This is a genomic window from Gilliamella sp. X-46 (assembly GCF_057063525.1).
On record NZ_JBXSQH010000011.1, the window covers coordinates 1 to 57,671 of the forward strand.

Here is a 57,671-nt window from a genome sequence, read left to right on the forward strand (position 1 = left end):
AAGTCCGTAGACTTTTCATTCTTCGTCTCGCAAGTGCCCACACAGATTGTCTGTTTCTTCTTTTTAAAGAGCTGACAGCTTTTATATTAACCAAACATTTTACCGCTTTAGTTTGCTGTCTCAAGGGTTGCGTATGTTACTCACTTCACCCGCAAACGTCAACCCCTATTTTACAAATTTTGCTTTTTTTAAATTAAACGATTGCTTTTTGCACAAAACAACCAGTTATAAGGTTATTTTTATTTGTTTTACTACATTGAGAGCTTTATTAATCGCTTCTTTAACCGTTACCGATTTAGCTAACGCAACCCCCATTCTTCTTGTCCCTTTCACTTCTGGTTTTCCAAATAAACGTAAATCAGTTTGCAATTCACTTAATGCTTTATCAAGATTAGCAAAAGTGACTTGTTTTGAATCACCTTCAATCAATAAAACAGCTGATGCACATGGTCCATATTGTTCTATAATAGGAATCGGCAGTCCTAATATTGCCCTAGCATGCAGTGCAAATTCAGATAGATTTTGTGAAATTAATGTCACCATACCTGTATCATGCGGACGAGGTGATACCTCACTAAACCATACCTGATCGCCTTTAACAAACAATTCAACACCAAATAACCCTCGCCCACCTAATGCATCTGTTATTTTAGTCGCAATATCTTTTGCCTGTTTCAATGCCTTGTCAGACATCTGCTGAGGTTGCCAAGATTCTCGGTAATCACCTTGTTCTTGACGATGCCCTATTGGTTCACAATATGACACCCCCTTAATATGTCTAACTGTAAGTAGAGTAATTTCGTAATCAAAATCAATAAAACCTTCGATGATAACTTTTCCACCGCCAGCTCTACCACCTTCTTGTGCATATTTCCATGATGATTCAATATCGGCTTCACCTCTTAATAACGATTGTCCTTTACCAGAAGAGCTCATAACAGGTTTAACTAAGCAAGGAAAACCTATTTCTTTGACTGCTTTTCTAAATTCAGTTGCATTTTCAGCAAATCGATAAGGTGACGTTGGTAATTTTAATTCCTCCGCTGCAAGTCGACGAATTCCTTCACGATTCATGGTAAGTTGTGTTGCTTTTGCTGTTGGAATAACTGTAAAACCTTTTTCTTCCAACTCGATTAGTGTAGATGTTGCTATGGCTTCGATTTCTGGAACAATATAATCTGGATTTTCTGCTTCAATGACTTTTCTTAAAGCATCTCCATCAAGCATATTAACGATATGGTACCGATGAGCAACTTGCATCGCAGGCGCATTTGCATAACGATCAACGGCAATAACCTCACACCCCAATCGTTGTAACTCAATGACAACTTCTTTAGCAAGTTCGCCTGCACCGCAAAGTAATACTTTAGTTGAAGTTGGTGATAATGGCGTTCCTAGTTTAGTCATAATTTCCTCTTACGCAGTAAATTTTTCGGGAAAACAACATCCTAAAACAAAAAATCGGGACAATTATCCCGATTTGATTGATACTAAATTAGTTTTGGTATGGATCGCGCAAAATCATTGTTTCACTTCGATCTGGTCCTGTTGAAATAATATCAATTGGTGTTTCGGTTAACTCTTCAATCCGTTTAATATAAGCTTTAGCTGCTTGTGGAAGAGCATCATAACTTTTCATACCAAAGGTTGATTCACTCCAGCCAGGCATTGATTCATAAACAGGTTTAACTAAACTCCACTCTTCAGCTGCCGCAGGAGCGTTTTTGATAACTTCACCATTTGGTAATTGATAGCCAATACAGATTTTAACTTCTTTAAGCCCATCTAACACATCAAGTTTAGTTAAACAAAATCCTGAAACAGAATTAAGTTGTACTGCCTTGCGAACAGCAATAGCATCAAGCCATCCAGTACGACGACGACGACCTGTTGTTGCACCAAATTCATTACCTTGCTTACATAAGTACTCACCAGTCTCATCAAATAATTCAGTAGGAAACGGCCCAGCACCAACACGTGTAGAATAGGCTTTGACAATACCTAGCACATAACCAACATAACGCGGACCAAAACCAGAACCTGTAGCAACACCACCAGCTGTGGTATTAGAAGAAGTCACAAAAGGATAAGTTCCATGATCAATATCAAGTAATGTACCTTGTGCCCCTTCAAACATAATTCTCTCGCCTTTTTTGCGTGCTTCCTCTAAAAGAGCAGGAATATCCGCAATCATAGCAACTAAAATATCAGCTATCGCTAATGTATTATCTAAAACTTGTTGATAGTCTACTGCTTCTGATTTGTAGTAATTAACTAATTGGAAATTATGATATTCCATCACTTCTTTTAATTTTTCAGCAAAAGCTTGGCGATCACGTAAATCACCAACCCTAAGTCCTCGTCTCGCTACTTTATCTTCATAGGCTGGACCAATACCACGCCCTGTTGTTCCAATAGCTTTACTACCACGTGCTTTTTCTCGCGCTTGGTCTAATGCAATATGATAGGGTAAAATTAAAGGACATGATTCGGAAATAAGGAGTCTTTCTTTAACAGGAATACCACTTTTTTCTAACTCATTCATTTCTTTCATTAAGGCATCTGGACATAGTACAACACCATTAGCAATAATACTTGTCACTCCATTGCGTAAGATTCCTGATGGAATTAAATGTAATACAGTTTTTTCACCATTAATCACTAATGTATGACCAGCATTATGTCCACCTTGATAACGAACAACATATTTTGCTTTTTCTGTGAGTAAATCAACAATTTTACCTTTGCCTTCATCACCCCATTGCGTACCTAGCACAACAACATTATTACTCATAGATTATTTATCTCATTCAATTATTTATTAGATTTTAATTTCATATATTGAAAAAATTCACTATCAGGGCTAATAATCATAATATCATTACCTGTAAAACTTTGTTCATAAGCTTTTAAACTACGAATAAAGCTAAAAAACTCAATATCTTTGCTAAAAGCATCAGCATAAATTTTAGCTGCATTAGCATCACCTTCACCACAAATAGCTTGAGATTCGCGTTCAGCTTCAGATAGTATCTTTGTTACTTCAAGTGTAGTCTCTGCTTGTATTTCATTCACTACCTGAATGCCTTGAGAACGTTGATCTTCTTTCATTTTATCATAAATAGATTTAGATATTTCTTGAGGAAAACTAACATTTTTTATACGAATATCAATAACTTCAACACCAAAAGATCGTATGCTTACTTCATTACTTTCAGAACCTTTTTCGACAAGATTTCCTGTTGAATTATTCTCAACCACCGTCTGAGCAAGACCATTTAATGCATATTTGATACGTACCACGATAGAATCATGGGAACTATTATTTGTGTCATTAAAAATATCAGTGGTATTTAGTTTACCAATTTCAGACTTTAAACGACTATTTAAACGAGCAAACAATAAGTTTTCAATATTATTATTTCCTGCAATAGCTTTATAGTATTGATTAAAATCAACAACCCTCCATTGCACAAAATAATCAACAACTAAGTCTTTATTGTCACGCGTTATGAATTTTTGTTCACGATCTAGCTTGCTAGAATTATTTATAGTTTGAATTTTAGCATCAATAACTTTGACATTATCCATTCCTGGAACTTTAAAATGTAATCCAGGCTCTGATACACCTATAATTTTATTAAATCGTAAAACAACACCACGAGTTCCTTCTTCGATAACATAGGTACTAGAAAAAAACACACCAACTAAAATTAATGTTAAAGGAATCAATAATTTGCGCATATTTATCTCCTTACTTTCCTATAAACCGCGGAGTCCGCGCAGTATTTCCAATATTGGAGTTATTCGTATTATCTTTAGCCTCTTTTGGTAATTCCTGTGTTGTTTGAGACAGATCTTTTACTACTTCTGAAGAATTCGACATATCTTTACTATTTGAGTTTGGTAAAGTCAATGACTCAGAATCTTTTTTATTTTTGTTTTTTAACAGTTGATCTAATGGTAAAACCACTAAATTTCCACTTTTATCATTAACTACAATTTTACTGGTCTTGGCTAATATTCTTTCCATAGTTTCAATATATAGACGCTCTTTTGTAAGTTCTGGTGCCACTTTATATTGTGATAATACTTTTTCAAAACGAACTACATCACCAGCAGCTTCAAGTTCCACTTTAACTTTATATGCATTTGCATTAGCTAAAATTACTGCTGATTGAGCTTTTGCTTCTTGAACTTTTGTGGCTTTTTTAGTTGTAGCGTTGTTTATTTCGCGTTTTTTATCTTCTTGAGCTTTCATAACACCATTAAAAGCTTCTTGTACTGCTTTAGAAGGACTAACTGATTGGAAATTAATATCAACTATACTAATCCCCATATCATAATTATTAATAATATTAGTTAATTCATCTTTTATACGGTTTGCTAATGCCAAACTGTCATTAGTAAAGACACCCTTCATACCAAATCTATCAAATTCGGTGCGCAAAGCACTATCTGCTGCTTGTTGTAAGCTATCTTTAACATTAGTGACATTAAATAAATATTTAATAGGATCGACGATACTATATTCTACCTTCATCTCAACGAAGTCTAAATCATCTCCGGTTGTTATCATAAAACCGTCTAGATTAAAATTTCGCGTACTTTGTACATCAACTTTATACACTTTATCAATCAACGGTGGATTCCAATTTAATCCAGGTTGAATAATTTCAGGTTGAACTTTACCAAAGCGAGTAATAACCCCAAGTTCACTTTGATTAATAGTATAAAAACCGCTCATACCCCAAATCATAACGAGTAAAACGACTACCGATAGAATAATTTTAGTAGCATTGATTGGCAATTTAATTCCAGAACCACCTCTATTATTACCAAAATTACCTTTTTTTAAGAATCCCTTAACTTTATCAAATAAACCATTAGATGAATTATTAGCCGGTTTTTTGTTATTATTACCCCATGGGTCGTTATCTTGTCCGTTATTTCCGGGCTGATTCCACGCCATATTTTATATGCTCCATTTAACAATTAGTTGTTATTTTGCTTATTGATTAAGTATAACAGATCTGGTTCTTGTTTACAGAGGCGATTCCATTCAATAGAGGGAATTCTCACATCTAGATGAAAACTACCATCCTCATTAATAAATTCATTTTCTACTGCATTTAACTGATATAAACGACTTCTTAGTCTTGCTAAATAAGCCGGCACACTCAAATGGCAAACCTGAATTTGCTTAGCGAGTCTTTCTTTTAACGCAATGAATAATTGATCCAATCCTAAACCATTTTGCGCTGAAATCCAAACTCGAATAGGCATACCGTTTTCATCTCGATCAATACTTGGTTGTTTACCGTCTATCAAATCGATTTTATTCATAACAAGTAATGTTGGAATTTCGTATGCATTAATTTCCAGCAAAACATCATCAACGGCATGCATATTATCCAATAAATTAGGATCTGCTGCATCAACAACATGTAATAGCAATGTGGCTTCCTGCGTTTCAAGTAGTGTCGCTTTAAAAGCGGCAATTAAATCGTGGGGTAAATGACGAATAAAACCAACTGTATCTGCTAAAACAACTTCGCCAACATCATCAACAGTAATCCGCCGTAGCGTTGGATCGAGCGTAGCAAATAACTGATCAGCAGCGTACACATCAGCATTTGTTAATGAATTAAATAGTGTTGATTTACCCGCATTAGTATAACCAACTAAAGATACTGTTGAGAGATCAGCTTTATTTCTTGATTGACGATTTTGATTTCGCTGTTTTTCAACTTTCGTAAGTCTTGATAAAATCAACTGAATACGATGACGAATCAATCGTCTATCTGTTTCCAATTGCGTTTCACCAGGACCACGTAAACCTATTCCCCCTTTTTGCCGTTCTAGATGTGTCCAACCCCGAACTAATCGAGTCGAAAGATGTTGTAACTGCGCTAACTCGACTTGCAATTTACCTTCATGTGTTCGGGCTCGTTGTGCAAAAATATCAAGAATTAATCCTGTTCTATCAACAACGCGACATTTACACAACTGTTCTAGGTTGCGTTCTTGGGAGGGAGTTAAAGTATGATTTACTAAAATAACAGAAGCATCAAGTTGATTAACTTTTTCAGCGATTTCCTGCGCTTTACCTTCACCAACAAAATATTTGGTTTGAGGCGATTTTCTTGAAGTTGTTACAATATCGAGAATATCTATCTGAGCTGAAGAAACTAATACTTCAAACTCTTTAAGATCCTCGATATCGCTTTCTTGAGGGAAGAATACATGGACCAATAAGGCAGTTTCACCGCCTTTATATCGCTCAAACAATCAGATTCTCCAGAGATATCAGCTTTCGCCTTCCTCTTCAGGTTGAGATAGCAATCCAGAAATAGGTCTAGATGGTACGACTGTTGAGATAGCATGTTTATATACCATTTGGCTTACAGTATTTTTTAACAAAATAACAAACTGATCGAATGATTCAATTTGTCCCTGTAACTTAATACCATTAACTAAATAGATTGATACAGGAATATGCTCTCGACGAAGCAAATTTAAATAAGGATCTTGTAATGACTGCCCTTTTGACATGAGTTTATCCTTTAAGATGATAATAATATGAAGATAAAATAACTGTATAAAAAATAAATATCTATTTAACTTTAAATATAAGATACCTATAACATGTACCAAAATAACATAAAAAACTCTGCTCTTAAACCTGCCAATTGAAATTTATGCAAAAATAACTAAAAATTTAATCAATTTACAAAAATAACACAAAAAAAAGCTAAAACATCGCATAAATCTAAAATTTCTTTACAAAATAAAAAGAATTATTTTCAATACAATTCAAAAAAATAAAATAACTCTATTTTGAGACTCAAAAAATATGCTCAAAAGCACAACTGTTAATACTATTACTATCTAACCATGTTATAGGTTGTTTCCATCCTCGAAGCCACGTAATTTGTCTTTTAGCTAATTGCCGAGTGGAACAAATACCTTTAAAAACCATTTCATCATAACTTATATCACCATTTAAATATTCCCACATTTGACGATATCCAACACAACGCATAGACGGCAAGTTTAAATGTAAATCCGATCGCTGTTTAAGTGCTTTAACTTCATCTTCAAATCCATTATCTAACATCTGTAAAAAACGTTGTTCTATACGTTCATGCAATTGCGCTCGATCTTGTGGCATAATAGCAAATTGTATAATATCGTATGGTAATGATTCACCGCTTTCTTGTGTAAGTTCTGTTAAAGTTTTACCTGAGATTAAATAAACTTCTAAAGCACGGTTTAAGCGCTGAGGATCGTTAGGATGAATTCTTTCAGCTGAAATTGGATCAATTTTCTTAAGTTCTTCGTGGATCGCTTGCCAACCTAATTTATTAGCTTTTTCTTCTATTTGTTCACGAATTTCATAATTGGCAGCAGGAAGCGGTGAAAGCCCTTCAATTAAAGCTTTAAAGTAGAGCATTGTCCCACCAACTAACAATGGAATTCGACCCTTTTTTAGTGTTTTTTCAATTTCCACAATTGCATCATGTCTAAAATTAGCAGCTGAGTAACTCTCAGCTGGATCACAAATATTAATCAATTTATGTGGATACTTTTGTTGCTCTTCTTTAGTTGGTTTTGCGGTACCAATATCCATACCGCGATAAATCAAAGCAGAATCGACACTAATAATATCAATAGGATAACGATCGTAAAGCATCATAGCAAATGCCGTTTTACCAGACGCCGTTGGCCCCATTAACGAAATAATTTTTGGTTTATTCATGATAAAATTAATTGAGTTAAAGATTGTATATCAATCGGATATAAAAATGATTCCTGTTGTAATAAATTGATATCTATCTGTTCTAATTGAGTAAGTAATGGAATAACCTTAGCCATACTCCAACTTGTAGTACGACCATCATCACACTGGATAGCCAACCACGTAGCTATCTGTGTAGGATCTAATACTCCATTTTTTGGATCGGATATAAAAGCAATTAAAGTGGGTAATAATTTTTGCCAATTGACGGTGCGCAACATTTTAGGAACATTTTGCAAATACAATTTTGCTTTATCAATATAAAAACAAAAACCTAAAAAATTCAACTGTGCTTGATAAGTAGAAAGAACTTGCTGCTCTTTATGATTAATTAAAATTGTTAATGGGATAAGCAATTTTTCAGAGTCTTGTGATAATAACTTAATTGCATTAACTTTTTGCTGAGCAATAGGCAATTTCATCAACATTAATTTTTGCTGATTATCTTCATACTTTTCAAGTAATGCAATATCGGGCTGAATAACCGTTAATACCCGACCAAATTGTACTAATGATGAGCTATCAAGTTGCTGTTGTAATGCTTGTAGTGGCGTACTTCTTTTAGGAAATAATGCTTCAATAACCGCTTTTTGTGGTTCAGTTATTTCATTCTCTTCTACCGATAAGAATGACTGTTTTTGCTCAAATTGCACTGTCTCTTGCGAAGGTGCAACATTAACTAACTCACCATACAATGCATTTTCTTTAGCATAATTACTTGGTTTTTTCGATAATTGACTACGGGTTTGATAAGAATTAGCTGCCGTTTTTTGATTAAAGATATTCTCACCCGCTGCTTGTCGATTAGGTGTTATGGTAACTTTTTCTTCTGTTACAGATAGATCTGATTCAAGTGCCATCACTATCGCTTGATAAACAAAATCATGAACCAGTCTTGCTTCATGAAACCGGACTTCGTGTTTGGCTGGGTGAACATTAACATCAACTTGTTTTGGATCAATTTGTAAAAACACCACATAACTTTGTTGTTCATTAGTACGACTGATGTAAGCCTGACGCAATGCATGATTAAGTAATTTATCTTTGATGACTCGCCCATTAACATAAAAATACTGCAAATCACTACTTTCACTACTGGTGACCCAACCTTGAATGAGTAAATCATCATGCTGCCAATCCAGTTTTACAGCTTTTTGCATAAAAGATCGACCGCAAACTAATTCGACTCGTTTTTCAAGAGCTGATGAACGATACTGCTTAACGAGTTTACCATTATGTTGTAAATTAAAGGTAACATCGGGGCGTGCAAGTGCAATACGCCGAACAAACTCTTCAATATGCATAAACTCAGTTTTTTCTGTTTTTAAAAAACGACGTCTTGCAGGTGTATTATAAAACAGATCAAGGACTTCGACAGTCGATCCTACAGGATGAGCTGCAGGTTTAATCATCGGCTTCATATCCCGTCCTTCAGCATAAACTTGCCATGCTTCGGATTGTTCAGCCGTACGTGAAGTTAATGTCAATCTTGCAACTGAACTTATACTTGCTAGCGCCTCACCACGAAATCCAAGACTAATAATTGCATCTAAATCATCTAAAGTACTAATTTTACTTGTCGCATGACGAGCAAGTGCCAGTGCTAATTCATCTTTAGCAATACCGCAACCATTATCACGAATACGAATTAATTTACAACCACCTTGTTCAAGGTCAATATCAATTTGAGTACTTCCCGCATCAAGGCTATTTTCAACTAACTCTTTAATGACAGAAGCGGGGCGTTCTACCACCTCACCAGCAGCAATTTGATTGGCTAATTGGGGTGAAAGAATATGGATTGTCATTAATGCTGCTCTCCAAACTTTGGATTTTGCTTAACATAATTTTTTATGCCCTGATAGATAGTTTTAGCTATCTTATCTTGATGGTCATTACTACCAAGTAAACTTTCTTCATTTTGATTAGAAATAAAGCCAACTTCAACTAAAATTGATGGGATATCTGGTGAACGTAATACACCTAAACTTGCATGTTCTGGGGCTGATTTATGTAACTTTATTGTTCCTTTCATCTCTTTTAACACTTGCTTTGCTAGCTCGTAACCCACTTGTTGAGAATAAGAAAATTGTAAATCTAACACCGCTTGGCTTAAATGAGGATCATGATCATCACTAAGCACATCACCAGCTCCACCTAATAGTTGTGACTGTTTTTCATCTTGTTCAAGCCAACGACCAAGTTCCGTGTCAGCACGTTTAGTTGACAAAACCCAGATCGAAGCACCAGCTGCATTCCTATTTGGTGCAGCATCGGCATGAATTGAAACTAATAAATTAGCTTTATTTTTACGAGCGATTTCGGATCGTTGCGAAACAGAAATAAAATTATCGCTGGTACGAGTTAGAACCCCCTTAAAATTAGGGTCTTTATTTAACAAATTAGTTAATTTTTTTGCAATTGAAAACGTAACAGTTTTTTCATATAACTTATTTTTTCCTATTGCGCCAGAATCTTTACCACCATGTCCTGCATCAACAGCAATCACAACTTTAGCTGCATAAGCAGAGCTACAAAGCAGTAATAACATAAAAAAAGTGAGTAGTTTTTTCATTGTCTTTTTATTGTTTATTTCTATTGTGATAAATTAATAATCGCTTGACCTTTTTCGCTTGTTACCTGCACAGAAGCTGTACGTTCAAACGCTAAATAAGCCAAATGAACTTCAAGATCAGCACTAGGCAAGATACCATTTGCTTGCTCTGGCCACTCAATTAAACAAATCGATCGCGAAGCAAAATATTCACGAATCCCCATAAACTCCAGCTCTTCAGGATCGCAAAGCCGGTACAAATCAAAATGATAAACGGTAAAATGATCAAATTGATACTGTTCGACTAACGTATAAGTTGGGCTTTTTACATTACCAACATGCCCTAATTGTTGCAAAAAACCACGACTAAAAGTTGTTTTACCAGCACCAAGATCGCCAATTAAATAGATAACAATTGTATCATCATGCTTAGATAAATAGTTTAAACACTGTTTGGCAAGCTTACTACCAAACAAAATCGTTTGTTGCTCATCAGTTAAAATAATTGGTTTCATGATGAATTCTTTGCTCAATAAATATTCCTTATTATATACTAATAACCATTAAAGATGTACCAAACAAGATAACCTTGATTTTATCAAAAAGTTTCAATAAAACTTACGTTTTAATATAAAAGTGAAAAATAATGCTACATACAATCTCGACAGCAAATCATTCAACCATAAACCCACAATTAATATCAGATCAAGATGCCGTATTGTTCTGGCAAAATGGCGTTGTTCTGGCGATACAAAATAATCCATTATTAGATGATATTGTCCATAAAACCAAGCATTGCTATATCATCAACAGTGATATTGAAGCTCGTGGACTAAGTAATATTATCGATTCAAGGCTTAAAATTATTACTATGCAACAGGTTGTGGAACTTACAGCTAGCCATTTTCCACAAATGAACTGGGAATGACTATAGACTAAGATATTCACTATTGCCACCATTTAAAAGCTAAATTATGCTAATTTGCAAAACCTAAAACCTAGGTTTAATATAAATACCAATTGTACTCAGTTAATACTCAAATTTAATGGCTAATTTATTAACGCTATCGGAAATAAGTAATTATTTAAAAAATGGTGAAGTGATTGCTTACCCAACTGAAGCCGTTTTTGGTCTAGGTTGTGATCCGGATTGTGAATCAGCCGTATTAAAGTTACTACAAATAAAACAACGATCAATAGATAAAGGCTTGATTTTAATTGCTAGCCGTTACCAACAACTAATTCCCTATATAGATGAATCAGCCATCACCAATGAACAAAAACAGTTAGCACTTACTAACTGGCCTGGGCCTATTACCTGGGTGTTCCCTAAAAATAAAAATACACCTTATTTTTTAACAGGTAAATTTGATTCTATTGCAGTGCGCGTCACCAATCATCCTTTAGTTTGTAAGCTTTGTGATCTTTATGGAAAACCGATTGTGTCAACCAGTGCTAATCTTTCTACTCATAATCCTTGCAAAACCGCTATCGAAGTCGCCAAACAGTTTGGTCAAAATTTTCCTATTTTAGACGGTGAAACAGGCCATCGATCACAACCATCGCAAATTAAAGACATCAAAACAGGACAAATCATTCGGCAAGGGTAACTTTATGCAAAATTTATATATTGGTGTGATGTCAGGTACTAGCATGGATGGAATTGATATTGCTTTGGTAAATATTACCGCAAAAAATGTCACATCAATAGCGAGTAACTGCTATCCAATGCCCGCCGATTTAAAACAGCATTTACTAAAATTATGTGAAACCCAGCAAACCACATTACAAAATTTAGGTGAGATAGATCATCAAATAGGCAAACTGTTTGCTGATAGCATAAATCAGTTTTTAAAAGATAATAATATTGATAAACAACAAATTAAAGCTATTGGCTGTCACGGACAAACAATTTACCATTCACCAAACGGTGATAATCCTTTTACCTTACAAATTGGTGATGCCAATATCATTGCCGCAAAAACAGGTATAACCACTATTGCTGATTTTCGTCGTAAAGATATGGCTTATGGAGGACAAGGTGCACCACTTGTTCCTGCTTTCCATAAAGCAGTGCTACAAGATCCAAAAATAAATCGCGTGATACTAAATATCGGCGGTATTAGTAACATTTCGGTATTAATACCCAATCAAACCATCCTAGGTTATGATACTGGACCAGGTAATGTATTACTGGATGGTTGGATAAAAGAGCACTTAGGTAAAAACTATGATCAAGATGGATTATGGGCAAAAACAGGTAAAATAAACCAAGAATTATTAAACCTTTTATATAAAGAAGACTATTTTCAAATACCCGCCCCCAAAAGTACAGGACGAGAACTATTTAACTTATCATGGCTTTATAAAAAACTAGTAGGAACACATTTAAAAGCACAAGATATTCAAGCAACACTGGTTGAATTTACCGCTTTATCCATTGCTAATGAAATTAATAAATTATCTATTGTAAACGCATTACCTTGTGAGCTTTTAGTTTGCGGTGGAGGAGCTAAAAATCCACTAATTATGCAAAAATTATCGGCTTTATTACCCGCATGGGCAGTATTAACAACCGATACAAAAGGTATAAATGGAGACGATATGGAGGCAATAGCCTTTGCTTGGCTTGCTTATTGTCGAATCAACAATATTCCATCAAACATTCCAGAGGTAACTGGTGCAAGCCAAGCTGTTTGTTTAGGAGTTTATTATCAATAAACTAAAAATATAGATAGATTTTGATTAAATCAAGCCAACATGTTGTAAACCTTTAGCTATTCCATCATTATCATTAGTATCTGTCACAAACTCAGCTTGTGCTTTTAATTCATCAACAGCATTACCCATAGCAATTGGATGATCAACGGTTAGGAACATTTCAAAATCATTCATGCCATCACCAAAGGCATAGGTTGGCACATCAGTAAATCCTTTATTTTTTAACAATTGAGTAATACCATACCCTTTAGATCCACCATAATTAAAAACATCAACACAGTAAGGCGTATTACGAATAAAGGTTAGCTCAGGGAAAACATCTCGATAAAGCACTTCTCCTGATTCACAAAGTAATAAAAGCATCTGAATAGGTGTTTTTAAATAAATCTGATCATCAACAGGCGGAACTTGCTGCTTAAGGAAATGATAAAATGTTTTAGTAGGTTGGCTATCTTCCGACACTCGCATAATTTCGTGATTATAAAAAGACAACGGAATACCTGTTTGCTGTTTAGAGTATTGATACAAACGATCGATAACGCCCTTATCAATATCATTAGTAAAGACCTTTTCGCCTTCATATAAAACAACTTGCCCGTTCATGCCAATTATCGACTCAATTTGAGTCTTTTTCATTAAATCAACCACTTCACAAGGTGTTCTGCCCGTTGCAATCATTGGTATAATATTATTTTGTTTTAATTTTTTTATAGCTTCAAAAGAGCTGGGTAATACATCAATTTGGCTATTAAATAGTGTCCCATCTAGATCAAAAAAAACAATAGCTTCAGGTTTTTGACTCATATTACAAATCCAAAATATGTTTGATAAAAGGAATGGTTAATTTACGTTGTTGCGCAAGCGTTGCTACCTCAAACTTCTCTAATAAAGAAAACAGTGTACGCATATCACGGTTAACGCGTTTTAATAAAAATAACCCAACTTCTGTTGATAATTCAAAGCCACTTAATTGTGCTCTTAATTGTAAGGCCTTAAGCTTATCATCATCACTAAGCTCTTTTAATTGATAAACCTGCCCCCAAGATAACCTAGAAACCAAATCAGGTAATATAAAAGAAATTTGTTTAGGTGGCCTACTTGCCGTTATCAATAATTTACTCACGTTTTTTTCAGTTAAACGATTAAATAAATCAAAAATAGCTTCTTCCCAATCCCTATGACCTGCTATTGCATCAATATCATCTAAACAAACTAAATCGTAATGATCTAATCCCTGCAGAATTTCGGGCACAAGATGATAATACTGCTTTAAAGGAATATAACTGGCTAATTTATTTTGACTTGATGCATGTAAAAGGTGAGTTCGACCCGCAGCACTAGCCGACCATATATAGAAGATATTAAAACCCTCTTTACCTAATAAGGTTTGCAAAGAATCAAACAATAATCGATTATCACCAACATAAAAACTATCAAAAGTTTCATTGTTAGGTAATAAAAAAGGTAAAGGTAGCTGCGAAAGAGTAATAAACGAACCTCACAATAAAAATATAATCATGTTAAGTATAAATTTGCTTTCATAAAAATCAATCACTTTTATAGAAAAGAAAAATATTCTAATATCATATTATAAGTTACTTACTATTTTGTTTCATATTCATCATTTATTTTCTTGAACTAACTATATTAACTTTTTAATAAAAGCTCATTTATATAAGTATAAAATTGAAGCAATAAAGGACAAAATTTAAGCAAACAAATTTATTTTTTGTGGATAACTCTGTGATAAATTAGGATCACAAGCTGTTATCATCGCACTAATAACCTTAACTAATAAATCAACTGTGGATAAATATAAAAGTTATAAACAAGTTTAAATAAAAAAAGATCCGAGCAATTAACAGAATTAGATGATCGATAAGATCCTATAAAATAATCATAAAACAGAGTTATCAACAAAAAGGATCCGTAGTAATAATAATAAAAATAAAAAGATCATCTAAAAGATCTTATTTTATTTAGATCGCGATCAAAATAGATCATTTGACGTAATCGAAAAGATGAGTAAAATTCCCTACCCTAAATAAATCAAATCTTCAGATCTAAATTAGCGATCTTCTGTACACAAAATAAATACGAGGCTTTTTTATGTTTTATCCAGATCTTTTTGATGTCATCATCGTCGGCGGCGGCCATGCCGGAACAGAAGCAGCAATGGCATCAGCAAGAATGGGACGGAAAACACTGCTTTTAACCCATAATATCAACACATTAGGACAAATGTCTTGCAACCCAGCCATTGGAGGCATAGGTAAAGGCCACTTGGTTAAAGAGATTGATGCAATGGGTGGATTAATGGCTCATGCTATCGATCTATCAGGGATCCAATTTAGGATCTTAAACAGTAGCAAAGGCCCAGCTGTTAGGGCTACACGTGCACAAGCAGATCGATCTCTCTATCGAAAAGTGATAAGGACAACACTTGAAAACCAAGAAAATTTAATGTTATTTCAACAATCCGTTGAAGATGTGATCATTGAAAACGATCAGATCATTGGTGTAAAAACTCAGATGGGCGTTTCTTTTAAAGCCAAAGCGGTTGTGTTAACAACGGGTACTTTTTTAGATGGCAAAATCCACATAGGGCTTGATAATTATAGTGGAGGTCGTACTGGCGATCCAGCCTCGATCGGTTTATCAAAATCACTACATCAATATTCATTTAGAATGGGGCGATTAAAAACCGGTACCCCACCGCGAATTGATGCTAGAACCATTGATTTTTCAAAATTGGGCACACAATATGGCGATGATCCTGTTCCAGTATTTTCATTTTTGGGTAATGCAAATGAACATCCTAAGCAGATCCCTTGCTATATCACAAGTACTAATGAAACAACACACGACATTATTAGATCTAATTTAGATCGCAGCCCTATGTACACCGGAGTTATTGAAGGTGTTGGACCTCGCTATTGCCCATCAATTGAAGATAAGATCATGAGGTTTGCCGATCGTAATTCTCATCAGATCTATTTAGAACCTGAAGGATTAGATAGTAATGAGATCTATCCAAATGGGATCTCAACAAGCTTGCCATTTGATACCCAACTTGCATTTGTACGTAGTATGAAAGGATTAGAAAATGCAAACATTGTAAGGCCTGGCTATGCGATCGAATATGATTATTTTGATCCAAGGGATCTTAAACCAACACTTGAAAGTAAAGTTATCAAAGGTCTCTTTTTAGCTGGACAGATCAATGGTACAACAGGCTATGAAGAAGCGGCAGCACAAGGAATGCTTGCAGGTTTAAATGCAGCACGCTTTGCATATGATCAAGATCAATGGTATCCAAGTCGCGATCAGGCTTATTTAGGGGTGTTAGTTGACGATCTTTGTACACTTGGTACTAACGAACCTTATCGCATGTTTACCTCGCGTGCTGAATATCGTTTAATGTTACGCGAAGATAATGCCGATATTCGTTTAACTGAAATAGGTCGCAATCTAGGCATGGTCGACGATTACCGTTGGCGTCGTTTTAATGAAAAATTTGATGCTATAGAGCAAGAAAGATCGCGTCTACGCGATATCTGGGTACATCCTCATATTGAAAGCATCGATGAAGTCAATGCTGTTTTAAGTGCTAATTTGACTAAAGAAGCCAATGGTGAAGAGTTACTTAAACGGCCTGAAATGAGTTATAACACGTTGAAATCACTTTCATTATTTGCACCAGGATTATCTGACCCACAAGCTGCCGAGCAGGTTGAAATTCAAGTAAAATATGATGGTTACATTAAACTGCAAATAGAAGAAATTGAACGTCAAAAGCGCAATGAAGAAACGCTTATTCCTGAGCATATTGATTATGCCGAAATATCTGGATTATCGAATGAAGTTGTGGCGAAATTAAAGCAACATAAACCTGTTTCTATAGGACAAGCTTCGCGTATTTCTGGTATTACACCAGCCGCTATTTCAATGTTATTAGTTTATTTAAAAAAGAAAAATTATGTTAAAAAAGAAACTCACTAATCTAATTGATCAAACGGATCTTTCGATCTCTGAATCGCAAATAGATCAATTGATCCATTATGTTGAGATGCTAAGCAAATGGAACAAAACTTACAACTTAACAGCAGTGCGCGATCCGAGCGAGATGTTAGTTAAGCATATTATGGATAGCTTAGTTGTATCGCCTTATTTAACTGGCAAAACCTTTATTGATGTAGGAACAGGTCCTGGTTTACCAGGCGTTCCATTAGCGATTATTAACCCCGATAAACAATTTGATTTGGTTGATAGTTTAGGTAAGCGTATTCGTTTTTTAAAGCAAGTACAGTTTGAATTAAAGCTAACAAATATTAACCCAATACAAAGCCGAATCGAAGAGTATAACGATAAAAAATTTGATGGGGTTATTAGCCGAGCTTTTGCTTCTTTGCAAGATATGCTTAATTGGTGTAAGCACCTTCCCGATCAACAAGGATCTTTTTACGCTTTAAAAGGAAGTGATATTGATCCTATTCCTGAAGGTTTTACGCTTAAACAAAATATTAAATTAGCTATACCAGGATTAGATGCTGAAAGGTGTTTGATTATTATTCAATAGTTTTATCGTAAAACAGTTTGTTTTTTTAATTTTTACGGTTTTTTAAATAATCTTTAATACCATCAACGATTGATTTAGACACTTGATTTTGGAACGAAGCAGTCTTTAGTTTTCTTTCTTCATTGATATTACTAATAAAGGCTGTTTCGACTAAAACTGATGGGATATCCGGCGCTTTTAACACTGCAAATCCTGCCTTTTCAAGCGATGGTTTATGCATTTTATTTACTTTTTTCATACGATTTAAAATAGCATTACCCAATAATATACCATTACTTAACGTTGTTTTTTGAACTAAGTCTAAAATAGTATTATCTAAATATTTATCGCCACTACGGCTAACGCCACCAATCTGATCGGACTTGTTTTGAGTTTGCGCTAAATAGCTTGCTGCCGAACTACTTGCCCCACGAGTTGATAATGCAAAAACAGACGAACCACCGACTGAACGGTTAGCAAAAGCATCGGCATGAATAGAAATAAATAGATCTGCATGTAGTGACCGCGCTTTAGCAACTCGTACTTTTAATGGAATAAACACATCTTCATTACGAGTCATATAGACTTTTATATTCGGCTCTTTTTTAAGTAAATTATAAGTCCGACGTGCTATTTGCAAAACGATATCTTTTTCTCGAGTTCTACTATAACCGATTGCCCCAGGATCTTCACCACCATGGCCAGGATCGAGCATAACAATAACAGGTGCATTTTTCTTTTTATTGGCTGGGGTTTTTATTTGTGCTTGTTTTTTACTAAGATTACCTGCTTTATATTCTTCTAATAGCGTAAGTAAAGGATCGTCGTCTTCTTTTGAAAAAGATTTTGATGGATAAAGATCCATTACTAAACGATATTTAAATTCAGCAATAGGTGACAATGTAAAAGTATTAGGCTCAACCCCTTGCTTCAATGCGATCATAATTCTGATTGTTTTAGCATCTAATTTAAGAACACGAATTGATTTTATAAAAGGATCGTGACTTAATACTTTTGATGAAATCGTTTTTAAAGTGGGGGTTAAATCGATATTATCGATATCGATAACAATCCGATTTGGATTAAAAAGTAAAGTACTCTTATAGTTCAAACTAATATTGGATTCTAACGTAATTCGAGTATAAGTTGATGAAGGCCAAACACGCACAGCAACAACTTGGGCTTTAGTTGCCGCAAAGCCAATACGAGTGACAGATAATAAACATGTAGCAATAATACCTTTTATAAAAAGGCGTTTTGTTGAACTAAATGTTTTTGTCATACCTTAAATACTTTATTTGTGATCTCTATTAGCCGCGGATAATAACATAAAATAAAGAGATATTAAAAAAGAATGATTATTATAATTGGTTGTTTTTTGGTAAATAAATAAACCTTTTTAATCTATTTGTTTATTTTTAATATCCAAATAAAAAATATTAAATTAACTTATTGTTTTGTATTTAATATTGTTAATAATTACTTATTGAACCCATTTGTATATTCTTTATTCAACATCAACAAAACGAGCCTTGCTTTGTAGTGTCACTTTTTTAATTTATTATAGACCCTACAATCACAACGGTTTACAATATAGCTCGCTAAAATCGCGGATTTAAACCCGTTTTCATTTTAACAATTAAATATAGCTGAGTTATTGATGAGCAAAAAATTACATATCAAAACTTGGGGCTGTCAAATGAATGAGTATGACTCAACAAAAATGGCAGATCTCCTTGAATCCACCCATGGTTTAACATTAACAGACAATGCCGAAGAAGCTGATGTTTTATTACTAAATACCTGCTCTATTCGAGAAAAGGCCCAAGAAAAGGTCTTTCATCAATTAGGACGTTGGAAAAATCTTAAACAACATAATCCAAATATCATCATTGGTGTTGGTGGTTGTGTTGCTTCGCAAGAAGGTGCTCAAATTCGTAAACGTGCACCATTTGTAGATATTATTTTTGGACCGCAAACTTTTCATCGCTTACCTGAAATGATTGAACAGATTCGCAGTGGTAACGACAATCATGTGGTTGATGTAAGCTTTCCTGAAATTGAAAAATTTGATCGTCTGCCTGAACCTCGTAGCGAAGGACCAACTGCATTTGTCTCTATAATGGAAGGATGCAATAAATATTGTACTTATTGTGTGGTTCCTTACACTCGTGGAGAAGAAGTTAGCAGACCTTGTGATGATGTCATCTATGAAATTGCGCAACTGGCTGAACAAGGTGTGCGTGAAGTCAATTTATTAGGTCAAAATGTTAATGCTTATCGTGGACCAACGTTTGATGGTGATATTTGTTCCTTTGCTGAGTTATTACGCTTAGTGGCAGCTATTGATGGTATCGATCGCATTCGCTTTACTACCAGTCATCCAATTGAATTTACTGATGATATTATCGACGTTTATCGTGATACACCAGAACTAGTTAATTTTTTACATTTGCCGGTACAAAGTGGTTCAGATCGTGTATTAAACTTAATGAAACGTACGCATACCGCGCTTGAATATAAATCCATTATTCGAAAATTACGTAAAGTGCGTCCTGATATTCAAATTAGTTCGGATTTTATCGTCGGTTTCCCGGGCGAAACACAAGAAGATTTTGAACAAACCATGCAACTGATTGCTGATGTCAATTTTGATTTAAGTTATAGCTTTGTTTATTCATCGCGCCCAGGTACACCGGCTGCTGAAATGGAAGATAATGTATCAGAAGAAGAGAAGAAGCAACGCCTTTACATTCTTCAAGAACGAATCAATCAGCAAGCCATGCAATTTAGCCGTCGTATGTTAAATACTGTTCAGCGTATTTTAGTTGAAGGTCCGTCCAAAAAAGACCTTATGGAATTAACGGGTCGAACAGAAAATAATCGAATTGTTAACTTTGAAGGTCGTCCTGATATGATTGGCAAGTTTGTTGACGTTGAAATTACTGATGTTTATCCAAATTCGCTACGTGGTAGAGTTGTTCGTACTGAAGATGAAATGGATTTACGTGTTAGTGAATCGCCAATGTCAGTTATTTCGCGTACTCGTAAAGAAAACGAGTTAGGGGTTGGGATCTATCAACCTTAAAGTAATAATCATTAAGCCACAATGAGAGTGGCTTTTTATAATTTCTATAAACTAATAAAATAACTTACAGATGAATTTAAGGAAAAGGAGAATAATATGTTTATAATATTTGGAACTCGCGGAAGAGAAGTTAAAGAACGTAGTGGACAATTTAATTGCCCAAATTGCTGTTCGCAACAAAACACTACTACCGATGAAAAAAAACAAAAATATACACAAATAAAAGTCGCAAAATATTTTACGCTATTTTTTATTCCTATTTTTAGTTACGAAACATTAGGGCGTTATATAAGGTGTAATGAATGCAATAGTGATTATAGCGAAAAGGTGCTTGAATATGTACCACCAACATTTGAAGAACAAATTGCATCATATGTTGAGCAAGAGTTAAAAAGCGGAACGCCTATTTCAATGTTAGTCAATAAATTAAAAGCACAAGGATTTGATGAACTACAATCAACAAACGCAGTTGATAAAGTTGTTAATGGAAACATCGTTTCTTGCCATCAGTGTAAAATGGACTTTTTAAAAGGTGTTGAAAAGTGTTCTTTATGCGAAGGGCGCATTAGCGGTTAAAATTAATTATTTGAGGACTTACATTTGAATATTACGACACATGAAACCATGCTTGAGCCAGCCGACAATCAACGGCTTAATAGTCTTTGTGGTCCTCATAATGACAATATTAAACAGTTAGAACGCAGACTTGGTATTGAAATTAATCACCGAGGTAATTTATTTTCAATAACTGGCGATCAGATTTGTGTCAAAGCTGCTGGTGATATTTTGCAGTCCCTTTATAAACAAACCAAAATAAAAGATAAAATTATTGATATTGAACCTGAGCAAATTCATTTAGCAATTAAAGAAACAGGTGCGCTTGAAAAAGTAAGTAAACACTTACCTGCTTATATTGATCATCAAGGTGGAAAGCTAGTGATGATTAAAACTAAACGAGGTGTGATAAAACCCCGAACAGCAAACCAAGCACAATATATTGCTCATGTTTTAGATTATGATATTTCATTTGGCATTGGACCTGCTGGAACAGGTAAAACCTATTTAGCTGTGGCTGCTGCAGTTGATGCGCTTGAAAAACAACAAATTCGCCGTATTGTATTAACTCGACCAGCCGTCGAAGCGGGTGAAAAGCTAGGATTTTTGCCGGGCGATTTAAGCCAAAAAGTGGATCCTTACTTACGTCCACTTTATGATGCCTTATTTGAAATGCTCGGCTTTGAAAAAGTCGAAAAACTAATTGAAAAAAGCGTGATTGAAGTGGCACCGCTTGCCTATATGCGTGGGCGAACGCTAAATGATGCGTTTATTATTCTTGATGAAAGCCAAAATACGACTATTGAACAGATGAAAATGTTTTTAACCCGTATTGGTTTTAATTCAAAAGCGGTCATCACTGGCGACATCACCCAAATTGATTTACCTCGTCATCAAAAATCGGGTTTACGCCATGCGATTGAAGTGTTAAGCAAAGTTGATGAAATCAGCTTTAATTTTTTCAATAGCGAAGATGTGGTGCGTCACCCAGTGGTTGCTAAAATTGTTAACGCTTATGAAAAATGGGAAGAACAGCAACATAAGCCACAAACAGAAAAAAGTATTTAGAGGAGCTTTATTATCTCTATATCAAGCAAAAGAAAGAAAACAAACATTCGAGATCACTCAGCAGAAGCAAATTTGTTTTTTCGTAGAGCGTTGTTTTCATTTATTGCCATTATCATTTTAATTATTATTTTGCTTGTTAACCTTGCAGGGTTACAGATTATAAATTACAGCTATTACAGCACAAAATCTAATGATAATCGCATTGAAATTATACCTATTCCACCTAATCGCGGCATGATTTATGATCGTAATGGCACCCCATTAGCCATTAACAATATAACATACCAATTAAACATCATTCCCGACAAGGTAAAGAATCTGAATGAACAGTTTGATGAGTTAAAAAAAATTGTTGATTTAACTGACGAAGATATCGAAAATTTTCAAAAAGAACGTCGAAATTACAAAGCACACAGGCCTGTTCCATTAAAAGATAACTTAACTCAAAAACAGATTGCACGTTTTGTTGTTGATCAACATCGCTTTCCATATGTATCAATTGTGGATATACAGCATCGTTATTATCCTTATGGTGCGTCACTGACGCATATTCTTGGCTATATTTCTAAAATTAACAGCCAAGATAAACAGCGTCTAGAAGATGAAAATAAGACTAGCGATTATGTAGCAACGTTTAATATCGGCAAAATGGGTATTGAAAGGTACTACGAAGAAGTATTACACGGAACACCTGGTTATGAAAAGGTTGAAGTCAACAGCCGTGGCCGTATTGTTCGCCAACTAAATCAACATCCGCCGCAAGCTGGTGAGGATATCTATTTATCTATCAACCTTAAATTGCAGCTTTATATTGAGCAATTACTCGCTGGACGTAAAGCGGCTGTGGTTGCTATTGATCCGAATAATGGCGAGATTTTAGCCTTGGTTTCTAGCCCAAGCTATGATTCCAATCCATTTGTAGGTGGGATATCAAGTAGTAAATATAGCGAATTGCTTAAAGATCCAAGTAAGCCTCTTTTTAATCGGGCTTTACTGGGTGCTTATCCGCCTGCTTCAACAGTGAAACCTTTTATTTCTATTGCCGCTTTAAGTGAAGGTGTTATTTCACCAAAAAGCGTGGTTAACGATCCTGGTTGGTGGCAATTACCTGGCACTGAACGACGTTATCGAGACTGGTTAAAATGGGGGCATGGTCGTGTTGATGTATTAAAAGCCATTGAAGAATCAGTTGATACCTACTTTTATCAAGTTGCTTATGATATGGGTATTGATCGCTTAAATTTATGGATGACAAAGTTTGGTTATGGTGAGCGAACAGGTATTGATATATCTCCAAACGAAGAAACCCGAGCAGTTATGCCGAGCCGTGAATGGAAAATGAAGCGCCATAAAAAGTCTTGGTTACAAGGTGATACTATCCCTGTTGGCATAGGACAAGGTTATTGGACGGCAACCCCAATCCAAATGGCGAAAGCGTTAACGACCTTAATCAATAATGGTAAAACTTACACACCACATTTTTTATTATATAAAAAGAGCGATATTTTAAACTCAAGTGAACACCAACCACAGGTTGATTCAGATAATTATATCGAAAAAAACAGCTTAGTCGATGTCAATCCAACTTATTGGACGCTTGCTAAAGAAGGAATGCACCGAGTCATGTTTGGATCACGAGGAACTGCCCGCAAAGTTTATGCTGATGCAAAATATCAAGCAGCAGGTAAATCGGGAACAGCACAAGTTTATGGCTTAAAGCAAGACGAGATCTATAATGCTCATAAAATTCCAGAACGCCTGCGTGATCACGCATTATTTATTGCTTATGCCCCTTACGATAAGCCAAAAATTGCATTAGCCATTGTTTTAGAAAATGGTGGAGGCGGAAGCTCAAACGGTGGTGCGGTAGCGCGTAAAATATTGGATTTTTACCTTTTAGGCAATAATTCGACAGATCTTGATGAATCATCGCCTAATACAGGAACAGAGGACTAATGATGAATAATATCAAAAAAAATTTTTGGCAAAAAATACATATCGATCCCCTGTTCTTTTTATTTATTACGTTATTGCTTGCTTATAGCCTTTATATTCTTTGGAGTGCAACGGGACAAAGTATTGATATGCTACAAAAGCGAGTAATACAAATATTGCTTGGTTTTGCTGTAATGATTGTGTTGGCGCAGTTTTCACCCAGAACTTATGAAAAATGGGCCCCGTATCTGTATGTTGTTTGTATTTTAATTTTATTACTTGTGGACATTTTTGGTTACACTAGTAAAGGCGCACAGCGTTGGTTAGATTTAGGGGTATTGCGGTTCCAACCCTCTGAAATAGCTAAAATTGCCGTACCATTAATGGTTGCCAAATTTATTCATCGTGACGGTTGTCCACCGCCATTAAAAACCACTTTACAAACACTTGCCATTATTGGCGTACCGACATTGCTTGTTGCGATGCAGCCCGATTTAGGTACCGCAATTTTGATTGTCATGTCAGGCCTTTTTATTATCTTTTTAGCGGGAATGAACTGGCGCTATATTCTTATTGCTCTTATTTTAATAGCAATATTTTTACCGATTATGTGGTTCTTTTTAATGCATGATTATCAGCAAAAACGCGTACTTATGCTTATCAACCCCGAACTTGACCCAAGTGGTGCAGGTTATCATATTATTCAATCAAAAATAGCGATAGGATCGGGAGGCTTATGGGGAAAAGGTTGGCTTGAAGGTACACAATCGCAACTTGAATTTTTACCAGAACGACATACCGATTTTATCTTTTCAGTTATCGCTGAAGAATTTGGTTTTATTGGCTCTATCATTTTACTTATTCTCTTTTTATGCCTAATTGTGCGTGGTCTTATTATTGCGGCACAAGCACAAACTACTTTTGGTCGAATCTTATCTGGTGGGCTAATTTTAGTTTTTTTTGTTTATGTATTTATTAATATTGGCATGGTCAGTGGAATCTTACCTGTAGTTGGTGTACCATTACCATTAATAAGCTACGGTGGCTCATCTTTAGTTGTATTAATGGCAAGTTTTGGCATTATGATGTCTATTCATACTCATCGATACATGTTATCTAAAAATATTTGACGGAATTTAAATAAATGAAAAGTAAATTTAAATTATCTTTTGCTTTATTAGCGCTTGCTATTTGTTCATCTGCATCGGCTGAAATGGCTTTTCCTATTCCAGCTATTCCGCAATTAGATGCAGAAGCTTATATTTTAATTGATGCAAAATCAGGCGAAATTTTAGCGCAGTATAATGCCGAGCAACAGCGTGATCCTGCAAGCTTAACTAAAATGATGACTAGTTATGTCGTTGGGCAAGCATTGCAATCAGGCCGCATAAAAAATGATGATATGGTTGTTGTTAGTAAAGATGCTTGGGCAACGGGTAACCCTGTGTTAAAAGGGTCATCATTAATGTTTTTAGAAGTCGGTAAAACAGTTTCCGTTTCCGATCTTAACAAAGGTATTATTATTCAATCAGGTAACGATGCGTGTATCGCCATGGCAGAACATGTTGCTGGCAGCCAAGGTGCTTTTGTTAACTTAATGAATGATTACGCCAAAAAAATTGGACTAAATCATACCCATTTTGAAACTGTACACGGACTTGATGCCCCGGGCCAATACACCACAGCCAAAGATATGGCATATTTAGGGCAGGCCTTAATTCGTGATTTACCCGAAGAATATTCCATTTATAAAGAAAAAGAATTTACCTATACTCTATCAAAACCCCAACTTAATCGAAATGGATTACTTTGGGACACCACATTAAATGTAGATGGCATCAAAACAGGCCACACCAATGCCGCAGGTTACAATTTAGTTGCTTCAGCGGTTGATGGCAATACTCGTTTAATTTCAGCGGTACTGGGTGGTCGCACCTTTAAAGGTCGTGAAGAAGAAAGTAAAAAGTTATTAGTTTGGGGATTCCGCTTCTTTGAAACCGCAAACCCTGTTAAGGCTGGAACTCCAGTTACTACCGAAACCATCTGGTATGGCGACCAAAACAAAATCCAACTGGGTGCAGTTAATGGGGCATTTATTACCGTACCAAAAGGACGTGCGGCTGATGTACAAGTCGAATATAAAATTGACGATTACATCTATGCACCTATCACCAAAGGTAATGCGGTAGGTAAAATGCAGTTTTTATTAGATGGCAAAGTCATTAACGAACAACCGCTTGTTGCTTTACAAGATATCGAAGAAACCGGATTCTTTGGTGGAATATGGGATTGGATCTGCCTACAATGCCATAAGTTATTTAGCTAGTTTTATTATCATTGTTCTGTAAGCGTTCGCTTACAGAACGACCTACCCCCCCTAAAAAATAATCTAATATAAAAATCACCGCTCAAAAACTGTTATAAAAAATATTGATTTTATTTATTTTTTTAAATAAGCAATGAAAGCTTAATAAAGCTCACCTACATCTAAATAATGTTAATTAGCTTCGCTAACAGTCTATAAATAGAAATAAAGCTGGTAATCTTATACTATTTATGGTATAAAACGCGCGCTACATTTCACATTATTTTTTTGCGAAAGTAATGACGAATAAAAGCATTAAATTTAATGATTAATTAACGTTATAACACACACATATTATTACACTTTTCCGGGGTGCCTTTTACCTTGTGTAATTAGGTCGGTTAAAGCGGATATGTGGAGGCATAACCCCAACGTCAAAATGAGGAAATCATGACTACAGTATCAATGCGCGATATGTTACAAGCGGGTGTACACTTTGGACACCAAACTCGTTATTGGAACCCAAAAATGAAACCATTTATTTTTGGTGCACGCAACAAAGTTCATATTATCAATCTTGAAAAAACAGTACCATTGTTCAACGAAGCATTAGCTGAATTAAACAAGGTTGCTGCTCGTAAAGGTAAAATTTTATTTGTTGGTACAAAGCGTGCAGCTAGCGAAGCAATTAAACAAGCGGCTGAAAGTTGTGGACAATACTATGTTAATCACCGTTGGTTAGGTGGTATGTTGACTAACTGGAAAACAGTACGTCAATCAATCAAACGTCTAAAAGATTTAGAAACACAAGCTAGTGATGGTACATTTGATAAATTAACCAAAAAAGAAGCGCTTATGCGTTCTCGTGAAATGGCTAAATTAGAAAATAGCTTGGGCGGAATTAAAAATATGGGTGGCTTACCTGATGTGATTTTTGTGATTGGTGCAGACCACGAACATATCGCTATCAAAGAAGCTAACAATTTAGGTATTCCAGTTATTGCTATTGTTGATACTAACTCAGATCCTGATGGAATTGATTACATCGTACCAGGTAATGATGATGCAATCCGTGCAATTCAATTATATGCAAATGCAGTTGCTGAAGCAGTACGTTCTGGTCGTGAGCAAAACCAATCTCCAGTATCTGAAGAAAGCTTCGTAGAAGAAGCTCCAGCAGCAGAGTAATAAACTCAAATATTTTCAGGGTCGATACTTAATGCTATCGACCCATTCTAATGAAAGTTATCACAATGGTTAAATAGAGGATTAAAAAATGGCTGAAGTTACCGCTTCTATGGTAAAAGAACTGCGCGAAAGAACTGGCGCAGGTATGATGGAATGTAAAAAAGCATTAGTTGAAGCTAATGGTGATATCGAACTTGCAATTGACAACATGCGTAAATCAGGTCAAGCAAAAGCCGCTAAAAAAGCGGGTCGTGTTGCGGCTGAAGGTGTTATTATTTCTAAAATTTCTGCGGACAAAAAATTTGGTATTATCTTAGAAGTAAACTGCGAAACAGACTTTGTTGCGAAAGATGCTGGATTCTTAGCATTTAGTGATAAAGTTGCTGAAGCTGCATTAACTGAACGCACTAGCGATATCGCAGCATTACAAGCTAAATTTGAAGAAGAGCGCACAGCTTTAGTTGCTAAAATTGGTGAAAACATCGGCATTCGTCGCGTTGCACAAATCGCTGGTGATGTTGTGGGTAGTTACCAACACGGTGCGCGTATTGGTGTATTAGTCGCTGCTAATGGTGCTGATGATGAATTAGTTAAACATATTGCAATGCACATTGCTGCAAGCAAACCAGAATATGTTGATCCAAGCGATGTTCCAGCTGATGTTGTTGAACATGAACGTAACATTCAAATCGATATCGCAATGCAATCAGGTAAACCACGTGAAATCGCTGAAAAAATGGTTGAAGGCCGTATGCGTAAATTCACTGGTGAAGTATCACTAACTGGACAACCATTTGTTATGGATCCTGCAAAAACAGTTGGCGACTTATTAAAAGAGAAAAAAGCAGCAGTTGCTTCATTCATCCGTTTTGAAGTGGGTGAAGGTATTGAAAAAGTCGAAGTTGACTTTGCTGCAGAAGTTGCTGCAATATCGAAACAATCTTAATCGTTTCAAAAAACCGCCGTTAAGGCGGTTTTGTTTATCTACAAAATATTTTAAAATTACTATAAGCTAATTTTTTAGCTTATTGAGTAATAAAACAACGAAATAGTGAGACTTCAATATGGTGACCCCTTTCTATAAACGTATTCTTCTTAAACTCAGTGGCGAAGCACTACAAGGTGACGAAGGTTTTGGTATTGATGCAACCGTTCTAGATCGCATGGCGCAAGAAATCAAAGAACTAATTGAAATGAATGTTCAAGTTGCTGTTGTTATTGGGGGCGGTAATCTATTTCGGGGTGCAGGGCTTGCTAAAGCGGGAATGAACCGTGTTGTTGGCGATCATATGGGGATGCTAGCAACTGTAATGAATGGTCTTGCGATGCGAGATGCGTTGCACCGAATTGAAGTTAATGCCCGTTTAATGTCAGCCATTCCATTAAACGGTGTATGTGATGATTATCGCTGGACCGAAGCAATTAGCTTGCTTCGTCATGGTAAAGTAGTTATTTTATCTGCTGGAACAGGCAATCCATTTTTTACCACCGATTCAGCTGCATGTTTACGCGGTATTGAAATTGAAGCTGATGCTGTTTTAAAAGCCACCAAAGTTGATGGTGTTTATTCAGCCGATCCTGTTAAAGATCCAACAGCAACACTTTATAAAACTTTAAGTTATGACAAAGTGCTTGATGATGAACTTAAAGTGATGGATTTAGCTGCATTCACATTAGCAAGAGATCATAATCTACCCATTTGTGTCTTTAATATGAATAAACCTGGTGCATTGCGTCGCGTTATTTTAGGTGAACAAGAAGGGACATTAATTAATAACAAAGCAACAGTAACCAGTTAATTATCTTTATTTTAAATAAGGCTTTTATTATGTTAAACGAGATTCAAAAAGAAGCGCAAACGCGCATGGAAAAAAGCATTGATGCGTTTCAAAATCATATTTCTAAAGTTCGAACCGGTCGTGCATCACCAAGTTTATTAGATGGCATTATGGTTGAATATTACGGCAGCCCAACGCCACTGCGTCAACTAGCTAACATCGTTGCTGAAGATGCAAGAACACTAGCTATCACCGTATTTGATAAATCATTAACCCCAGCTATTGAAAAAGCAATTTTAACGTCTGATTTAGGGTTAAACCCAGCATCAGCAGGTACCGTTATTCGTGTACCATTGCCACCACTAACAGAAGAACGCCGTCGTGATTTAACTAAAATTGTTCGTAACGAAGCGGAACAAGGTCGTGTATCTATTCGTAATATCCGCCGTGATGCCAACGATCAAATCAAAGCGTTACTAAAAGATAAAGAAATTTCAGAAGATGATGAGCGTAAAGCACAAGATTTAATCCAAAAAGCGACAGATGCCGCAATTAAAAAATTAGATACAGTGCTTGCCGATAAAGAAAAAGAGTTAATGGAATTCTAATTCTTCTACTTTTTCCCTTTTCTTCCAAACGCTCTGTTTTATAAAGCAGAGCGTTTTTTTTTGCTATTATAACAATTTTCTAGTTTTGATGTGGATAGCTATAATACAAAGCACCAAATACACCTAATCTAAAAATCAATTTATGCCTTTAAGGCATACATAACTATAAAATATAAGTATTTTACATAGATTGATGAAGTGCCTATACTTTTTTGAAGTTAGCTATTTAAACTATTTCTGCTTGTGTTATCCGCTCTGATCTTATCTATATAGATAAGTTGGTTTTTGGTTTAGAGGCATTTTACTGGCCAAGGTTTCAACGTTAATGCCGCTATGGAGCTAGTTGAATAAAAGGTACTTTATGTCATGAAAACACTATTATCGTGTCAGACAGAATCAGAAAAAACATCCCATTGGTCTGCTGTTTTTTCATTATTTATGGGGGTAACCAGTCTTATTGCGGCTGAGTTTATTCCTATTAGTTTATTAACACCTATTGCACAAACATTAAAAATTACTGAAGGAATGGCAGGGCAAACGGTCACTGCTGTGGGGATTTTTGCTGTTATTGCAAGTTTGCTACTAGCGCCGCTAACAAAAAAAATAAATAGACGATTAGTGTTATTAACGCTCTCTATTTTATTGATAATTGCTAATATATTAGTCGCATTTACACCTAATTATATCATTCTACTGATAGGGCGAAGCATATTGGGGATATGTGTTGGTGGCTTTTGGTCTATGGCCTCAGCGGTAACGCTACAACTTGTACCGACAAAAGATCTATCTCGTGCATTAAGTATTATCTATGCTGGTGTTTCAGTTGCAACGATTATTTCACTACCATTAGCAAGCTATTTAGGTAATCTGATTGGTTGGCGAAATATCTTTTTGCTATCGGCATTACTGGGTGCTATCGCCTTTATTTGGCAATTTATTGCATTACCTACTTTACCTGCACAGCAAGGTAATAGTTTTAAAAATATGTTTTTTCTTTTAAAACAGCGCTGGATAACGATAGGAATAGTAGCCACGATATTTAGTTATGGGGGATATCACATATTTTTTACATATTTAAGACCATTTTTAGAACATAATCTTGCCTTACAAACAAATACCCTCTCTACGCTTTTACTTCTATTTGGCATTGCTAACTGTATTGGCACCCTTATTGCCGGTTTTGTGATGGGCAAACAATTTAAAATAACGATGATAGTCGTTCATTTTATTTTATTGATGCTTGCTATTATTTTAATGTTTATCAATAAAAATATAACATTCAACATGTTACTCGTTATTACTTGGGGGTTGATGTTTGGTTTTATTCCTGTGGGTTGGTCTACTTGGATTGTACGTACACTTGCCGATAAAGCCGAAATGATGGGCGGATTATCTGTTGCGGCGATTCAATTTTCTATCGGATTGGCAGCGGCAATGGGAGGCATCATCTTTGATCATAAGGGAATGCAAGGTATATTTTTTAGTTCTGCGCTAATTTTTTTATGTGCCTTGATATTAATTAAACTCAGCTTTTGGTTATTTACTCGTGTAACAGGACATCCTATTGCATAGTAATATTTTTTGCAATTGATTGAAAATATTAAATTAACATTCACTTATTAAAAGGATCACATTAATGAAAAAGGTTTTATTTTATTTCAAAGATAGTACTGCTTTAATCGTCTTTTTAAGTCTTTTTGGGTTATTTTTATCACCATCAGTAATGGGAGCCGATATGTCTAACAATGCGAATAATTTTTATCAAAGCGATAATGTCACTATGCAAAAAGTGAGTTTTCTAAATCAATATAAAATGAGCGTAGTTGGAAATTTATTTATGCCTAAAACGCTTGATCCAAAAAATAAATACCCCGCCATTATTGTTGGACATCCAATGGGTGCGGTTAAAGAACAAAGTGCCAATTTATATGCGACTAAAATGGCTGAACAAGGCTTTATTACATTAGCCATTGACTTATCTTTTTGGGGCGAGAGTGAGGGGCAGCCGCGTAATGTTGTATTGCCCGATATATATGCAGAAGATTTCAGTGCTGCAGTTGATTATTTAGGTACTCAAACTTTTGTGGATCGTCACAATATTGGCGTAATTGGTGTTTGTGGTAGTGGTAGTTTTGTTATTAGTGCCGCTAAAATTGATCCTCGTTTGAAAGCTATTGTGACAGTCAGTATGTACGATATGGGTGCGGCCAATCGCCATGCTCTTCACCATTCGTTAACACTTGAACAGCGAAAACAGATCATTAAACAGGCGGCAGAACAACGTTATGTTGAATTTACCGGTGGTCAGACATTATATACAAGTGGCTCGGTCAATAAAGGGCAACTCAAACCAGAAGATGGTCCAATTGCCCATGAATTTTATGATTTTTATCGTACGCCTCGTGGTGAATATACGCCAGCCAGTTCAACGCCAGAACTAACGACTCACCCAACATTAACCAGTAATGTAAAATTTATGAACTTCTATCCATTTAACGATATTGAAACCATTTCACCACGACCAATGTTATTTATCACAGGTGATCAGGCTCATTCTAAAGAGTTCAGTGAAGATGCTTATAACCGCGCAATAGAGCCGAAAGAACTCTATTATGTAAAAGGAGCTGGGCATGTTGATCTTTATGATCGAATCGATTTAATCCCTTTTGATAAATTAACAACCTTTTTTAAAACGCATTTAAAATAGTCATTAATTTTTAATGAAATATTATCCCATAGCAAAGGGAGTAAGAATTTACGAAGCTCCCTTGCTTTTGCTCATCATTATAAAATAGCAGATGAATATCAAAAATGTTCTTTTAGCTGTTTTAAAAACAGTTCAGCAGCTTTAGAAAATACATGATATTTTTTCCAGACAATATTCACATCTACTTTTAATTTTGGATATAAAGGTCTAAAACAAAGCGGGTTATTGCCTGCTGTATTAATCAGTTTATCTAAACACAAGGCATACCCAATATGTTGTTCAACCATTAAAGCTGCATTAAATATCAAGTTATATGTTGCAATAATATTTAATTTTTCATAGTTTCGTTTAAACCATTGTTCAATGCTATCACTAACATACTTTTGTTGGGAAACAATCAGTGGTAATGACCATAAATCAGATGGAGAAATGGCTTCAAGGTTTGCCAACGCACAATCTTTTCTCATTAATACCCCCCATGTATCTTGTTGAGGAAGGCACAATGATTCATATTTTGTTAGATGAGTCGGTTCAATTAACACACCAAAATCAAGTAATCCCTTATCAATACGTTCGGTGACATCATTTGCATTACCGCTATAAATATGGATGCGGATGTGTGGGTAAACCTCTTGCATTGATTTAATCACATTCACCACCAACTTCATTGCATCGGTTTCACCACAACCAATATAAATATCACCACAAATACTTTCGGTGGGTGCTTGAAACTCTTCTTCTGTTTTATGCACAAGTTCCAGTATCTCCTCGGCACGTTTACGTAATCGTATTCCTTCATCGGTCAAGGTAATTCGCCTACTGCCACGAATAAATAGGCGGGTGCCAAGTGTTTGTTCAAGCTCCATTAACTGACGAGATAAGGTAGGTTGAGTTAGATGCAAATGGTTGGCGGCAGCGGTAATACTTTCTTCTTTAGCAAGAGCAAGAAAATAACGTAAAATTTTTATATCTATCATTTTCCTTTCCCATCATTCTTGTTTAACAATTATTTGATTTTTATGTTTAAAATATGTATGTCAGAAAATGACGTGTGTTTACTTTTCATTATTAACATAATCTTTTAAAAATCATCAAATGTTTTATCACAAATCACCTAAGTTGGATAGGTTACTCTTTGTTACCGCTCGGTATTGCCGAGCGGTTAATTGGTATATATAGTACGGGAAGGTTTCGGGCGTAGTCACAATAGCTATTTTGTCCACCCAAGGTCAAAACGTCCGAAACCACCGCACCCAATCCATCCTATACACCAAAACAAAAAAAGTTCTGATTTTTCGCCCAAAAATCAGTCAGAAAACATGTTGATTTTATTCAAGTTTTTATCGGATGTTTTTTAGCCAAAACCACTACCCCCAAAAAAACAAAAAACAAACCCCAACCCAGATCATTAATAAAACTTTACAAAAAACTAACAAAAAAACTAGCGCATTATTACTCAACCGATTATAATTTAAGCGCTTTAAAAGCAAGGGAATGCTCGTTAGTCGAGCGGACAATTATAAAAAGTGTAAATAAAACAAAAAATTACTTGACAGGATAATCGAAATGCGTTACCATTTATGGCATCTGGCATCTGGCATCTGGCCTGCCAAACCTACGCCCTAAAACTTTTTAATTTTCACGGTATTCAAAACCGAGCTCAATTCTTATTTTCATCAGCGAGGTCATTTCGCGTAGCGAAATGGACGCCGTCATCGAGGTCTTTACTGGCGATGTTTTCGGCGGGTACTTCGGTAACATCTTTGGAAACATCGTCGGAAACCGCTTTGGTCAGGTCATCGGCCACATGTTCGGCAACATTATCGTCGATATCCAAGTGTTTATTAAGTTCAATAAAACCGCCATTAGTATTCAAACTGCCATTATGGTTTAGACTTTCATTATTATCTAAATTATCTAAATCGGCATTATTCTTTGCGGCGTTGTTGTTGTCGTATTCACAGGGTTCTGTGGCATTAACGGCACATACATCAAGGGTAATAGAGGGTAGTGCACCGTATTTAACGTTTGATGGGGGACAGACAAAGGCAACTAATACGGATACTTTTTTGGCAATCGAGTTGTCAGATGGAAGACGTATCACTCAGTCAGCTAACACATCAAGTGCTACCAATCCGATAAGGTTACCCAGAGGTAATTATACATTTAATGATATTCACATGGTAATACCGTCGGGTGCAACCTCTACTAGTTTAAGTAGTCTAATTAGCCAAGGAAATTGGGGAGATGATGATGGGGATGGTCAGGGGTGCTAATGGTGTTACTGCATCAGGGAGTATATCGTTAGTAATAAAGGATAGAGATGGCAATACCGTTAGTCGTAGTACTTCATTAGATGATATATGTAAAGCCCCTTATAAGGTAAGCTTAAGTAGTACAGGGGGGACTTTAGAGACTCGTTATGGTGTGCCAAAAAGTAGTACATTTAACGGAGGAACAGCGGATTATTATATCACTTTGCTGTCACAGCCTGTTATCTGTTCGGTCAGGCCGAATTTGTTGTTGGGTGGTACAACTGGCATCAATTCTTATGATAATCCTCGCTATGCAGGCCCAGCTAACATATGGAGTCCTACTAAGGGCTTTTTAGTTCAGTCTACAAATCCATCATCTTATGACCAAAACTTTCCAACTACAGGTGCTGACGGATTGTATTTTGATTTGGACATAGGTGGAATCGATGGAAGTCAGTTAAGTTGGACAGTTAACACAGGTGGTAGTATAAGGGCAACGGTGAGTTGGACAAGGCCACGTTCTGGTACATTCACGGACCCAAGAGGAAGCACCATACAAGCCGATGCTTGGATTACTGATAAATCCAGTTATGTAACACGGGTAACGTTAAGGGGGCCTAGGGCAAGTAGTAGTCAAATAAATTCAAGTAATCCTAGTCGGCTTACTCCGTCGCTATCTTTGCCACAGACCTTTGAGTTGGTGGGTAGGGATAGAGGTGGTAATGAGGTTCGTTATGGATTTGTGTTAAGGCAGTGGTTCGTCCATCGGGGTAATAAACGGGATACTCAGTCTAACCAAATATCTTGGTGTAGTGATTTGGGTTATCGTCTTGCTAGGGTAGGAGATTTAACTAATGCGACTTGTTCTGGTTTTAATTCAGGTTCATATTGCCAAGGTTTTGTCGGCGCCACACCTAGTTCATCTAATAATGTTTATATGCGTCACATAGGTGCAGGATTTTTCACGGAGTGGGGCTACTTGGACTACTACGCTGATGCGGGCTTCGTCAACAACTCCTACTGGACAAGCGACGCAGCAGGTAGCAATGGCTTCAGTGTCTACTCGTCTTCGGCATCGTTGGCAGCAACAGCGCTTCCTTCAGTACTTACGCTGTTTGCACCGCACCTTAGTTTTTAGCGTTTAGTCCTTAATCCTTGGGCCGCGGGGGCGGTTATGTAGCCTGAGAGGACAATCTAACAAAGAATAACGCCCCCGCGTCAGTTGGGGCATTTTCCTTAGGGTTGCGCTGTTGCGGCGAAGCCACAATCGCGCCGCCCCCGCCGCCGACGACGCTGAAAGTGTCGATGGCGGTGGCTCAGGGGTAAAATCAAATAAATAAAGAGAAGTCATGTAATGGAAATAGAACAAAAATTAGCATTAAGTAAAAATCCGATACATTTTTTGAAAGAAGGTCTTTTTTTAAGGGCTTATAACCAGTCGTTTTATGTCATGAGTCAATTATTAGGATTTAATTTAAAACCGATAATCAAACACATAAAAAAACTTGACCAAATTGTTGTATGTGGTGGATTTCCGGCTAATGTTATTAATAAACGTTATCCTAATGTGTTTTTGGGTTGGTGGATAAAATGAATTGAGTGCAGTGGTTTCGGACGTTTTGACCTTTAGTGAATAAAATAACTATCGTGACCACGTCCGAGCAAAGGGAATTAAAGCGAATTCCCTTTGCAATCCCACGCTTTGGCTACAGAATGTGGCCTGCGGCTGCCCGACGCCGCCGCTCGGTCTTAACGCACCGTTTGTGGACGCGTTCCAGACGCACCACAAACTCGCCAAACATCCTTGTTTGGCGTGCTAACCTCGCTCTGTTGTCGGCACATTCTGACGCCGGAATAAAACAAATAACATAGCCTTAGGTGTTTTTTGTTAAAAAGCAATGTAATTACATCCAAAAAGTGGTCAGGAAAGGTATTGATTTTATTGAAGTTTTTGTTTTTGTATTTTCAAGGAAAATCAACCGCTTACACAACCTAAGCAAAGCACCGACATGCAACAAATCAACAAAACCACAAATAGCGCCTTAATAACAGCAAATTAACCGCTCCAACCCCTTTTTTTAATGACAATTTAAAATTAAATAAAATCAACATATTAAAAAACAGCTCAAAAAAGGGTTTTTAAAGATGAAATTGTTGTTTATCTTTATACAGCAAGATTTATCAAATCTTAAGTTCTCCTTAACGCCGTGTAGCCGTGTAGGCGGTTTAGAAACTGGAGGCAAGCTAAATAAGCATTGATCTGATGGAATAAATTTCATACCATTATCGAAAATTAATTATTAAGGAAAAAGGTATGAAAAAAATAATCTTTTTAAGTTTATTTGGCTTAGTTTTAACCGCTTGTAGCACTGTGAAGTATAATTATGTAGCTGAAACGAAACAAATAAGCTATCCCGATTTGAATGTTGTTACAAAAACATTTATTGGCGATGATATGGTTAGACAGGGTACAGTAGCGTCAAGGGATGTTATTTATTTTCCTCAAACCACAGTTGTTAGCAGGGGAGTGGATTTTACTATTCATGCCGGAGAATATCCTAAAGTAGGTGAAGATCAAAAGTATCTGTTTTTTGGTTTAAATGAGTTAAATTCTGGAGTAACGGTAGGAAAATCAACCTTTGCTGATTTACCTGTAGGGATTAGGACCAATAAAAAAGATAATGATCTATGTATTATTACTGTTAGTGGTGGCTCTTTATGTAACAGTAATTCTTCATTTTCGTACCAAAAGAAAAATGTAACTTATCAAAACGCATTCCAACAGATACTAATCTATAACGGTAAAGTAGGGCATAAGATTAATATCGGGTATAAAGAATTTAATAAGGATTTTTCTCGCCCTGCATTTTCAAATAATGTTGAATATGACTTATCAGAATCAAAAATTATAAGATATAAAGGTGCAGAATTAGAAATAATAAAAGCAACTAATCAATTCATTGAATATAAAGTATATAGTAATTTCAATCTGAGATAAAAAAACGAAAAGGCTTATTTAAATTTAGTTAATTTGTTATTGGCTACCAAAGCAATTTAATTGTATGTTCTTTGATGGGCTGTCGAAACCTAAACAAAGTGGATTAATCGCCCGGTTAGCGGTTTAGAAAAACGGGAGAATTTCAAGCAATGCTTGACATATTAAATTAGGATGGTTATATTTGTACGCAAGGAGCGGACTTTTTTATTATGTTCGCTGCTGATTCCGGGGCCCGACTTTAAGTTGGGCTTCCGCGTATTTGGCGTATAGGAAAATATATTAATGCAGGATACTTACATAGTATATCTTGATGAATTTGGACATATAGGTCCGTATATATCTGCCGATCATCCAAAACATAAAACTCACCCAGTTTTTGGTCTTGGAGGGTTTGTTATTCCTATTTGTGAAGCTAGATCATTTTCATCATTTTTTTTCAATTTGAAGCAAAATCTATTTTCAAATTATGATATACCAAAAGCAAGGAAAGATATTGAAAAGGATGGAGGTAATTTTCAACTATCAATGTGGGAAAAGAAAGGCTCGAAACAATACTCCGTAACAAATTTGAAAAATTACAAAAATGAAATAACTCGATCAACCAATAGAATAATAAATAAAATAACAGATAAAGGAGGATTTCTATTTTTTGTTGGAGAAGCTAAAAATAAAAAAATAGAACGTCATAATCCTTTAACTGTGTATACATCTTGTTTAAGTGAAATTATTAAAAGACTTGACGATGAGTTCAAAAATAAAAACTCATATTTTTTGATATTTATGGATGATAATGAGGACAGTGCAAGCCTAGTTAAAAAAGCCATTTATGATATGCACCAAAAGAAAAAATATCAATTGATAGAAGCCCCAGTACAAGTAGATAGTAAATTATATCAAACGATACAATGCGCAGATTGGTTGTGTTCTATTTATGGCAAAATAGCCTTTTATGATATTGAGCCTGAAAGTAAACCTGATTATATATTGTTCAAAAAATACTTTGGTGACAGGATTGCAAGCGCTCAAAAAAGAAGTAGCGTCAGAAATAACCTTCCTAAATTAGCAGATGAGCATTCATTAAGGAAATTAGCTGAACATTGTAATAAAAGAATTTAGATAAATAATAAATTTCCAATCAAACTCGATCGTTCTACTAAAAATTTAGCAACTCAGTTTACTGCCGAGTAGGCGTTTAATCAAAATAAAATCAAAAAGATAATTATAAAAACACAACAATCTTTCCAAAAACGATAGTTATGTTGTTTGTCCTATTCCGGCGTCAGGCAGCCGTAGGCCACATTCTGCAGCCAAAGCGTGGGTTGTCAGGGAATTCGCTTTAATTCCCTGACTCGGACGTGGTCACGATAGCTATTTTATTCACCCAAGGTCAAAACGTCCGAAACCACCGCACCTAATTCATTCTATCCACCAACCCAAAAAGGCGTGATTTTCTGCTAAAAATTGGTTAGAAAAGGTATTGATTTTATTAAAGTTTTTATTTAATGTTTTTTATTCAAAAAACATCACCAAAACCATTTCCCAAAACATGCCACCAAAAGCTCAACTTTATACGCTTAACAAAACTTTACAAATATTTAACAAAAAACCTAGCGCATTATTACTCAACCGGTTATAATTTAAGCGCTTTTAAAGCAAGGGAGTGCTCATTAGTTGAGCGGTCAATTATAAAAAATTCAAATAAAACAAAAATTTACTTGACAGGATAATCGAAATGCGCTATCATAATCGGCATCTGGCATCTGGCATCTGGCCTGCCAAACCTACGCCCTAAATCTTTTTCAATATCATCGTAGTCAAAATCAGACTCCATTCTTATTTTTATCACCGAAATCATCTAGCTTAGTGAGCTCGCCGAGTTTATCGGTAGGGTTGTTGTCGAGGCAGAGATTCAATCTTTTATCGTTCATATCAAAGTCTCCGTTATGGATTGCGGCGTTATTGTTTTGGTTGTGTTCATTTGGTGCACAGGCCTTAACAGTGCAAACCTCAAGGGTCATTGAGGGGAGTGGGCCGTATTTAACATCTGATGGAGGCCAAACCAAGGTAACAGACCTTGAATCGTTGTTCTCCATTACGTTGCCTTATGGTGCAAAGGTCACGCCGTCAACGAATACATCAAGTAGGACAAATCCAATAGTATTATCAACATGGCGTACTTTGGGTGAGATAAAGACTATTTTTCCACCATCGATCACTTTTGTGCGTTTAAATGATTTAGTCAATACTTATCATTATTGGGGAGATGATGATGGAGATGGACAGGGGACTAATGGTGTAACGGCGACAGGGACTTTATGGCTTTCATTAGAGGATAAGAATGGAAATACTGTACGTCCTAATGATACATTAGATGCATGTAAGGCGCCTTATAGGGTAACAATAGGTTTAAACCCCGATGGTGCTAGTTTAACTACACAGTATGGCGTGCCAAATCGTCGTGTATTTTCAACCACTAATGACAGGGAGTATTATTATTTCAAACCAAATGCAAATTGTTTGGTTTTTATGCAGTCGGCAAGGCCGAATTTGTTATATGGTGGTACTACTGGCATCAATTCTAACGACGACCCTCGTTACGCAGGCCCATCTAACATATGGAGTCCTACAAAGGGTTTTTTAACTCAGTCAACGCGTTCATCATCTTATGACCAAAACTTTCCTACAACGGGTGCTGATGGGTTGTATTTTGACTTAGAGATGCCTACTGGAGTTAATGCAAGTCAGTTGACGTGGTCTGTTGTCACGAATGGCGATATAACAGCTACGGTGACAAGTGTAACAGCTAATAATAGTTGGATTCCTAGTGTTGATAGAGGAAAAGTTGTCGCACGAGTTAAGTTAAGTGGTCCTAGGGCGGATAGTGCTCGGATACGTTCAGATTATCCTAGTCCTCTAGATGTACCCTCTTTGCCACAGACATTTGAGTTGGTGGGTAGGGATAGTGATGGTAATGGGGTGAAGTATGGGTTTGTCTTAAAGCAGTGGTTCGTCAATCGGGGTATTCGTACGGGTAATCGGTCTAACCACTCCACTTGGTGTAGTAATTTGGGTTATCGTCTTGCTAGGGTAAGAGATTTAACCAATGCGGTTTGTTCTGGTTGGAATTCCTCTTTAAGTTGCCTAGGTTCTGTCGGTGCCACACCTAGTTCATCTAATAATGCTTATATGCGTAAAATAGATGCTGGTTTTTTCACGGAGTGGGGCATGATGGGGAACTACTCTGGTACGGACTTCGTCTCCAGTAGCTACTGGACAAGCGACACAGTAGGTAATAACAAAGGCTTCTATGTTTTCTCGGACAACGGCAGAGTTAGCAGCGGCGTCGTTTCCGATACTGATTACGCTGTTTGCGCCACACCTTAGCTTTTATTTCTTAGTCCTTAATCCTTAGGGTTGCGCTGTTGCGGCGAAGCCACAATCGCGCCGCCCCCCGCCGCCCGCTAAAAGCGTGGTTGGCATTCCTAGTGATTACGCTGTAGCGGTTTAAATTCGTGGTCTATTTATAGTACGGCAAGGTTTCGGACGTTTTGACCTTTGGTGAATAAAATGGTTACAGTGATCACGTCCGAGTCAGGGAATTAAAGCGAATTCCCTGACAACCCACGCTTTGGCTACAGAATGTGGTCTACGGCTACGCTACTCGTATCATCCTGATACTCGCCTCTTCGAGGCCACCTTCGCTATGCTCAGGTGTTCAAATTTGTTCCAGACGCAGCACAAACTCACCAAACATCCCTGTTTGGCGTGCTAACCTCGCTCTGTTGTCGGCACATTCTGACGCCGGAATAAGACAAACAGCATAACCTTAGGTGTTTTTTGTGAGTTGTTTTTGTGTAAAAAGGCAATGAAATTACATCCAAAAAGTGGTCAGGAAAGATATTGATTTTATTTAAGTTTTTGTTTTTGTATTTTCAAGGAAAATCAATCGCTTACACAACCTAAGCAAAGCGCCGACATACAACAAATCAACAAAACCACGAATAGCGCCCTAATAACAGCAATTTAACCGCTCCAAACCCTTTTTTTAACGATAATTTAAAATTAAATAAAATCAATAAATTATAAAACACCTCAAAAAAAGGGTTTTCAAAGCCAAAATTGTTGTTTATCTTTATACAGCAAGATTTATCAAATCTTGAGCTCTCCTTAACGCCGTGTAGGCGGTTTAGAAACGTCAATATGAAATTATAGACGTCTATTAATTCCTTAACGCCGTGTAGGCGTTTAATTTAAATAAAATCAACCACATAATTATAATAACATAATGTCTTCCCAAAAAGATGGTTATATTATTTGCCCTATTCCGGCGTCAGAATGTGCCGACAACAGAGCGAGGTTAGCACGCCAAACAAGGATGTTTGGCGAGGCTATGCTTCGCCGGGAGCGAATCATAGCCGGTGCGTCAAGACCGAGCGACGGCGGAGGGTAGCCGCAGGCCACATTCTGCAGCCTTGCGTGGGTTGTTAGGGAATTCGCTTTAATTCCCTAACTCGGACGTGGCCACGATAGCTATTTTATTCACCTAAGGTCAAAACGTCCGAAACCACTGCACCTAATTCATTCTATCCACCAACCCAAAAAGGCCTGATTTTCCGCTCAAAAATCAGTCAGAAAAGGTATTGATTTTATTAAAGTTTTTTATTTTTGTTTTTAACAAAAAACCTAAAACTCAAACACAGATTTTTATCTGTACTATTTCAAACAATTACGCCATAATGTTATAAAAATAACAATATTTGGCTACATTTGTTATTTTTATAACATCCCTATTTATTTACATACTAATAATATTTAATAAAACATTATTACAAAAACATTTTAAGGATCTCGTTATGAGTTATGCAAAGTATATTGATCATACTTTACTTGCAATGAACGCAACAAAAGACCAAATAACAAAACTCTGTGAAGAAGCCAAACAATATCATTTTTATTCGGTTTGTGTAAATTCAGGCTATGTGCCTTTAGCGGCAAGTTTACTTAATGGCAGTGATGTCAAAGTGTGTGCAGTAGTTGGCTTTCCACTTGGTGCTATGCTGACTAGCGCTAAAGCGTTTGAAACCGAAATGGCGGTTAAAGCTGGCGCGCAAGAAATCGATATGGTTATTAATGTAGGTTGGTTAAAAAGCAATGATTTCGATGCCGTTAAACAGGATATCGAAGCGGTGTTTAAAGCTTGTGGCGTTGTGCCATTAAAAGTCATTTTAGAAACCTGTTTATTAACCAAAGAAGAAATTGTTAAAGTTTGTACAATTTGTAAAGAAATTGGCGTTGCATTTGTGAAAACTTCAACCGGCTTTAGCTTGTCGGGTGCAACTGTTGAGGATGTTAAATTAATGCGTGATACTGTAGGTAAAGAGATGGGCGTTAAAGCATCAGGCGGTATTCGCGATCGTGCAACTGCTGAAAAAATGATTCAAGCAGGGGCAACGCGTTTAGGTGCAAGCGCAGGCATTGCTATTGTATCGGGTGATACCACATCATCAAGTAGTTATTAATTAATAAACTTATCAATAAGGGACTTTATGTCGCTTATTGATATTGATGGAATCTGAATGGAAACACAATCGCAAAAAAGAATTAATGACCTCATTCAAATTTTAAAAAAAACAGATAAGATTCATTTAAAAGAGGCGGCTAAGTTGTTAGCGGTTTCCGAAATGACCATTCGACGTGATTTAAGTAACATTCCTACATCATTAACGGTTTTAGGCGGTTATATTGTTAGTGAAGTTCGTCATCAAGCAACGCAATATTTTGTTTCCGATCAGCAAGATAAACAAGTTAACGAAAAGCTACATATTGCTAAACTAGCCAGTAAACTTGTTTTTGCAAATGATACCGTCTTTTTTGATTGCGGTACTACAATCCCTTTTATCATTGATGCTATTGATGATGAAATCACTTTTACCGCTATCTGCTATTCATTAAACGCATTTTTAGCATTACAAAATAAACCTAATTGTAAGACAATTTTATGTGGTGGTTATTATCAGGTTAATAATGCTATTTTTACCGCTATTGGACAGCATTGCCAATTAAATTCGATTTGCCCAAATAAAGCGTTTATTTCGGCTGCTGGGGTTGATATATCACGAGGAGTCACTTGTTATCATTTTGATGAACTTGATATGAAGTTGCAAGCCATGAAACAATCTGATCAGCGTATTTTGATTGCCGATCATACTAAATTTAGTCAAGTCAAGCCGGCTTTGATTAGTGAATTAACGCTGTTTAATCAAATTATTACCGATAAAGCTCCGACTAAGGAATTTATCTCTTTTTTCAATAACCATAATTTAAAACTAATGTATTAATATGAAAAATATCACAATTTTAGGTTCGACTGGTTCAATTGGTTGCAGTACGCTAGCGGTTATTGCTCAAAATCCTCATCTGTTTAAGGCGTATGCCTTAGTGGGTGGTAATAATGTTGCCAAAATGACTGAGCAATGTTTGGCATTTAAGCCTAAATACGTTGCCATGGCAACAGCGCAAGCGGCTAAGGAGCTAAGAGCAAATCTTGCTAATCTAAAATTGGATATTGAAGTGTTAAGCGGTGAACAAGCCATTTGTGATTTAGCGCAGTTGCCCGAAGTCGATCAAGTGATGGCCGCTATCGTTGGTGCCGCTGGGCTAAAACCAACCCTTGCGGCAATTAAAAAAGGTAAACGTATTTTGCTTGCCAATAAAGAATCACTTGTAACCTGTGGGCATCTGTTTATGCAAGCGGTTAAAGAGTATGGCGCTGAGCTGTTACCTGTGGATAGTGAACATAACGCGATTTTTCAAAGTTTGCCAATGGCGGTACAGCATAATTTAGGTTTTGCTAATTTGGCTGAACAGGGCATTACTAAAATAGTTTTAACGGGGTCGGGTGGGCCGTTTCGCGATTGGGAATTCGATAAGCTTGCATCGGTTACGCCTGCGCAAGCAGTTGCACATCCTAACTGGTCGATGGGTAAAAAGATTTCTGTGGATTCGGCAACCATGATGAATAAAGGACTTGAGTATATCGAAGCTCGTTGGTTATTTAATGCAAGTGCCGACGAAATGGAAATTCTTATTCATCCGCAATCGATTATTCATTCCATGGTACGTTATCAAGATGGTAGTGTGGTGGCAGAACTAGGTGTGCCTGATATGTGCACGCCAATTGCTTATGCTATGTCTTACCCCGATCGGGTTCCATCCAGTGTACCGCCTTTGGATTTTTGTCAAATTTCGGCTTTAACGTTTAAACAGCCTGATTTTAATCGTTATCCTTGTTTAAAATTGGCAATAGAAGCATCCAATCAAGGGCAAGCTGCCACAACGGCACTTAATGCAGCCAATGAAATTTCGGTAGAAGCCTTTTTGCAACATGAAATTGGTTTTATGGATATTGCCAAAAATGTAGCAAAAGTATTAGATCAATTAGCTTTCCCTGAGCCAAGGACAATTGATGAAGTTTTTATGATTGATCAGTGGGCAAGATCGCAATGTGGTCAGCACTAAACGCGATTTGATTTTTATAAACAGTGAGTTAAATAGGTCGTAAGGGCAGCCAATCGCAATGACGTTTTGAAAGTATTATGTTCAATGTTGCTGCCCTATTCATGCTTTTCTTGACTAAGCGATTTGTTTAGCGGTTAATGTTGGATTATCGCTAATAAAGGATTGTAAAAATCTGCTATCGGGTAGTGCAGTTAACGCGCCTTTTTGGGTGGTCGCTAAGGCACCACAAGCACTAGCTATCGTCATCATGCTTTCTAACATGAGTTTATCTTCAGGCATTCCTGATGAGGCAATACTGCTAAGTAGTCCTGCCACAAAGGCATCGCCCGCACCGGTAGTATCAATACTATTTACATGGTACGAATCAAACGAAAATGTTTTGCCTTGCCATAAGGCGATACTGCCATCTTTACCTTTAGTAATTAACTTTAATGGTGCCTCATAGTGTTGTTGTAGTTTACTTAATGCTTCATGCCAGTCATTGCATTGCGTGAGCCAAAATAGTTCTTCATCTGATAGCTTAAGGATATCGGCATCATGACAAAATTGAGTTATAGTTGTGCGCATTTCATCTTTATTTGCCCACATCTGTTCACGCAAGTTAACATCGAAGCTAATTAAGCCATTTTTAGCGGTAAGGTTTTCAATGGCGGTTTTAAGCGTTTGCCGACAAGTGTGGCCGACTAGCGCCAAAGAGCAAAAATGTAAAATATCTTGGTTAAACTCAGGTATCGCTTGCTGAGACAAAAATTGATCAGCAGAAGGTGAAACCAAAAAAGTAAAACTTCGCTCCCCATTTTGACCTAAATCAACAACAACCGTACTTGTTTTATGGTGATCATCTTTTTCAAGGCTTTGGCAATCAACATGATATTCAAGGAACGTTTTTTCCATAAAATGGCCAAAAGGATCATTCCCAACACGGCCAATAAAAGCGGAAGGTAACCCCAATTTTGCAATACCAATTGCGACATTAGCCGGTGCACCACCCGCACAAGCTTGATAATTCATATCGCCAAATGGCAATAAATCAATAACGGCATCTCCAAGAGACCAAACTTTAGTATTATTCATTTTATGACTCAATTTGTGGTTAGTTAAATTCAGTGAATATATTTCGGTTTTTGTATAAATAAGTTAGGGTTTTATTGTTTGATATATCTTGATCAAAGGTTAATAATAGGATAAATCGTCGATCAAAAAAATCATGGATAATATTTAAAAAGTATGACATTTGTCACATTGTTGGTGAGCTATTTTACCATAGGTTAATGTTAACAGGTAAATCCGGCTACGATTAATGCTATCAAATATTGGGTTAATAAGGGGATTGTATGTCTAGTGCTATCGATAAAGCTAACCAAGCGGTTAACAAATTAGCGCAGCTTGTTAATAAGCAGTATTACCCACATTTTCATTTAGCGCCACAATTTGGTTGGATGAATGACCCTAATGGGTTGATCTATTTTAAAGGGCAATATCATGCTTTTTATCAGCATCATCCTTATGATGAAAGCTGGGGGCCAATGCATTGGGGGCATGCTGTTAGTGATGATTTGGTGACATGGCATAGATTACCAATCGCAATTGCTCCTGATCAAGAATTTGATAAAAGCGGTTGTTTTTCGGGCTCTGCTGTTGATAACGATGGTGAGCTGTGTTTATTTTATACTGGACATGTTTGGTTAAGTGACCAAGGTGATGACGAGCAGATAAGCCAAACTCAATGCCTTGCAAGTAGCCAAGATGGTATTCATTTTGAAAAACACGGTACGGTACTTGCGCCTAAAGTCGGGATTATGCACTTTCGTGATCCCAAAGTTTGGCAACAAGATGGTCAATGGTGGATGGTGGTGGGGCAACGAACCCCAGATAATGTGGGCGAGGTGTTGCTTTATCGTTCTGGTGATTTAACAAATTGGACGTTCGATCAGGTTGTTGTTAGTCATATCGATCCAAATGTGTATATGCTTGAATGCCCTGACTTCTTTCCCCTTGGTGATAAGTGGGTGTTGATGTTTTCACCACAAGGCATGAAAGCGAAGGGGTATCAATATCGTAATTTGTTCCAATCAGGTTATATTGTGGGTAATTGGCAACCAGGCGAGCGATTTTCAATCATTAAACCGTTCCAAGAAATGGACTTTGGACACGATTTTTATGCACCGCAATCATTTCTTGCGGCTGATGGGCGTCGTATTGTTTTTGCTTGGATGGATATGTGGGAATCGACCATGCCAAGTAAAAAAGATAAATGGGTCGGCGCTTTTACTTTGCCGCGTGAATTGTTTTTAGATAAGGATAATTATGTTCGTAATCGCCCCATTAAAGAACTTGAAGCATTGCGCGAAAAACCAGAATCGCTAAGTAATATCCTCTTAAAAAACGAGCTTAAAAACACCGATATTCCATCGATTAGCTGTGAGATTAACGTTGAGTTTGATTTAATCCAAAGCGATGCCGAGCGTTTTGGTTTACAGCTTGCAGCCACTAAAGATGGTAAACAAGCAACGCTACTATATGTTGATTTACAATCCGAGCGAATTATACTTGATCGCAGTTTGTCCGGTCTTGAATTAACCGGTTATCGTAGCGTACCACTCCCCAAAACAGATAAGCTAACTTTGCATATTTTTGTTGATGCCTCATCTGTCGAGGTTTTTGTTAATGATGATTTGTATAGTCTCACTAGTCGTATTTATCCACAATTACCGGCCGAGCGAGTCATCAACCTCTTTGCTGAAAACGGAAAAGCGAAAGTGACGAAATTGCAAAGTTGGCAATTGCAGTCTATTTATGCGTAATACCAATTCACTGCCTTTTGGCAGTGAATTTTCGTTTTAACAACTGCATTTTTATTGTTTTATTCCACATAATCACAACTAATAATTCATGATTTAAAACTATCAATGCAGTGTATTATTTTTTATTACCTATTGGTTTAGTGATTATTTAGTGTTTGTTTCGCCTTGGGTTTATCATAAACGCCAAAATGGTCTACAATTGTACTACTGGCTTTATTTAGCCCTAACACTTCCACTTGTGCCCCTTCTTTGCGGAATTTAATTACCACTTTATCTAAAGCCGCTACAGCGGTTATATCCCAAAAATGTGCATGGGTAAGATCGATGGTTACCTTTTGTAACACCTCTTTTAAATCAAATGAACTAATAAATTTTGTAGAGGAAGCAAAAAATACTTGTCCATATACGGTATAAATACGTTGTTCCTTGCTGGGTTGCTCAGTTTGAATTTGTAGGTAATGAGCGACTTTATTGGCATAAAATAGTGATGCCAGTAATACCCCAACAAATACGCCATAAGCAAGGTTATGGGTAAATACAACGACAACTACAGTTGTGATCATCACAATATTGGTTGAAAGTGGGTATGATTTAAGGTTTTTAATCGAGTCCCAGCTAAAGGTACCAATGGAAACCATGATCATCACTGCTACTAACGCAGCCATTGGAATTTGGCTTACCCAGTCTTGTAAAAAGACAACTAATAATAGAAGTACAGTTCCAGCGATAAATGAGGATAGACGCGTTCGTCCGCCTGACTTCATATTGATAATTGATTGCCCAATCATTGCGCACCCTGCCATACCGCCAAAGAAGCCTGTCACGATATTGGCAATACCTTGTCCCTTGCACTCTCGGTTTTTATCACTCGGTGTATCGGTAATATCATCTACAATGGTTGCGGTCATCATTGATTCTAATAAGCCGACAATGGCTAATGAAAGGGAGTAAGGCAGAATAATCAATAAGGTATCAAGGTTAAAAGGGACATTGGGGAGTAAAAACGTAGGCAAGCTGGTGGGTAGTGTACCCATATCACCCACCGTGCGTATATCCATGCCAAAATACATATAGATACCGGTAAGAATAAGAATGCAAAGTAGCGGTGAAGGAATGATTTTTCCTACTTTGGGGATATAAGGGAACAGGTAAATAATGCCAAGCCCAGCAATGGTCATTGCATAGACATGCCATGTGACATTGGTTAGCTCAGGAAGTTGTGCTAAAAAAATTAAGATGGCTAATGCATTAACAAAACCCGTTACCACAGAGCGAGAAACAAAGCGCATTAAGTTTCCTAATTGAAGAAAACCGGCAATAATCTGAAAAATACCGCATAAAATTGTCGCGACCAGTAAATATTCAACTCCATGTGATTTAACCAGTCCGGCAATGACGAGCGCCATTGCACCAGTAGCGGCAGAAATCATTCCTGGGCGACCACCGGCAAAAGCAGTAATAACCGCTATACAAAAAGCCGCATACAGCCCCATTTTAGGGTCAACACCGGCAATAATTGAAAAAGCAATTGCTTCAGGAATAAGGGCAAGTGCTACAACGATGCCCGATAGAACATCATTTCTGATATTGGAAAACCATTGTGTGCGTAAAGATTGCATTGAATTTAATCACCACTGAAAAAAAGGAAAATTGCCGCGTGAAGCAATGCATTTATAAGGTTATCAAAAGTTGATAGGAAAGATATGACTTCTGTGCATCACGCGAGTAACTATAATTATTATTAATAGAAAGAACGCGCAAAAAGTTACACAGGTATACTCCATAATGAAATTATATTTTTATAATAATAGAACTTAACCCATTGTACAATGGCTAATTTTCTTATTATCGTTGAAAGTTATAATATTTTATTGCTTTAAAAATTTTAATCTAACCATACAAATTTAAATGATGCCGATGTCATAGATCTATTTATTATAGGATTTAATGACGGCATTAACCGTCATCATTAAAAGCAAAATAGACAAAATTGAAAATGGGATTAGGCATTGGCGGTTTAACAACGTTTTAGATCTGTTTTTTTATGCCTTTATTTGGTTTGAGCTAATATACTTTATTTCACTTACAAAGAGGCTCTTTTTAAATAAGGTGATGCTATCTGTATTGGCCCTTTTTGGCTTTTTAAGGTGATGATAAATGAATACAAAACTTGCTTCTAGGTTAAGTTTGCGAAACAATGTGAACAATTTTAGTTATTGTGTATAAGGACTTGTTGTGAGCGATGCAAAAATAGTTGTAAAACCCGAACGGCTGTGGCAAACCATTCGGCAAGAAGCCTTTGAGTTAGTTGAAAGCGAGCCAATGCTGGCAAGTTATTTCCACGCGACTTTACTCAATCACGAGGATTTAGGCAGTGCATTAAGTTATATTTTAGCTAATAAACTGGCAACACAAGTAATGCCTGCTATTGAGATTCGTGAGATTGCTCGGCAGGCTTATCAAGCTGATCAAAGCCTGATCCAATCTGCAGTAAGTGATATTATTGCAGTTTATATTCGTGATCCTGCAACCAACTATTATTCAACCCCTCTCCTTTATTACAAAGGTTTTTTATCACTACAAGCTTATCGAATTGCACATTGGCTTTGGAAGCAAAACCGTAAATCATTGGCCATTTTTTTACAAAGCCAGATTGCGATAGTGTTTGGTGTAGATATTCACCCTGCGGCAAAAGTTGGTTGTGGGGTGATGTTTGATCATGCAACAGGCATTGTTATTGGTGAAACCGTGGTAATTGAAAACGATGTTTCTATTTTGCAATCCGTCACCTTAGGTGGCACCGGTAAACAAAATGGTGATCGTCATCCCAAAATTCGTGAGGGTGTAATGATTGGTGCGAATTCCACGATTTTAGGTAATATTGAAATAGGCAAAGGCGCTAAAATTGGTGCGGGTTCAGTTGTGTTAGATCTTGTGCCACCGCATACCACCGTTGCCGGTGTGCCCGCAAAAGTAGTGGGTTGCCCTGATTGCGATAAGCCTGCTTTAAATATGGATCAAGATATTTAATTGCGATGCGTATAATGAAAAATGCCGTTGATTTGTATCGACGGCATTTTTATAACGGATTATTTATTGTTAAGATTTACATCCATGGTTGGATATGGAATATTAATATTATTTGCAGTTAATCCATTTTTGATATTTTCAAGCAGATCCCCTTTTACTGCTCCGTAGTTTTCATTTAATGTCCAAACTAATACATTAAAATTCATTGAGGAAGCATCTAACACATCTAATCGAATGGTTGGTGCTTTGGTGGTCAATATGTTTTGTGTTTTATCAACCGCTTGTTTTAACACTTGGTAAACTTTTTGAATATCAGAATCATAGCCGACATTAATGACCAAGTCTAAACGCCTTTCCGGCAAACGGGTATAATTGACAATATTGGTATTGACGACTTGACTATTGGGTATCACCACTAATTCGTTGGTTGATGTGATCATTGATGTTGAAAAAATTTGTATTGAATCAATCACACCTTGTTGGTTATTAATCACAACCGTTTCGCCCACTTTAAACGGGCGGAAAATAATTAAAATCACCCCAGCCGCAAAGTTAGATAGCGAACCTTGCAACGCCAAACCAACCGCTAAACCAGCCGCACCAATGATAGCAACAATAGAAGCCGTTTGTACACCTAATTGGCCTAAAACCGCCACTAATGTCATGACAATAACGGCATAGTACGACAAAGCACTGACAAATTTAACAACCGTTGGGTCAACGTGCCGTTTAAATAATATCCGTTTTAATTGGTTGCTAATAAATCTAGCAATCGTTCTACCAATAACAAAAATAAGAATAGCAAAGCAGAAATGAGCGATATAGCTAAATACAACCCCATCATATCGTTTGATAAAGTTAAGGGTGTAATTTAAGAAACCTTCAAAATTCATCTTATTATCCTCAGTAATTCGGAATAGTAATTTCTATCAATGTGTTTTAGTGCAAAATTGGCTAAACCAGTTGTTTAACTAATAAAGTCCAACGTGTATCAAAATTAGTAGTTGGTAGATATTTAAAACCTGAACGAGAATAACGCGCCATCATGCCTTCGCAAAAAGCCAATAACTGACTAGACAAAATCCGTTCATCTGTGATGAAAGCAACACCTTCACGTATTTTGCGCTCCCGTAAAACTTGTTTGATTTGGATTTCAATTCGTTCAAATAGTTGGCTAATACGTTCTTGTAATTGGTCTTGTTCAAACATTAATGCATGCCCCGTCATAATTCTGGTTAATCCAGGGTTTTTTTCAGAAAAGCCTAATATCAACGCAAGAATAAGTTGCAAGCGTGTAAAGGTATTGGGCTCTTCTTGCATAATGACATTAATGCGCGACAACAAAATATCTTCAATATAGACAATTAAGCTTTCAAACATTTTTGTTTTACTTGGAAAATGTCGATATAACGCCGCTTCAGAAACACCTACTGTTGCGGCTAATTTAGCCGTTGTAATGCGTTGAGTGCCTTCATTAGATTCAAGCATTTTTGCCAATGCCTGTAAGATATCTTCTTTGCGATTTTTATTTTTATTTGTCACAATCATTTTTTACCCGAATGTCCAAATCCACCTTCTCCGCGTGCTGATTCAACAAATTCATCAACAATATTAAATTCTGCCTGTACAACCGGAACAATAATTAATTGGGCAATGCGATCGCCTGCCTCAATAACAAAAGGCGTTTGACTACGATTCCAAACAGGAACAAATAACTGGCCTTGATAATCCGAATCAATCAAACCAACCAAATTTCCAAGCACAATACCATTTTTTGAACCAAGTCCAGAACGTGGTAATACTAAGGCAGCTAAACTAGGATCAGCAATATGCATCGATAAACCTGTTGGCGTTAAGATGGTTTCGCCGGGTTTGATTTCGGTGGTTTTATCAAACATTGCACGCAAATCAATACCTGCTGAACCTTCAGTTGCATAGGTAGGGAGTGGAAATTCATTTCCTAAACGTTTATCTAATACTTTTATATCAATTTTTCTTTTCATCATGACTCGCTTTATATCGTTTTATGACTGCTTCAAGTAACTGTGTTGCTAATTGTTGTTTGTTGCTTAATGGTAACGTTTGCTCACCATTTTGCCAATATAGTGTTAATGCATTTTGATCAGAATTAAAGCCGATGGTTTTGTCTGAAACGTCATTAGCGCAAATTAAATCTAGATTTTTTGTAGTTAATTTTTTTAGTGCATAAGTTTTGACATCATGAGTTTCGGCGGCAAATCCTACCACAAAAGGACGATGCGTTTTGAGTGCTGCGACACTTGCTACAATATCGGGGTTTTTTACTAATTCAATAATAAGTTCGTTATTATCGCTGGTTTTTTTGATTTTTTGTGTCGCAATTGTTTTGGCATGATAATCGGCAACCGCTGCGCACGAAATAAAAATAGTTGATTTTTGCGCGCAATTTAATGCTTCTTCATACATCTGTTTAGCGCTTTTAACGTTAATTCGGTTGACACCATTTGGCGTATCTAAATGAACCGGTCCACTAATTAATGTAACGGTAGCGCCCATTTGTGCCGCCGCACTGGCAATTGCAAAGCCCATTTTTCCTGAACTGTAATTACTAATGTAACGAACTGGATCGATTTCTTCGATCGTAGGGCCTGCCGTGATGGTTATGGATATACCTGAAAGCGCAGCAGTGGTTGTAAAATACTGTTTGATATTATCAACAATCGTTGCAGGTTCTAGCATTCGCCCAGGCCCTATATCACCACAGGCCTGAAAGCCGCTGTCAGGCCCTAAAATTAAGGTATTTCTTGAGGCCAATACTGATAAGTTATGTTGCGTTGCTGCTGCTTTATACATTTGTTGATTCATGGCTGGCGCTATAACAATTGGCGATGGGGTTGCTAAGCAGACTGTTGACAGCAGATCATCAGCAATGCCGTTAGCCATTTTGGCAATAATATTGGCCGTTGCTGGGGCAATGAGGACTAAATCAGCCCATTTGGCCAGTTCAATATGGCTCATAGACAGCTCGGCTGATGGATCAAATAAATCACTTGATACCTGATTGCCCGAAACCGCTTGTAACGTCATTTTGGTAACAAAATGGCTAGCAGAATCAGTTAAAACGACACGCACTTGTGCGCCACATTTTTTTAAATGACGAACCAGATCAGGGCATTTATAAGCAGCAATGCCACCTGTAATGCCTAATAAGATACGTTTTCCTGATAGACTCATGATCAAGCCTCCTTCTCACCTAAATGAAAGAGCTATATTACCACAATTCAGTTAGATAATAAGTAGCTCTTTCGCATTGGCTAATGTTGCATCAGTAATTTTGTCGCCACCTAATAACCGAGCAAGTTCATTTAAACGACCAGTATTATCTAGTTTTTGCATATCAGTTGAAGTCTGTTTGCCATTGGTCTGTTTGTTAACAAAATAGTGCTGATTTGCTTGCCCTGCAACTTGTGGCAGGTGAGTTACAGTGATCACTTGCGTTGATTCACCCAGTTGCCTTAATAACTGGCCGACTTTAGCGGCAGTTGGTCCACTAATACCGACATCAATTTCATCAAATATTAATGCTGGCGTATCCATTTTTTGCGCTGTTAAAACTTGAATGGCTAAGGCAATACGTGATAACTCACCACCAGAAGCCACCTTAGCAAGCGGTTGTGGACTTTGCCCTGCGTTGGTGCTGACTAAAAAGGTGACTTGATCGGCACCGTCTTCATTTAATCGGTTTTCGTCAAAAGTGATATCGATACTAAATTGTCCATTAGGCATGGATAAGTCATGCATAATAGTGGTTACTTTTTTGGCTAATGTTTTGCTTATCGTTAATCTTTTTTGATGCAATTTTTGGGCAATGTCAACAGCGGTTTGATGATATTTGGTAATATCGGCTTTCAGTTGTTCGCTTTGTTCATCTTGCTGATTGATCTGTTTAAATTCAGCTAACAAGGTTTGATGTAAATCGGGCAATGTTTCAGGGGTGACATGGTGCTTACGCGCTAAAGCAATTTGTTTTGATAACCGCTGTTCAAGTTGCATGACTCGAGCAGGATCGAGCTCTAAACGTTCACTATAATGACGAAGTTCATCGCTTGCTTCTTTAATTTGGATTGATGCCTCTTCCAACATGTTATAAACATTATTTAACGCAGGATCGAGCGAGGTTAGTTCTTGAACACTATTTTTAACACTACTAAGCAAATTACTGACGTTATATTCATCGGCTTCATCTAACAACATCACAGATTGTTGGCTTAGATTGATTAATTGTTCACTGTTAGATAATCGTTTGTATTCTTCGTCAATTTGTTGATATTCCCCTTCAATTGGCGAAAACTCATTAAGTTCTTTTAATTGGTATTGCAAAAGCTGCATATGCGCATCACGCTCTTGTCGTGAGGTTTCGTACTGCTGATAAGCTCGTGTTGCTTCTTTCCACTGTTTATAGGCTTGCTGCATTTGGGCGAGCAACGTGGGTTCATTCATATAATGATTGAGTAACAACTGTTGATAATCACTGCGTAACAGGCGCTGATGTTCATGTTGCCCATGAATTTGAATCAACATTTGCCCCAAATCTTTTAATTGCGAAATAGGTACCGCACGACCATTAATAAATGCTTTAGAACGCCCATCTTGATTAATCACTCGGCGTAAAATGCACTCATTACCCTCATCAAGTTGATTTTCGCGTAACCAAGCAAAAGCCGCTGGCGTATCATCAAGCACAAAACAAGCCGAAATATCAACACGATCAGCCCCATGCCGAATAGATGAAGCATCAGAACGATTACCTAAACATAATCCCAATGCATCAATAGCAATCGACTTCCCCGCGCCCGTTTCACCCGTAATGGCGGTCATCCCCGTAGTAAAGTCAACAAGAAGTTGATCTACAATAGCAAAATTATTAATAGTTAGTTGAGTTATCATAATAAATTAATACATAAGGCTAGTTATCATATTGGCAGTATAGCAGTAAAAATACTGTAAATAAATACAGGGTGTTGTTTTTATTTTTTGAAATGTTTTGGGGATATCTACAAGCGCTATTTATATGAAATCGAAACTATTTCACCTAGGAGGTATGCAACTTTTTGATGTTATTTACTATTTGGTTTGTCAAAATTACTATCATTTATTGAATTTTGATTTAAATAGTCAATAAATTATTAAAGTTAAATGGGCTTTAAGGACAAAGAAATGTATCTCGATTTTTGTACACGGTTTATGTACATTCCTCTTTTTAAACGATCATATTGTAACTATCCCCTAAAATAGTACAGTAAAAGAGTAGAAAATTCTCTTTATTAACCCACAGAGGATTTAAATATGAAAAAAATGACTGAACATCAGATTGTATCTATTACTAAATATTTTTTCTTAACAATAGGATTCAATGTATAACTTAGAACTCTTACACTTAGTCCTAAACGTTTATGAGCATCAAAAATCAAACTACTACTTAAATTATCTAGCTTCTTATCCATTTTTCTATCTCCCTAAAATGATTAATTAATATAACTGCCTCTCGTTCTACGGTCTTAACAAAACTATTATAAATACGAAGTCTATCTTGAGTCGTCAGACTTTCTATCTGCTGAAAAATACTATTTATGTCATGTTGTATATCTGGTATAAAAGAATGTAATAGTTCATCCATATATTTCTGAGAAGAAAAATGGGGGCCGTAATAAACCATAGCACCATAAAGAAGTGGTTCAAATAAACTATGTCCTTTTAAAGAGGAGTCAAAAGAACCAAATACAATCGATGCGTGTGACATAGAATAAATGCGATTCAAAACCCCATAACTTTTTACAAAAACAATATCTGACAATATATTTTCAATATCGTTACATTCCGATATAACCTCTACTTGATTATTATATTGCTTTTTAAGCACCTGAATAAAATCATCAAAAAAATTAATATGTCTGGGCACAAGTATTATTTTATAATCAAGATGAATTAATTTAGATAAAAGAACATTAACAGTATTAAGTTCATTGGGATGAAAATTAGAAATTGCTATTACTTTCCTTTCGGAAGTGATATTTTCAACACCATTAACGCGAATATTTAAGGGAAGTTTGTAGCTAGGCACAACCGACACATTAATATCTGGCATTATATGTAGCAGTTTTGTTCTAAGGTCATCTGTTTGTACATAAGCATTTTTAATTGGCGAAAACATTAACTCTCTA

The 57,671-nt window shown here is 36.5% G+C and carries 49 protein-coding genes and 1 pseudogene (1 of these 50 running past the window's edge); 28 read left to right on the forward strand and 22 right to left on the reverse strand.

Annotation, left to right across the window (positions count from 1 at the left end):
- Nucleotides 1–225 precede the first annotated feature (225 nt).
- The 10 genes and pseudogenes from purT to tsaE all read right to left on the reverse strand — a co-directional run bounded on the left by purT (nt 226) and on the right by tsaE (nt 10,870).
- Nucleotides 226–1,407, reverse strand: a complete 1,182-nt coding sequence (purT, locus tag ACYIAJ_RS07890; protein WP_483560602.1) for a formate-dependent phosphoribosylglycinamide formyltransferase — start codon at nt 1,405–1,407, stop codon at nt 226–228.
- A gap of 88 nt (nt 1,408–1,495) precedes the next feature.
- Entirely contained in the window at nt 1,496–2,794 is a 1,299-nt protein-coding gene (locus ACYIAJ_RS07895) for an adenylosuccinate synthase (RefSeq protein ID WP_483560603.1), read from the reverse strand.
- 20 nt (nt 2,795–2,814) lie between these two features.
- A complete protein-coding gene (gene hflC, locus ACYIAJ_RS07900) occupies nt 2,815–3,744 on the reverse strand; it encodes a protease modulator HflC (RefSeq protein WP_483560604.1) in 930 nt (309 codons plus the stop codon).
- Nucleotides 3,745–3,754: 10 nt separating this feature from the next.
- Nucleotides 3,755–4,972, reverse strand: coding sequence for an FtsH protease activity modulator HflK (hflK, locus tag ACYIAJ_RS07905; protein WP_483560605.1), 1,218 nt, complete (start codon nt 4,970–4,972; stop codon nt 3,755–3,757).
- A 23-nt stretch (nt 4,973–4,995) separates the two neighbouring features.
- Entirely contained in the window at nt 4,996–6,291 is a 1,296-nt protein-coding gene (gene hflX, locus ACYIAJ_RS07910) for a ribosome rescue GTPase HflX (protein ID WP_483560606.1), read from the reverse strand.
- Nucleotides 6,292–6,309: 18 nt separating this feature from the next.
- On the reverse strand, nt 6,310–6,555 hold the full coding sequence (gene hfq, locus ACYIAJ_RS07915; RefSeq protein ID WP_085247646.1) for an RNA chaperone Hfq: 246 nt from the start codon (nt 6,553–6,555) through the stop codon (nt 6,310–6,312).
- A gap of 292 nt (nt 6,556–6,847) precedes the next feature.
- Nucleotides 6,848–7,762, reverse strand: a complete 915-nt coding sequence (miaA, locus tag ACYIAJ_RS07920; protein ID WP_483564607.1) for a tRNA (adenosine(37)-N6)-dimethylallyltransferase MiaA — start codon at nt 7,760–7,762, stop codon at nt 6,848–6,850.
- A complete protein-coding gene (mutL, locus tag ACYIAJ_RS07925) occupies nt 7,759–9,609 on the reverse strand; it encodes a DNA mismatch repair endonuclease MutL (protein ID WP_483560608.1) in 1,851 nt (616 codons plus the stop codon). The genes miaA and mutL overlap by 4 nt, the downstream gene beginning before the upstream one ends.
- A gap of 20 nt (nt 9,610–9,629) precedes the next feature.
- Nucleotides 9,630–10,334, reverse strand: a pseudogene (locus ACYIAJ_RS07930) (N-acetylmuramoyl-L-alanine amidase); the annotation flags it as partial.
- 62 nt (nt 10,335–10,396) lie between these two features.
- On the reverse strand, nt 10,397–10,870 hold the full coding sequence (tsaE, locus tag ACYIAJ_RS07935) for a tRNA (adenosine(37)-N6)-threonylcarbamoyltransferase complex ATPase subunit type 1 TsaE (RefSeq protein ID WP_483560609.1): 474 nt from the start codon (nt 10,868–10,870) through the stop codon (nt 10,397–10,399).
- A gap of 131 nt (nt 10,871–11,001) precedes the next feature.
- Here tsaE and tusB point away from each other — a divergent pair, with 131 nt between their 5' ends.
- The 3 genes from tusB to ACYIAJ_RS07950 all read left to right on the forward strand — a co-directional run bounded on the left by tusB (nt 11,002) and on the right by ACYIAJ_RS07950 (nt 13,076).
- On the forward strand, nt 11,002–11,283 hold the full coding sequence (gene tusB, locus ACYIAJ_RS07940; protein ID WP_483560610.1) for a sulfurtransferase complex subunit TusB: 282 nt from the start codon (nt 11,002–11,004) through the stop codon (nt 11,281–11,283).
- Between the two features lie 118 nt (nt 11,284–11,401).
- Nucleotides 11,402–11,965 carry an L-threonylcarbamoyladenylate synthase type 1 TsaC gene (gene tsaC, locus ACYIAJ_RS07945; RefSeq protein WP_483560611.1) on the forward strand — a complete coding sequence of 188 codons (564 nt, stop codon included), beginning with the start codon at nt 11,402–11,404 and terminating at the stop codon, nt 11,963–11,965.
- 4 nt (nt 11,966–11,969) lie between these two features.
- A complete protein-coding gene (locus tag ACYIAJ_RS07950) occupies nt 11,970–13,076 on the forward strand; it encodes an anhydro-N-acetylmuramic acid kinase (protein ID WP_483564608.1) in 1,107 nt (368 codons plus the stop codon).
- Between the two features lie 24 nt (nt 13,077–13,100).
- Here ACYIAJ_RS07950 and ACYIAJ_RS07955 read toward each other — a convergent pair whose 3' ends face one another.
- Complete coding sequence (locus ACYIAJ_RS07955) at nt 13,101–13,880, reverse strand: Cof-type HAD-IIB family hydrolase (protein ID WP_483560613.1); 780 nt, start codon at nt 13,878–13,880, stop codon at nt 13,101–13,103.
- Nucleotide 13,881: 1 nt separating this feature from the next.
- Nucleotides 13,882–14,565, reverse strand: a complete 684-nt coding sequence (hda, locus tag ACYIAJ_RS07960) for a DnaA inactivator Hda (RefSeq protein WP_483560630.1) — start codon at nt 14,563–14,565, stop codon at nt 13,882–13,884.
- Nucleotides 14,566–15,185: 620 nt separating this feature from the next.
- Between hda and mnmG the strand changes: the two genes are divergently transcribed.
- Together mnmG and rsmG are read left to right on the forward strand one after the other, a co-directional pair.
- The gene (mnmG, locus tag ACYIAJ_RS07965) at nt 15,186–17,078 is read left to right on the forward strand and encodes a tRNA uridine-5-carboxymethylaminomethyl(34) synthesis enzyme MnmG (RefSeq protein WP_483560614.1); all 1,893 of its coding nucleotides are present in this window, start codon (nt 15,186–15,188) and stop codon (nt 17,076–17,078) included.
- Entirely contained in the window at nt 17,056–17,655 is a 600-nt protein-coding gene (gene rsmG, locus ACYIAJ_RS07970) for a 16S rRNA (guanine(527)-N(7))-methyltransferase RsmG (RefSeq protein WP_483560615.1), read from the forward strand. Before mnmG ends, rsmG begins: the two co-directional genes overlap by 23 nt.
- Nucleotides 17,656–17,680: 25 nt before the next feature.
- Here the strand turns inward: rsmG and ACYIAJ_RS07975 are convergent, their stop codons facing one another.
- On the reverse strand, nt 17,681–18,916 hold the full coding sequence (locus ACYIAJ_RS07975; RefSeq protein WP_483560616.1) for an N-acetylmuramoyl-L-alanine amidase: 1,236 nt from the start codon (nt 18,914–18,916) through the stop codon (nt 17,681–17,683).
- Nucleotides 18,917–19,294: 378 nt separating this feature from the next.
- Between ACYIAJ_RS07975 and miaB the strand changes: the two genes are divergently transcribed.
- From miaB to ACYIAJ_RS08035, 12 genes are all read left to right on the forward strand, one after another.
- Entirely contained in the window at nt 19,295–20,722 is a 1,428-nt protein-coding gene (miaB, locus tag ACYIAJ_RS07980; protein ID WP_483560617.1) for a tRNA (N6-isopentenyl adenosine(37)-C2)-methylthiotransferase MiaB, read from the forward strand.
- Nucleotides 20,723–20,818: 96 nt separating this feature from the next.
- Complete coding sequence (locus ACYIAJ_RS07985; protein WP_483560618.1) at nt 20,819–21,298, forward strand: zinc ribbon domain-containing protein; 480 nt, start codon at nt 20,819–20,821, stop codon at nt 21,296–21,298.
- Between the two features lie 24 nt (nt 21,299–21,322).
- Complete coding sequence (locus tag ACYIAJ_RS07990; protein WP_483560619.1) at nt 21,323–22,345, forward strand: PhoH family protein; 1,023 nt, start codon at nt 21,323–21,325, stop codon at nt 22,343–22,345.
- 18 nt (nt 22,346–22,363) lie between these two features.
- Entirely contained in the window at nt 22,364–24,301 is a 1,938-nt protein-coding gene (gene mrdA / locus ACYIAJ_RS07995; protein ID WP_483560631.1) for a penicillin-binding protein 2, read from the forward strand.
- A 2-nt stretch (nt 24,302–24,303) separates the two neighbouring features.
- The gene (gene mrdB / locus ACYIAJ_RS08000; protein WP_483564609.1) at nt 24,304–25,410 is read left to right on the forward strand and encodes a peptidoglycan glycosyltransferase MrdB; all 1,107 of its coding nucleotides are present in this window, start codon (nt 24,304–24,306) and stop codon (nt 25,408–25,410) included.
- A gap of 14 nt (nt 25,411–25,424) precedes the next feature.
- Nucleotides 25,425–26,606 carry a serine hydrolase gene (locus ACYIAJ_RS08005; RefSeq protein WP_483560621.1) on the forward strand — a complete coding sequence of 394 codons (1,182 nt, stop codon included), beginning with the start codon at nt 25,425–25,427 and terminating at the stop codon, nt 26,604–26,606.
- Nucleotides 26,607–27,035: 429 nt separating this feature from the next.
- On the forward strand, nt 27,036–27,773 hold the full coding sequence (gene rpsB, locus ACYIAJ_RS08010; protein WP_483560622.1) for a 30S ribosomal protein S2: 738 nt from the start codon (nt 27,036–27,038) through the stop codon (nt 27,771–27,773).
- 88 nt (nt 27,774–27,861) lie between these two features.
- A complete protein-coding gene (gene tsf, locus ACYIAJ_RS08015) occupies nt 27,862–28,719 on the forward strand; it encodes a translation elongation factor Ts (protein ID WP_160403018.1) in 858 nt (285 codons plus the stop codon).
- Nucleotides 28,720–28,837: 118 nt separating this feature from the next.
- Complete coding sequence (gene pyrH, locus ACYIAJ_RS08020; protein WP_483560623.1) at nt 28,838–29,572, forward strand: UMP kinase; 735 nt, start codon at nt 28,838–28,840, stop codon at nt 29,570–29,572.
- Between the two features lie 29 nt (nt 29,573–29,601).
- Nucleotides 29,602–30,159 carry a ribosome recycling factor gene (frr, locus tag ACYIAJ_RS08025; protein ID WP_065636398.1) on the forward strand — a complete coding sequence of 186 codons (558 nt, stop codon included), beginning with the start codon at nt 29,602–29,604 and terminating at the stop codon, nt 30,157–30,159.
- Nucleotides 30,160–30,525: 366 nt separating this feature from the next.
- The gene (locus ACYIAJ_RS08030) at nt 30,526–31,731 is read left to right on the forward strand and encodes an MFS transporter (protein WP_483564610.1); all 1,206 of its coding nucleotides are present in this window, start codon (nt 30,526–30,528) and stop codon (nt 31,729–31,731) included.
- Between the two features lie 64 nt (nt 31,732–31,795).
- Nucleotides 31,796–32,866 (forward strand): alpha/beta hydrolase, encoded by a 1,071-nt coding sequence (locus tag ACYIAJ_RS08035; protein WP_483564611.1) that lies wholly within the window; start codon nt 31,796–31,798, stop codon nt 32,864–32,866.
- Between the two features lie 98 nt (nt 32,867–32,964).
- Here ACYIAJ_RS08035 and ACYIAJ_RS08040 read toward each other — a convergent pair whose 3' ends face one another.
- Nucleotides 32,965–33,840, reverse strand: a complete 876-nt coding sequence (locus ACYIAJ_RS08040; protein ID WP_483564625.1) for a LysR family transcriptional regulator — start codon at nt 33,838–33,840, stop codon at nt 32,965–32,967.
- Nucleotides 33,841–34,446: 606 nt separating this feature from the next.
- On the opposite strand from ACYIAJ_RS08040, the gene ACYIAJ_RS08045 reads away from it, so the two are divergent.
- From ACYIAJ_RS08045 to ispC, 9 genes are all read left to right on the forward strand, one after another.
- Complete coding sequence (locus ACYIAJ_RS08045; protein ID WP_483564612.1) at nt 34,447–35,142, forward strand: hypothetical protein; 696 nt, start codon at nt 34,447–34,449, stop codon at nt 35,140–35,142.
- On the forward strand, nt 35,120–36,259 hold the full coding sequence (locus tag ACYIAJ_RS08050) for a hypothetical protein (protein WP_483564613.1): 1,140 nt from the start codon (nt 35,120–35,122) through the stop codon (nt 36,257–36,259). Before ACYIAJ_RS08045 ends, ACYIAJ_RS08050 begins: the two co-directional genes overlap by 23 nt.
- A 216-nt stretch (nt 36,260–36,475) precedes the next feature.
- Nucleotides 36,476–36,715: a hypothetical protein gene (locus ACYIAJ_RS08055; RefSeq protein WP_483564614.1), complete on the forward strand. Its 240-nt coding sequence runs from the start codon at nt 36,476–36,478 to the stop codon at nt 36,713–36,715.
- A gap of 720 nt (nt 36,716–37,435) precedes the next feature.
- Nucleotides 37,436–38,119, forward strand: a complete 684-nt coding sequence (locus tag ACYIAJ_RS08060; RefSeq protein WP_483564615.1) for a hypothetical protein — start codon at nt 37,436–37,438, stop codon at nt 38,117–38,119.
- A gap of 282 nt (nt 38,120–38,401) precedes the next feature.
- Complete coding sequence (locus ACYIAJ_RS08065; protein ID WP_483560629.1) at nt 38,402–39,235, forward strand: DUF3800 domain-containing protein; 834 nt, start codon at nt 38,402–38,404, stop codon at nt 39,233–39,235.
- Between the two features lie 882 nt (nt 39,236–40,117).
- Nucleotides 40,118–41,503, forward strand: coding sequence for a hypothetical protein (locus ACYIAJ_RS08070; RefSeq protein ID WP_483564616.1), 1,386 nt, complete (start codon nt 40,118–40,120; stop codon nt 41,501–41,503).
- A 1,469-nt stretch (nt 41,504–42,972) separates the two neighbouring features.
- On the forward strand, nt 42,973–43,638 hold the full coding sequence (gene deoC, locus ACYIAJ_RS08075) for a deoxyribose-phosphate aldolase (protein WP_483564617.1): 666 nt from the start codon (nt 42,973–42,975) through the stop codon (nt 43,636–43,638).
- 57 nt (nt 43,639–43,695) lie between these two features.
- On the forward strand, nt 43,696–44,457 hold the full coding sequence (gene deoR / locus ACYIAJ_RS08080) for a DNA-binding transcriptional repressor DeoR (RefSeq protein WP_483564618.1): 762 nt from the start codon (nt 43,696–43,698) through the stop codon (nt 44,455–44,457).
- 1 nt (nt 44,458) lies between these two features.
- Entirely contained in the window at nt 44,459–45,637 is a 1,179-nt protein-coding gene (gene ispC, locus ACYIAJ_RS08085; protein WP_483564619.1) for a 1-deoxy-D-xylulose-5-phosphate reductoisomerase, read from the forward strand.
- 114 nt (nt 45,638–45,751) lie between these two features.
- On the opposite strand, the gene ACYIAJ_RS08090 is transcribed toward ispC, so the two are convergent.
- Nucleotides 45,752–46,711, reverse strand: coding sequence for an aminoimidazole riboside kinase (locus tag ACYIAJ_RS08090; protein ID WP_483564620.1), 960 nt, complete (start codon nt 46,709–46,711; stop codon nt 45,752–45,754).
- 260 nt (nt 46,712–46,971) lie between these two features.
- Here ACYIAJ_RS08090 and ACYIAJ_RS08095 point away from each other — a divergent pair, with 260 nt between their 5' ends.
- The gene (locus ACYIAJ_RS08095) at nt 46,972–48,441 is read left to right on the forward strand and encodes a glycoside hydrolase family 32 protein (RefSeq protein ID WP_483564621.1); all 1,470 of its coding nucleotides are present in this window, start codon (nt 46,972–46,974) and stop codon (nt 48,439–48,441) included.
- 137 nt (nt 48,442–48,578) lie between these two features.
- Here ACYIAJ_RS08095 and ACYIAJ_RS08100 read toward each other — a convergent pair whose 3' ends face one another.
- Entirely contained in the window at nt 48,579–50,060 is a 1,482-nt protein-coding gene (locus ACYIAJ_RS08100; RefSeq protein ID WP_483564622.1) for a SulP family inorganic anion transporter, read from the reverse strand.
- Between the two features lie 631 nt (nt 50,061–50,691).
- Here ACYIAJ_RS08100 and cysE point away from each other — a divergent pair.
- Entirely contained in the window at nt 50,692–51,471 is a 780-nt protein-coding gene (cysE, locus tag ACYIAJ_RS08105; RefSeq protein ID WP_483560742.1) for a serine O-acetyltransferase, read from the forward strand.
- Between the two features lie 59 nt (nt 51,472–51,530).
- Here the strand turns inward: cysE and ACYIAJ_RS08110 are convergent, their stop codons facing one another.
- From ACYIAJ_RS08110 to ACYIAJ_RS08135, 6 genes are all read right to left on the reverse strand, one after another.
- Nucleotides 51,531–52,364: a mechanosensitive ion channel domain-containing protein gene (locus ACYIAJ_RS08110; protein ID WP_483560736.1), complete on the reverse strand. Its 834-nt coding sequence runs from the start codon at nt 52,362–52,364 to the stop codon at nt 51,531–51,533.
- A 61-nt stretch (nt 52,365–52,425) separates the two neighbouring features.
- A complete protein-coding gene (slmA, locus tag ACYIAJ_RS08115; RefSeq protein WP_091349295.1) occupies nt 52,426–53,019 on the reverse strand; it encodes a nucleoid occlusion factor SlmA in 594 nt (197 codons plus the stop codon).
- Nucleotides 53,016–53,474: a dUTP diphosphatase gene (gene dut / locus ACYIAJ_RS08120; RefSeq protein ID WP_034909576.1), complete on the reverse strand. Its 459-nt coding sequence runs from the start codon at nt 53,472–53,474 to the stop codon at nt 53,016–53,018. The genes slmA and dut overlap by 4 nt, the downstream gene beginning before the upstream one ends.
- Nucleotides 53,458–54,684, reverse strand: a complete 1,227-nt coding sequence (coaBC, locus tag ACYIAJ_RS08125) for a bifunctional phosphopantothenoylcysteine decarboxylase/phosphopantothenate--cysteine ligase CoaBC (RefSeq protein WP_483560737.1) — start codon at nt 54,682–54,684, stop codon at nt 53,458–53,460. Before coaBC ends, dut begins: the two co-directional genes overlap by 17 nt.
- 51 nt (nt 54,685–54,735) lie before the next feature.
- Nucleotides 54,736–56,397 carry a DNA repair protein RecN gene (recN, locus tag ACYIAJ_RS08130; protein ID WP_483560738.1) on the reverse strand — a complete coding sequence of 554 codons (1,662 nt, stop codon included), beginning with the start codon at nt 56,395–56,397 and terminating at the stop codon, nt 54,736–54,738.
- A gap of 541 nt (nt 56,398–56,938) precedes the next feature.
- Nucleotides 56,939–57,671: the 3' portion of a 3-deoxy-D-manno-octulosonic acid transferase gene (locus ACYIAJ_RS08135; protein WP_483560739.1), read on the reverse strand. It continues 536 nt past the right edge of the window; the window shows 733 of its 1,269 coding nt (coding positions 537–1,269); the start codon falls outside the window, past its right edge — the gene reads right to left on this strand; the stop codon is at nt 56,939–56,941.

Coding starts and splice junctions, on each gene's coding strand:
- mrdB (WP_483564609.1), top strand. CDS start 24,304: ATGAATAATATCAAAAAAAATTTTTGGCAAAAAATACATATCGATCCC.
- hfq (WP_085247646.1), bottom strand. CDS start 6,555: ATGTCAAAAGGGCAGTCATTACAAGATCCTTATTTAAATTTGCTTCGT.
- ACYIAJ_RS08065 (WP_483560629.1), top strand. CDS start 38,402: ATGCAGGATACTTACATAGTATATCTTGATGAATTTGGACATATAGGT.
- ACYIAJ_RS08090 (WP_483564620.1), bottom strand. CDS start 46,711: ATGAATAATACTAAAGTTTGGTCTCTTGGAGATGCCGTTATTGATTTA.
- purT (WP_483560602.1), bottom strand. CDS start 1,407: ATGACTAAACTAGGAACGCCATTATCACCAACTTCAACTAAAGTATTA.
- ACYIAJ_RS08110 (WP_483560736.1), bottom strand. CDS start 52,364: ATGAATTTTGAAGGTTTCTTAAATTACACCCTTAACTTTATCAAACGA.
- ACYIAJ_RS08055 (WP_483564614.1), top strand. CDS start 36,476: ATGGAAATAGAACAAAAATTAGCATTAAGTAAAAATCCGATACATTTT.
- ACYIAJ_RS08045 (WP_483564612.1), top strand. CDS start 34,447: ATGGCATCTGGCATCTGGCATCTGGCCTGCCAAACCTACGCCCTAAAA.
- miaB (WP_483560617.1), top strand. CDS start 19,295: ATGAGCAAAAAATTACATATCAAAACTTGGGGCTGTCAAATGAATGAG.
- ACYIAJ_RS08095 (WP_483564621.1), top strand. CDS start 46,972: ATGTCTAGTGCTATCGATAAAGCTAACCAAGCGGTTAACAAATTAGCG.
- tsf (WP_160403018.1), top strand. CDS start 27,862: ATGGCTGAAGTTACCGCTTCTATGGTAAAAGAACTGCGCGAAAGAACT.
- ACYIAJ_RS07955 (WP_483560613.1), bottom strand. CDS start 13,880: ATGAGTCAAAAACCTGAAGCTATTGTTTTTTTTGATCTAGATGGGACA.
- ACYIAJ_RS08100 (WP_483564622.1), bottom strand. CDS start 50,060: ATGCAATCTTTACGCACACAATGGTTTTCCAATATCAGAAATGATGTT.
- ispC (WP_483564619.1), top strand. CDS start 44,459: ATGAAAAATATCACAATTTTAGGTTCGACTGGTTCAATTGGTTGCAGT.
- ACYIAJ_RS07950 (WP_483564608.1), top strand. CDS start 11,970: ATGCAAAATTTATATATTGGTGTGATGTCAGGTACTAGCATGGATGGA.
- recN (WP_483560738.1), bottom strand. CDS start 56,397: ATGATAACTCAACTAACTATTAATAATTTTGCTATTGTAGATCAACTT.
- slmA (WP_091349295.1), bottom strand. CDS start 53,019: ATGATTGTGACAAATAAAAATAAAAATCGCAAAGAAGATATCTTACAG.
- pyrH (WP_483560623.1), top strand. CDS start 28,838: ATGGTGACCCCTTTCTATAAACGTATTCTTCTTAAACTCAGTGGCGAA.
- mutL (WP_483560608.1), bottom strand. CDS start 9,609: ATGACAATCCATATTCTTTCACCCCAATTAGCCAATCAAATTGCTGCT.
- dut (WP_034909576.1), bottom strand. CDS start 53,474: ATGAAAAGAAAAATTGATATAAAAGTATTAGATAAACGTTTAGGAAAT.
- deoR (WP_483564618.1), top strand. CDS start 43,696: ATGGAAACACAATCGCAAAAAAGAATTAATGACCTCATTCAAATTTTA.
- hflC (WP_483560604.1), bottom strand. CDS start 3,744: ATGCGCAAATTATTGATTCCTTTAACATTAATTTTAGTTGGTGTGTTT.
- ACYIAJ_RS08035 (WP_483564611.1), top strand. CDS start 31,796: ATGAAAAAGGTTTTATTTTATTTCAAAGATAGTACTGCTTTAATCGTC.
- ACYIAJ_RS07895 (WP_483560603.1), bottom strand. CDS start 2,794: ATGAGTAATAATGTTGTTGTGCTAGGTACGCAATGGGGTGATGAAGGC.
- ACYIAJ_RS08060 (WP_483564615.1), top strand. CDS start 37,436: ATGAAAAAAATAATCTTTTTAAGTTTATTTGGCTTAGTTTTAACCGCT.
- hflK (WP_483560605.1), bottom strand. CDS start 4,972: ATGGCGTGGAATCAGCCCGGAAATAACGGACAAGATAACGACCCATGG.
- miaA (WP_483564607.1), bottom strand. CDS start 7,762: ATGAATAAACCAAAAATTATTTCGTTAATGGGGCCAACGGCGTCTGGT.
- tsaE (WP_483560609.1), bottom strand. CDS start 10,870: ATGAAACCAATTATTTTAACTGATGAGCAACAAACGATTTTGTTTGGT.
- ACYIAJ_RS07975 (WP_483560616.1), bottom strand. CDS start 18,916: ATGACAAAAACATTTAGTTCAACAAAACGCCTTTTTATAAAAGGTATT.
- ACYIAJ_RS08050 (WP_483564613.1), top strand. CDS start 35,120: ATGGGGATGGTCAGGGGTGCTAATGGTGTTACTGCATCAGGGAGTATA.
- ACYIAJ_RS08030 (WP_483564610.1), top strand. CDS start 30,526: ATGAAAACACTATTATCGTGTCAGACAGAATCAGAAAAAACATCCCAT.
- coaBC (WP_483560737.1), bottom strand. CDS start 54,684: ATGAGTCTATCAGGAAAACGTATCTTATTAGGCATTACAGGTGGCATT.
- rsmG (WP_483560615.1), top strand. CDS start 17,056: ATGTTAAAAAAGAAACTCACTAATCTAATTGATCAAACGGATCTTTCG.
- tusB (WP_483560610.1), top strand. CDS start 11,002: ATGCTACATACAATCTCGACAGCAAATCATTCAACCATAAACCCACAA.
- rpsB (WP_483560622.1), top strand. CDS start 27,036: ATGACTACAGTATCAATGCGCGATATGTTACAAGCGGGTGTACACTTT.
- mnmG (WP_483560614.1), top strand. CDS start 15,186: ATGTTTTATCCAGATCTTTTTGATGTCATCATCGTCGGCGGCGGCCAT.
- ACYIAJ_RS08005 (WP_483560621.1), top strand. CDS start 25,425: ATGAAAAGTAAATTTAAATTATCTTTTGCTTTATTAGCGCTTGCTATT.
- frr (WP_065636398.1), top strand. CDS start 29,602: ATGTTAAACGAGATTCAAAAAGAAGCGCAAACGCGCATGGAAAAAAGC.
- ACYIAJ_RS07985 (WP_483560618.1), top strand. CDS start 20,819: ATGTTTATAATATTTGGAACTCGCGGAAGAGAAGTTAAAGAACGTAGT.
- deoC (WP_483564617.1), top strand. CDS start 42,973: ATGAGTTATGCAAAGTATATTGATCATACTTTACTTGCAATGAACGCA.
- tsaC (WP_483560611.1), top strand. CDS start 11,402: ATGGCTAATTTATTAACGCTATCGGAAATAAGTAATTATTTAAAAAAT.